This is a genomic window from Amycolatopsis stemonae (assembly GCF_054781455.1).
The window spans coordinates 54,831-111,053 of the sequence record NZ_BAAGUJ010000012.1 but is presented as its reverse complement, the minus strand read 5'-3'; the positions used below and the strand labels follow the sequence as shown (position 1 = coordinate 111,053).

53 protein-coding genes and 1 riboswitch (2 of these 54 running past the window's edge) are annotated in these 56,223 nt (G+C 71.3%); of the genes, 28 read left to right on the top strand and 25 right to left on the bottom strand.

What is annotated here, in order from left to right:
- The 3 genes from ACYVLJ_RS35225 to ACYVLJ_RS35215 all read left to right on the top strand — a co-directional run.
- Positions 1-8: the final stretch of an Rv1733c family protein gene (locus ACYVLJ_RS35225; RefSeq protein ID WP_460441930.1), read on the top strand. Its footprint begins 592 nt before the window's first position; 8 of the gene's 600 nt are visible here — the last part of the coding sequence; its start codon lies beyond the left edge, outside the window; the stop codon is at positions 6-8.
- 39 nt (positions 9-47) lie between these two features.
- The gene (locus tag ACYVLJ_RS35220; RefSeq protein ID WP_460441929.1) at positions 48-671 is read left to right on the top strand and encodes a DedA family protein; all 624 of its coding nucleotides are present in this window, start codon (positions 48-50) and stop codon (positions 669-671) included.
- A gap of 128 nt (positions 672-799) precedes the next feature.
- On the top strand, positions 800-1,906 hold the full coding sequence (locus ACYVLJ_RS35215; RefSeq protein ID WP_460441928.1) for a hypothetical protein: 1,107 nt from the start codon (positions 800-802) through the stop codon (positions 1,904-1,906).
- Here ACYVLJ_RS35215 and ACYVLJ_RS35210 read toward each other — a convergent pair.
- Positions 1,857-3,152 carry a sensor histidine kinase gene (locus ACYVLJ_RS35210; protein ID WP_460441927.1) on the bottom strand — a complete coding sequence of 432 codons (1,296 nt, stop codon included), beginning with the start codon at positions 3,150-3,152 and terminating at the stop codon, positions 1,857-1,859. The two genes, ACYVLJ_RS35215 and ACYVLJ_RS35210, sit on opposite strands and share 50 nt — an antisense overlap.
- Before the next feature lie 98 nt (positions 3,153-3,250).
- Here ACYVLJ_RS35210 and ACYVLJ_RS35205 point away from each other — a divergent pair, with 98 nt between their 5' ends.
- Positions 3,251-3,943, top strand: coding sequence for a response regulator transcription factor (locus ACYVLJ_RS35205; protein WP_451976875.1), 693 nt, complete (start codon positions 3,251-3,253; stop codon positions 3,941-3,943).
- Positions 3,944-4,019: 76 nt separating this feature from the next.
- Here the strand turns inward: ACYVLJ_RS35205 and ACYVLJ_RS35200 are convergent, their stop codons facing one another.
- From ACYVLJ_RS35200 to ACYVLJ_RS35190, 3 genes are read right to left on the bottom strand one after another with little or no spacing between them, the layout of a single operon-like run.
- Positions 4,020-5,066, bottom strand: a complete 1,047-nt coding sequence (locus tag ACYVLJ_RS35200; RefSeq protein ID WP_460441926.1) for a type 2 periplasmic-binding domain-containing protein — start codon at positions 5,064-5,066, stop codon at positions 4,020-4,022.
- Positions 5,067-5,092: 26 nt separating this feature from the next.
- A complete protein-coding gene (locus ACYVLJ_RS35195) occupies positions 5,093-5,959 on the bottom strand; it encodes an ABC transporter permease (protein ID WP_451976881.1) in 867 nt (288 codons plus the stop codon).
- Positions 5,956-6,771: an ABC transporter ATP-binding protein gene (locus tag ACYVLJ_RS35190; RefSeq protein WP_451976884.1), complete on the bottom strand. Its 816-nt coding sequence runs from the start codon at positions 6,769-6,771 to the stop codon at positions 5,956-5,958. The genes ACYVLJ_RS35195 and ACYVLJ_RS35190 overlap by 4 nt, the downstream gene beginning before the upstream one ends.
- A gap of 173 nt (positions 6,772-6,944) precedes the next feature.
- Here ACYVLJ_RS35190 and ACYVLJ_RS35185 point away from each other — a divergent pair, with 173 nt between their 5' ends.
- Positions 6,945-8,525 (top strand): sensor histidine kinase, encoded by a 1,581-nt coding sequence (locus ACYVLJ_RS35185; RefSeq protein ID WP_460441925.1) that lies wholly within the window; start codon positions 6,945-6,947, stop codon positions 8,523-8,525.
- Positions 8,522-9,193, top strand: a complete 672-nt coding sequence (locus ACYVLJ_RS35180; RefSeq protein WP_460441924.1) for a response regulator — start codon at positions 8,522-8,524, stop codon at positions 9,191-9,193. Before ACYVLJ_RS35185 ends, ACYVLJ_RS35180 begins: the two co-directional genes overlap by 4 nt.
- Before the next feature lie 9 nt (positions 9,194-9,202).
- Here the strand turns inward: ACYVLJ_RS35180 and uppS are convergent, their stop codons facing one another.
- Together uppS and ACYVLJ_RS35170 are read right to left on the bottom strand one after the other, a co-directional pair.
- Positions 9,203-9,985, bottom strand: coding sequence for a polyprenyl diphosphate synthase (gene uppS / locus ACYVLJ_RS35175; protein WP_460441923.1), 783 nt, complete (start codon positions 9,983-9,985; stop codon positions 9,203-9,205).
- A gap of 17 nt (positions 9,986-10,002) precedes the next feature.
- Positions 10,003-11,175: an alpha/beta hydrolase gene (locus tag ACYVLJ_RS35170; RefSeq protein ID WP_460441922.1), complete on the bottom strand. Its 1,173-nt coding sequence runs from the start codon at positions 11,173-11,175 to the stop codon at positions 10,003-10,005.
- 128 nt (positions 11,176-11,303) lie between these two features.
- Here ACYVLJ_RS35170 and ACYVLJ_RS35165 point away from each other — a divergent pair, with 128 nt between their 5' ends.
- Together ACYVLJ_RS35165 and ACYVLJ_RS35160 are read left to right on the top strand one after the other, a co-directional pair.
- Complete coding sequence (locus ACYVLJ_RS35165) at positions 11,304-11,615, top strand: PadR family transcriptional regulator (protein ID WP_460441921.1); 312 nt, start codon at positions 11,304-11,306, stop codon at positions 11,613-11,615.
- Complete coding sequence (locus tag ACYVLJ_RS35160; protein WP_460441920.1) at positions 11,612-12,346, top strand: hypothetical protein; 735 nt, start codon at positions 11,612-11,614, stop codon at positions 12,344-12,346. The genes ACYVLJ_RS35165 and ACYVLJ_RS35160 overlap by 4 nt, the downstream gene beginning before the upstream one ends.
- Before the next feature lie 57 nt (positions 12,347-12,403).
- Here ACYVLJ_RS35160 and ACYVLJ_RS35155 read toward each other — a convergent pair whose 3' ends face one another.
- The 7 genes from ACYVLJ_RS35155 to ACYVLJ_RS35125 form a co-directional block, all read right to left on the bottom strand.
- A complete protein-coding gene (locus tag ACYVLJ_RS35155) occupies positions 12,404-13,630 on the bottom strand; it encodes a COG4705 family protein (RefSeq protein ID WP_460441919.1) in 1,227 nt (408 codons plus the stop codon).
- Positions 13,631-13,762: 132 nt separating this feature from the next.
- Positions 13,763-14,443, bottom strand: coding sequence for a phosphatase PAP2 family protein (locus tag ACYVLJ_RS35150; protein WP_460441918.1), 681 nt, complete (start codon positions 14,441-14,443; stop codon positions 13,763-13,765).
- Between the two features lie 85 nt (positions 14,444-14,528).
- On the bottom strand, positions 14,529-15,200 hold the full coding sequence (locus ACYVLJ_RS35145) for a response regulator (protein WP_451976911.1): 672 nt from the start codon (positions 15,198-15,200) through the stop codon (positions 14,529-14,531).
- Complete coding sequence (locus ACYVLJ_RS35140) at positions 15,197-16,447, bottom strand: sensor histidine kinase (protein WP_460441917.1); 1,251 nt, start codon at positions 16,445-16,447, stop codon at positions 15,197-15,199. Before ACYVLJ_RS35140 ends, ACYVLJ_RS35145 begins: the two co-directional genes overlap by 4 nt.
- 21 nt (positions 16,448-16,468) lie before the next feature.
- Positions 16,469-17,317, bottom strand: a complete 849-nt coding sequence (locus tag ACYVLJ_RS35135; RefSeq protein ID WP_460441916.1) for an ABC transporter permease subunit — start codon at positions 17,315-17,317, stop codon at positions 16,469-16,471.
- On the bottom strand, positions 17,314-18,243 hold the full coding sequence (locus ACYVLJ_RS35130; RefSeq protein ID WP_460441915.1) for an ABC transporter ATP-binding protein: 930 nt from the start codon (positions 18,241-18,243) through the stop codon (positions 17,314-17,316). The genes ACYVLJ_RS35135 and ACYVLJ_RS35130 overlap by 4 nt, the downstream gene beginning before the upstream one ends.
- Before the next feature lie 137 nt (positions 18,244-18,380).
- Complete coding sequence (locus ACYVLJ_RS35125) at positions 18,381-20,063, bottom strand: DUF1003 domain-containing protein (protein WP_460441914.1); 1,683 nt, start codon at positions 20,061-20,063, stop codon at positions 18,381-18,383.
- A gap of 899 nt (positions 20,064-20,962) precedes the next feature.
- Here ACYVLJ_RS35125 and ACYVLJ_RS35120 point away from each other — a divergent pair.
- The 4 genes from ACYVLJ_RS35120 (at position 20,963) to ACYVLJ_RS35105 (ending at position 27,007) form a co-directional block, all read left to right on the top strand.
- The gene (locus ACYVLJ_RS35120; RefSeq protein ID WP_460441913.1) at positions 20,963-22,837 is read left to right on the top strand and encodes a Calx-beta domain-containing protein; all 1,875 of its coding nucleotides are present in this window, start codon (positions 20,963-20,965) and stop codon (positions 22,835-22,837) included.
- Between the two features lie 303 nt (positions 22,838-23,140).
- Entirely contained in the window at positions 23,141-23,383 is a 243-nt protein-coding gene (locus ACYVLJ_RS35115) for a hypothetical protein (protein WP_451976929.1), read from the top strand.
- A gap of 70 nt (positions 23,384-23,453) precedes the next feature.
- Positions 23,454-23,688: riboswitch (cobalamin riboswitch) on the top strand.
- Positions 23,689-23,801: 113 nt separating this feature from the next.
- On the top strand, positions 23,802-26,117 hold the full coding sequence (gene metE, locus ACYVLJ_RS35110; protein WP_460441912.1) for a 5-methyltetrahydropteroyltriglutamate--homocysteine S-methyltransferase: 2,316 nt from the start codon (positions 23,802-23,804) through the stop codon (positions 26,115-26,117).
- Positions 26,114-27,007 carry a methylenetetrahydrofolate reductase gene (locus ACYVLJ_RS35105; protein WP_460441911.1) on the top strand — a complete coding sequence of 298 codons (894 nt, stop codon included), beginning with the start codon at positions 26,114-26,116 and terminating at the stop codon, positions 27,005-27,007. Before metE ends, ACYVLJ_RS35105 begins: the two co-directional genes overlap by 4 nt.
- Positions 27,008-27,018: 11 nt before the next feature.
- Here ACYVLJ_RS35105 and ACYVLJ_RS35100 read toward each other — a convergent pair whose 3' ends face one another.
- Both ACYVLJ_RS35100 and ACYVLJ_RS35095 read right to left on the bottom strand, forming a co-directional pair.
- Positions 27,019-28,020 (bottom strand): R2-like ligand-binding oxidase, encoded by a 1,002-nt coding sequence (locus tag ACYVLJ_RS35100; protein WP_460441910.1) that lies wholly within the window; start codon positions 28,018-28,020, stop codon positions 27,019-27,021.
- A gap of 111 nt (positions 28,021-28,131) precedes the next feature.
- Positions 28,132-29,409 carry a sensor histidine kinase gene (locus tag ACYVLJ_RS35095; RefSeq protein WP_460441909.1) on the bottom strand — a complete coding sequence of 426 codons (1,278 nt, stop codon included), beginning with the start codon at positions 29,407-29,409 and terminating at the stop codon, positions 28,132-28,134.
- Between the two features lie 73 nt (positions 29,410-29,482).
- Between ACYVLJ_RS35095 and ACYVLJ_RS35090 the strand changes: the two genes are divergently transcribed.
- The 14 genes from ACYVLJ_RS35090 to ACYVLJ_RS35025 all read left to right on the top strand — a co-directional run bounded on the left by ACYVLJ_RS35090 (position 29,483) and on the right by ACYVLJ_RS35025 (position 44,774).
- Positions 29,483-30,154, top strand: coding sequence for a transcriptional regulator (locus tag ACYVLJ_RS35090; RefSeq protein ID WP_460441908.1), 672 nt, complete (start codon positions 29,483-29,485; stop codon positions 30,152-30,154).
- Positions 30,155-30,318: 164 nt separating this feature from the next.
- On the top strand, positions 30,319-30,750 hold the full coding sequence (locus tag ACYVLJ_RS35085; protein ID WP_451976946.1) for a hypothetical protein: 432 nt from the start codon (positions 30,319-30,321) through the stop codon (positions 30,748-30,750).
- Positions 30,747-31,559, top strand: a complete 813-nt coding sequence (locus tag ACYVLJ_RS35080) for an MlaE family ABC transporter permease (RefSeq protein WP_460441907.1) — start codon at positions 30,747-30,749, stop codon at positions 31,557-31,559. Before ACYVLJ_RS35085 ends, ACYVLJ_RS35080 begins: the two co-directional genes overlap by 4 nt.
- Before the next feature lie 11 nt (positions 31,560-31,570).
- Positions 31,571-32,410, top strand: coding sequence for an ABC transporter permease (locus ACYVLJ_RS35075; protein WP_460441906.1), 840 nt, complete (start codon positions 31,571-31,573; stop codon positions 32,408-32,410).
- A 13-nt stretch (positions 32,411-32,423) separates the two neighbouring features.
- Positions 32,424-33,227, top strand: a complete 804-nt coding sequence (locus tag ACYVLJ_RS35070) for an ABC transporter ATP-binding protein (protein ID WP_451976955.1) — start codon at positions 32,424-32,426, stop codon at positions 33,225-33,227.
- 4 nt (positions 33,228-33,231) lie between these two features.
- Positions 33,232-34,461, top strand: a complete 1,230-nt coding sequence (locus ACYVLJ_RS35065; RefSeq protein ID WP_460441905.1) for an MlaD family protein — start codon at positions 33,232-33,234, stop codon at positions 34,459-34,461.
- Entirely contained in the window at positions 34,458-35,828 is a 1,371-nt protein-coding gene (locus ACYVLJ_RS35060) for an MlaD family protein (RefSeq protein WP_460441904.1), read from the top strand. Before ACYVLJ_RS35065 ends, ACYVLJ_RS35060 begins: the two co-directional genes overlap by 4 nt.
- Positions 35,828-37,105: an MlaD family protein gene (locus tag ACYVLJ_RS35055; protein WP_460441903.1), complete on the top strand. Its 1,278-nt coding sequence runs from the start codon at positions 35,828-35,830 to the stop codon at positions 37,103-37,105. Before ACYVLJ_RS35060 ends, ACYVLJ_RS35055 begins: the two co-directional genes overlap by 1 nt.
- Positions 37,102-38,436, top strand: a complete 1,335-nt coding sequence (locus ACYVLJ_RS35050; protein WP_460441902.1) for an Mce/MlaD family protein — start codon at positions 37,102-37,104, stop codon at positions 38,434-38,436. Before ACYVLJ_RS35055 ends, ACYVLJ_RS35050 begins: the two co-directional genes overlap by 4 nt.
- On the top strand, positions 38,433-39,695 hold the full coding sequence (locus ACYVLJ_RS35045; RefSeq protein WP_460441901.1) for an Mce/MlaD family protein: 1,263 nt from the start codon (positions 38,433-38,435) through the stop codon (positions 39,693-39,695). The genes ACYVLJ_RS35050 and ACYVLJ_RS35045 overlap by 4 nt, the downstream gene beginning before the upstream one ends.
- Positions 39,696-39,707: 12 nt before the next feature.
- Positions 39,708-41,006, top strand: a complete 1,299-nt coding sequence (locus ACYVLJ_RS35040; RefSeq protein ID WP_451976973.1) for an MlaD family protein — start codon at positions 39,708-39,710, stop codon at positions 41,004-41,006.
- Positions 41,003-43,270, top strand: a complete 2,268-nt coding sequence (locus ACYVLJ_RS35035; RefSeq protein ID WP_460441900.1) for an RND transporter family protein — start codon at positions 41,003-41,005, stop codon at positions 43,268-43,270. The genes ACYVLJ_RS35040 and ACYVLJ_RS35035 overlap by 4 nt, the downstream gene beginning before the upstream one ends.
- The gene (locus tag ACYVLJ_RS35030; RefSeq protein WP_460441899.1) at positions 43,267-44,568 is read left to right on the top strand and encodes a peptidylprolyl isomerase; all 1,302 of its coding nucleotides are present in this window, start codon (positions 43,267-43,269) and stop codon (positions 44,566-44,568) included. The genes ACYVLJ_RS35035 and ACYVLJ_RS35030 overlap by 4 nt, the downstream gene beginning before the upstream one ends.
- Entirely contained in the window at positions 44,565-44,774 is a 210-nt protein-coding gene (locus ACYVLJ_RS35025; protein ID WP_460441898.1) for a hypothetical protein, read from the top strand. Before ACYVLJ_RS35030 ends, ACYVLJ_RS35025 begins: the two co-directional genes overlap by 4 nt.
- A gap of 3 nt (positions 44,775-44,777) precedes the next feature.
- Here the strand turns inward: ACYVLJ_RS35025 and ACYVLJ_RS35020 are convergent, their stop codons facing one another.
- On the bottom strand, positions 44,778-45,926 hold the full coding sequence (locus ACYVLJ_RS35020) for a LuxR C-terminal-related transcriptional regulator (RefSeq protein WP_451976984.1): 1,149 nt from the start codon (positions 45,924-45,926) through the stop codon (positions 44,778-44,780).
- Between the two features lie 89 nt (positions 45,927-46,015).
- Positions 46,016-46,960, bottom strand: a complete 945-nt coding sequence (locus ACYVLJ_RS35015) for a 3-carboxyethylcatechol 2,3-dioxygenase (RefSeq protein ID WP_460441897.1) — start codon at positions 46,958-46,960, stop codon at positions 46,016-46,018.
- 104 nt (positions 46,961-47,064) lie between these two features.
- On the opposite strand from ACYVLJ_RS35015, the gene ACYVLJ_RS35010 reads away from it, so the two are divergent.
- Positions 47,065-48,201: a lytic transglycosylase domain-containing protein gene (locus ACYVLJ_RS35010; RefSeq protein ID WP_460441896.1), complete on the top strand. Its 1,137-nt coding sequence runs from the start codon at positions 47,065-47,067 to the stop codon at positions 48,199-48,201.
- Positions 48,202-48,304: 103 nt separating this feature from the next.
- Here ACYVLJ_RS35010 and ACYVLJ_RS35005 read toward each other — a convergent pair whose 3' ends face one another.
- From ACYVLJ_RS35005 to ACYVLJ_RS34970, 8 genes are all read right to left on the bottom strand, one after another.
- Entirely contained in the window at positions 48,305-49,291 is a 987-nt protein-coding gene (locus ACYVLJ_RS35005) for a beta/alpha barrel domain-containing protein (RefSeq protein ID WP_460441895.1), read from the bottom strand.
- 98 nt (positions 49,292-49,389) lie between these two features.
- Positions 49,390-50,265, bottom strand: coding sequence for a VOC family protein (locus ACYVLJ_RS35000; protein WP_451976996.1), 876 nt, complete (start codon positions 50,263-50,265; stop codon positions 49,390-49,392).
- Between the two features lie 7 nt (positions 50,266-50,272).
- Positions 50,273-50,749 carry a cupin domain-containing protein gene (locus ACYVLJ_RS34995; protein WP_451976999.1) on the bottom strand — a complete coding sequence of 159 codons (477 nt, stop codon included), beginning with the start codon at positions 50,747-50,749 and terminating at the stop codon, positions 50,273-50,275.
- A gap of 10 nt (positions 50,750-50,759) precedes the next feature.
- Positions 50,760-51,524, bottom strand: a complete 765-nt coding sequence (locus ACYVLJ_RS34990) for a Rossmann-fold NAD(P)-binding domain-containing protein (protein ID WP_460441894.1) — start codon at positions 51,522-51,524, stop codon at positions 50,760-50,762.
- The gene (locus ACYVLJ_RS34985; protein ID WP_460441893.1) at positions 51,521-52,999 is read right to left on the bottom strand and encodes a 4-hydroxyphenylacetate 3-hydroxylase family protein; all 1,479 of its coding nucleotides are present in this window, start codon (positions 52,997-52,999) and stop codon (positions 51,521-51,523) included. The genes ACYVLJ_RS34990 and ACYVLJ_RS34985 overlap by 4 nt, the downstream gene beginning before the upstream one ends.
- Positions 52,999-53,856 carry an alpha/beta fold hydrolase gene (locus tag ACYVLJ_RS34980; RefSeq protein ID WP_460441892.1) on the bottom strand — a complete coding sequence of 286 codons (858 nt, stop codon included), beginning with the start codon at positions 53,854-53,856 and terminating at the stop codon, positions 52,999-53,001. The genes ACYVLJ_RS34985 and ACYVLJ_RS34980 overlap by 1 nt, the downstream gene beginning before the upstream one ends.
- Positions 53,857-53,996: 140 nt before the next feature.
- A complete protein-coding gene (locus ACYVLJ_RS34975) occupies positions 53,997-54,626 on the bottom strand; it encodes a GntR family transcriptional regulator (protein WP_451977011.1) in 630 nt (209 codons plus the stop codon).
- Between the two features lie 225 nt (positions 54,627-54,851).
- Entirely contained in the window at positions 54,852-55,250 is a 399-nt protein-coding gene (locus ACYVLJ_RS34970) for an SCP2 sterol-binding domain-containing protein (RefSeq protein ID WP_451977014.1), read from the bottom strand.
- A 168-nt stretch (positions 55,251-55,418) separates the two neighbouring features.
- Here ACYVLJ_RS34970 and ACYVLJ_RS34965 point away from each other — a divergent pair, with 168 nt between their 5' ends.
- A protein-coding gene (locus ACYVLJ_RS34965) for a Rieske 2Fe-2S domain-containing protein (RefSeq protein WP_451977017.1) crosses the window boundary here: on the top strand, positions 55,419-56,223 show its 5' portion. Its footprint extends 584 nt past the window's final position; the window shows 805 of its 1,389 coding nt (coding positions 1-805); the start codon lies at positions 55,419-55,421; its stop codon lies beyond the right edge, outside the window.

Here is a 56,223-nt window from a genome sequence, read left to right as displayed (position 1 = left end):
CGACATAGGTGTAGAACTACTACATCGATGTCGAAGAAAGGTGGCCCATGAACCCGTTGAGCGCGACGTCGTGGCTGGCCAGCCTCGGCACGGCGGGGGTCTTCCTCGTCCTGTTCGCCGAGACCGGCCTGCTGATCGGGTTCTTCCTGCCCGGCGACTCCCTGCTGTTCACCGCGGGCCTGTTCTGCACGACCAGCGCCACCGCGACCGTGCACCTTTCCCTCCCGGCCGTGCTCGTCGCGGCCGTCGGCGGAGCCCTGCTCGGCGCGCAGACCGGGTTCCTGCTCGGCAGGCGCGGCGGACGCGCGCTGCTCGCCAAATCACGCAATCCGCACCTGCACCGCGGCATGGCGCGAGCGGAAGAGCTCTTCGGCAAGTACGGGCACGCCAAGGCCATCGTCCTGGCGCGGTTCGTCCCGGTCGTGCGGACGGTGCTGAACCCGCTCGCCGGCATCCTCGCGGTGCCCGCGCGGACGTTCACGATCTGGCAGGTCCTGGGCGGGCTCCTGTGGGCGGTCGGCGTCACCCTCGCCGGCTACGTCCTCGGCTCCAGCATTCCCGGCATCGACCAGTACCTGCTGCCGATCATCGCGCTCGTCGTCATCGTCTCGCTCATTCCGCTCGCGCTCGAACTCCGCCGCAGCCGTCGTGAAACGCGCGACCGCCCTTAGCCGTTCGCTAGCAATTCGATGGACCGGCTCGAACCGCGGGATCGTTACCGTGACCTATGGTCGATCTCGCCGGTCAACCCGGAAACCCGCGCTTTTCCCGGCCACCGGTCAACCGCCGCCGAAAGCGCTTGCGGCGCACGCTGATCGTTTTCCTGCTGCTGCTCCTGTACCCGGCCGTCACCTATGTTCAGGCCCTGACCGCACCCGGCGCGGCGACGTTCGCCGCGCGGACGGCGGACTGGGCGCGGGAGATGGGTGCCGGTCCCGTCGTGAACGCGCTGGAGAACTGGTACTACACCCGGCATCCGCCGGCCGACGGCGCGCCCGACGCGAACGCGCTCCCGGTGCCCGTCGCGCCGCCGAAGCCGGGCGACACGGCGAACGCGCCCGCAGCGCTGCCCACCCGGCCCGGTGCCCCGCACGGGGAAGGGGTGTGGGTGCCGGGTGCCCGGATGGCCGGCGGGCAGCCCGCGGACTACACGACGTTCGTCCGGCCCGATCCCGACCACGCCAGCGTGGTGGCCGCAGTGGTGGCGTTCGACCAGAAATGGACCGGCCTGCACCTGATCGCCGGGACCAAGGAGCCGGGCGGGCACTGGCCCGAGGGCGCCCGCGTCCCCAGCACCCTGCGCTCGGCACTGCTGGCGACCTTCAACTCGGGCTTCAAGTTCCGCGACACCCCGGGCGGGTTCTACGCCGACGGCCGGACCGGGATCCCGCTCAAGGACGGACTGGCTTCCCTGGTCATCGACAAGGCCGGGGTGGCGACCGTCGCGCTGTGGGGCCGCGACGCCCGCATGACCCCGGACATCGCGGCGGTGCGGCAGAACCTGGAGCTGATCGTCGACGGCGGGAAGTCCGTGCCGGGGCTGTCCGGCAACCCGGCCGGGCAGTGGGGCAGCGCGAAGAACCAGTTCCAGTTCACCTGGCGCTCCGGGGTGGGCGTCGACGCGCGAGGCAGGCTGCTCTACGTCGCGGGGAACCAGCTCACCCTGACCGCGCTCGCGGGCGCGCTGTCGACCGCGGGGGCGGTCCGCGGCATGGAACTGGACATCCACGGCGGCATGGTCAGCGCCAACCTGTTCCGGCCGGACCTCGCCGGCTCGCCGCCGAAGACGCTGACCCAGGACATGCCGACCGCGGCCGACCGCTACCTCGCGGCGGACCAGCGTGACTTCTTCGCGGTCACCGCGCGAGCGGGTGCGCTGACCGGGCCGAAGGCAGCAGCAAGGTGAACGTCGTGGGCGCCGCGCTGCCGAGCCGCAGCCGCCCTCCTTCGGCCTCGGCCAGGTCCCGGGCCAGGGCCAGGCCGATGCCCGAACCGCCGGTGCCGCTGTGGCCGCGGGTGAACATGTTCGGCACGTCGGCGCTGTCGCGTCCCTCGTCCGCGACGTCGATGACGAAGGCGTCGCCGTGGTCGCGGGTCGTGATGGTGACGGTTCCCCGGCCGTGGATGACCGCGTTGTCGAGCAGGACGCCGAGGATCTGCCGCACCGCGGCTTCGGCCGCTCTCGGCCGGCTCGCCGTCTGGCGGTCGATCCGCAAGCGGCGGTCCTGGTCGGCGAGCAACCCGCTCCAGCCGGCCACGACATCGCGCAGCAGGCCCTCGGGGTCGATCACCCCGCGGCCCTCGGGAGGACGACCGGCGAGCGCGACCAGGTCGTCGATCGTGGTCTCCATCCGGTCCATCGTGGTGAGCGCGGCCGCCACCGCCGATTCGAGGTCCTGACCGGGCGGATCGAGGGCGGATTCGAGCTGCAGACGAAGCCCGGCCAAGGGCGTCCGCAGCTGGTGCGACGCGTCCGCGGCCAGCGCGCGCTGGCGGTCCAGGGCGTCCCCGATCCGGACCGCGGCCCGGTCCAGCGCCTCCGCGACCTGGTCGATCTCGCCGATCCCGCTGACCGGCGCCCGGACGGTGAAGTCGCCGGCCCCGAGCCGGGCGGCCGCGCCGGACAGGTGCTCGAGCGGCCCGGCGACCCGGGCGGCGAGCCGCGCGGCGAGCAGCCAGGTCACCGCGAGCGCGGCGACGGCCAGCCCGGCCATCGCGAGCCAGGAGACCGCGACCTTCTGGTACCACTCGGTGTGCGGCGTCGACGCGCGCACGATGCCCTGCAGCACGGAGTCGTGCAGGATCGGCACCGCGACCACCAGGTCCGCGCCGACGTCCCCGGTCGCGACCTCGCCTCCCTGGGCCTGTTGCACGACGGCGTCGCCCACGCTCGGCCCCTGGCCGGTGACGAGGGTCCCGCCGGCGGTGTACAAACCGGTGGTGCCCTCTTCGGGTCCCGGGAACTGCGGCAGGCTGGCGTGGGTGAGGACGTCGTCGGCGATCGACAAGGCGGCCGCGTCGGCGGCGCGCTCGAGTTCCGTGCGCTCGTCCTGCGCGAAATAGTTCGCGACGCCGACGGCCAGCGGTGCTCCGAAGAGCGTGGTGGCCAGCAGGGCGGCGGCGACGGCGAGCAGAATGATGCGTCTGCGCATGACCTCGATTCTGCCCGGCAGGAAGCCATTTCCTCGCGGCGAAGGTTAGCGTTCTGCTAAATCCGGTCGCCATGATCGGAAACCGGATAGAATTCGTCATGGCCGCAGTTCTCCTCGTCGAAGACGATGAAACCATCGGGAGCCTGCTCGAGTCCGCGTTGCGCATGCACGACTACGACGTCATGTGGTCGCGCACGGGCGGCGACGCGCTGCGCCGGATGCAGATCGACGACTACGACGTCGTCCTCCTCGACCTGGGCCTGCCGGACCTGGACGGCATCGAGGTGTGCCGTCGCGCGCGGGGAGTCACCCCGAACGCCCTGATCATCATGATCACGGCGCGGACGCAGGAGATGGACGTCGTCGTCGGGCTCGAGGTCGGTGCGGACGACTACCTGACGAAGCCGCTCCGCTTGCGTGAACTGCTGGCGCGGCTGCACGCGCACCTGCGCCGGGGCACGTCGTCGAACGTGGCGCCGTTGCGCGTGGGCGAACTGGTCGTGCAGGTGGCGGCCCGCCGGGTGACGCTGTGCGGCGACGAGGTCGCGTTGCGGCCCAAGGAATTCGACCTGCTGCACCGGCTGGCCCAGGAACCCGGCGCGGCCATCAGCCGGGACACCCTGATGGCGGACGTGTGGGACACCCACTGGCAGGGGTCGACCAAAACGTTGGACGTCCACATCGTGACGTTGCGCCGCAAACTCGCCGATGCCGCCGCGGACCCGGCTGTGGCCCCCGCGATCACCACGGTCCGTGGGTACGGATATCGCCTCGAGGCGCCCGGTCCCTGATTCGACCATGACTGCGCCGAGCTGGTCGCCGGTCCGGGTCCCGGTCCGGCGACCAGCTGATCGCGGCCCTGCGGGTTCACTTCTGCGTCTGGTTGGCCTTCTGGGCGAACTCCGTCGTGAACGTCTTGCCGAGGTCGATGGTGTGCCCCTTGACGTTCGGGTCGAACGACGACAGCACGTTCAGCACGGTCTGCGGTCCGTTCTGCGGCATGATCCCGTCCGGCGTGTAGATGCCCTTCTCGTCGGCCAACGCCTTGACGTAGGCGGCGCGGCCGATACCGGCGTAGTAGTCCGGCGGCATCTGGGCGGCGATCTGGTCGGCCGAGTTCTTGGCGATGTAGTGCATGGTCTTCACGAACGCGTTGACGAGCTTCTGCACGACGTCCTGGTGCGAATCCACATAGGACGTCTGCATGTAGACCGCCGACGCCGGGTACACGCCGCCGAGGGCCTTGGTGGCGCCGTCCGCGGTGCGCATGTCGACGAGCACCTGGGCCTGACCGGAGCTCAGCAGGGCCGAGATCGTCGGTTCGGTGGTCATGCCGCAGTCGATGGACTTGTGCTGCATGGCCGCGATGAACGTGGTGCCCGCCTCGACGCCGACCGAGTGGACGTCGGCGGCCTGGAGTCCATTGCGGACGGCGAGGTACTTCGTGAGGAAGTTCGTCGACGAACCGAGCCCCGTGACGCCGAGGTTGCGGCCCTTCCAGTCGGCGGGGGAATGGATCTGCCCGGCCACGTCGCTGCGGCACAGCTCGACCTCACCGGGAACCTGCAGCAGCTGGACGACCGACTCGGCCGGCTTTCGCTTGCCCTGCAGGTCGATCGTGTGGTCGTAGAACCCGACGACGCCGTCGACCTGGCCGGCGAGCATGGCCGTTTCGGCGTCGACGCCGGCGGGTTCGTCGGAGAGCTGGACGTCGAGGCCCTGTTCCTTGAAGTAGCCGAGGGCTTCGGTGAGTTTGGCGGGCAGGTAGATCTGCTTGTTCATCCCGCCGACCATCAGCTTCACGGTGGTCGGACCGGACGAGCCGGCCGCCGGTGTCGAAGAGGGGGACGAGCCGCAGGCGGCCAGCAGGAACGCGGCGCCGAGCGCGCCCGCGACGAGCAGTTTCCGGGACATGGTGATGCTCCTTCGCATACCGGGGTTCAGAGTTCGGTGCCGGCGGTCGCGGCCGGCGGCCGCCAGGCGAGCAGCTTCTTCTCGAGCAGGCCGATGAAGCCTTCGGTGATCAGGGCGACGGCGGCGATGATCAGCATCGCGGCGAACACGCCGTCGGGGTTGAAGGTGCCCTGCGCCTGCTGGATCAACAGCCCGAGGCCGCGCTGGGCGCCGAGGAACTCTCCGACGATCGCGCCGATCAACGCGAAGCCGAAGCTGACGTGCATGCTGGCGATGATCCAGGTGAACGCCGAGGGCAGGACGACCTGACGGGTCACCTGGCCGCGGGACGCGCCCAGGATCCGGGCGTTGGCCAGGTAGTTGCGATCGACCTCGCGGGTGCCCTGGTAGGCGTTGAAGAACACCGCGAAGAACACCAGCACGACGGCGAGGGCGACCTTCGACGGGATGCCGAGGCCCAGCCAGACCAGGAAGATCGAGCCGAGGACGATCCGGGGGATCGAGTTCATGATCTTGATGTAGGGGCCGAAGATGTCCGACAACAGCTTCACCCGGCCGAACGCGACGCCGCAGGTGACACCGAGCACGACACCGATGCCGAAGCCCAGGAACGCTTCTTCGAGGGTGATGCCGACCTGCTCCCAGAGCGTGCCGGCTTCGGTGCCGTAGCGGATCCACTGGACCAGCTGGTCGACGATGGCGGTCGGCTGGCCGAAGAAGAACGGGTCGAGGACGCCGGTCGCGGTCAGCAGCTGCCAGGCGCCGAGGACCACGACGGCGACCGAGACCCGGGCGACGGCGACGAGCACCCGCCGGCGGCGAGCCCGGGTGCGCAGCGCGGTGTCGGTGGTCGTGGCCGGGGCGGCGTTCGCCGATGCGACGTGGGTGGTCATGACGCGGCCCTCGTGGTCCGGGCGTAGGCGAGCTCGACCTCGTCGCGCAGGGCTTCCCAGATCTGCTGGTAGATCTCGACGAACCGGGGGTCGAAGCGGATTTCCTGGGCGGTGCGCGGCCGGGGCAGGTCGATCGGGTAGACCGCCTTGACCGTCGCCGGGCCGGCCGTGAGGACGACGACCTTGTCGGCCAGTGCGATGGCCTCCTCGAGGTCGTGGGTGACGAACACGACCGTGGGCTGGGTGAGCTGCCAGAGCCGGAGCAGCTCGTCGGACATGATCGAGCGGGTCTGCACGTCGAGCGCGCTGAACGGCTCGTCCATGAGGAGGATCGCCGGTTCGTTGATCAGGGACTGGGCCAGGGCGACGCGTTTGCGCATGCCGCCGGAGAGCTGGTGCGGGTAGTGGTTCTCGAAGCCGGTGAGCCCGACGCGGCGCAGCCAGTCCCGCGCACGGTCCCGGGTCTCCCGTTTGTCGCCGCCGCGCCAGCGCGGTCCGGCGCTGACGTTGCCCAGCACCGACTTCCACGGCAGCACGGCGTCGTTCTGGAAGACGAACCCGACTCGCGGGTCGATTCCCGACACGGGTTCGTCGTCGACGAGGACGTCGCCTTCCGAGGGCCGCTCGAGCCCGGAGACGAGCGTCAGCGTCGTCGACTTGCCGCAGCCGGTCGGGCCGACGACCGCGCAGAACTCGCCGGCGGCGATCTCCAGGTCGAGGTCGCGCAGTGCGGTGTAGCGCTGCCCGGTCGGTGTCGCGAAGTGTTTGCTGACGGCGCGCAGGCGGATCGCCGTCGGTGGTGGGGTGTCCATGGCCCGGGGACGGTAGGCGGCACCGCCCGGGCGTCGACAGTCTTTGCGCGGCTTTGCCGGGTTATCCGCGAAGCCGCACGTTTTGCGCGTTCTGCCAGCCGTGGTTAGCCATCCGTTAACGCGGGATGGGGGACACTCCTGCGATTCCGTCGCCGCGGACGGAAGGAGGAACGATGCGAGGTCCTCGCGCGCTGTCGTCGCTGATCCTCGGGTACGTGCTGGTGATCCTGGTCGTGACCATGGTGCTCGGGTTCGCGCTCTACACCCAGGTCACCCGCGACCAGTTCGACCGCGCCACCGAACGCGAGGCACTCGCCGTGGCCCAAGCGGTCGCCGCGGACCCCGAAGTGCGGGCCGAGATGGCCACCGGAGACCGGGACGGGCGCGTCCGGCAGATCGCCGACCGGATGCGCACCGCCACCGGCACCGCCTACGTCGTCGTCATCGACCGCGACGGCATCCGGCACTCGCACCCGAACCCCGACCTGATCGGCCGGCGCATCGAAGAACCCGTCGTCGCGCTGGACGGGCGGACGCACGTCGGCATCGACCCCGGCAGCCTCACCGACTCGGCCAACGGCAAGGCGCCCCTGCACGCGCCCGACGGCTCGCTGGTCGGCGAGGTGTCGGTCGGCATCCTCGAGAGCGATGTCTCCCAGACCTTCTGGACCGAGATCCCCACCCTGCTGGCGTACACGGCCGCGGCACTCGGCGCCGGCGCGATCATCGCGCTCGTGCTGAGCCGGCGGCTGAAGCGGATGACCTTCGGGCTCGAGCTGCACGAGATCGCCTCGTTGCTGCAGGAGCGGGAGGCCACGCTGCACGGCATTCGTGAGGGCGTGGTGGCGTTCGATCGCCGGGAGCGGCTGAGCATCGTCAACGACGAAGCTCGCCGGCTCCTCGGCTGGCGCCACGCTCGGCTCGGCGCCCGGCTGGAGGAACTGCTGCCGGAGAGCCGGCTGCGCGACGTGCTCGGCGGCGCGTCCGCGGGCGTCGACGATCTCGTGCTGACCGACGAACACCTGCTGGTGGTCAACCGCATGCCCGTGCGGGTCCAGGGGCACGACATGGGCGCGGTGGTGACCCTGCGGGACCGGACCGAGCTGGAGGCCCTGCTGCGCGAACTCGACAGCGTCACCGGTCTCACCGATGCGCTGCGGGCCCAGCAGCACGAATTCTCCAACCGGCTGCACGTGCTGTCGGTGCTGGTCGGCATGGGCGACGTCGACGAGGCGACGGCCTACCTGGAGGAGATCTCCGCCGGCAGCGCCGCGCAGGCCGAAGAGCTCCGGTCCCGCATCGCGCCGGCCTCGCTGGCCGCGCTGCTGCTCGCGAAGATCACCATCGCCGCGGAACGCGACGTCCTGCTCACGGTTTCCGAGGACTCTCGGCTCGTCGAGCCCGGGCCGGACGAGGTGCAGACGATCGTGGGCAATCTCGTCGACAACGCCCTCGACGCCGTGGCCGACACCCCGGCGCCCCGATCGGTCTCGGTGCGCCTCGTCACCGAGGACGGGAAGATCTGCCTGTCGGTCGACGACTCCGGGCCGGGCGTGCCTGCCGACGTGGCCGAGCGCGTCTTCCAGGACGGCTACACCACGAAGCCGCCGCGCGACGGGTTGCCGCGCGGGCTGGGGCTCGCGCTCGTCCACCGGCTGGTCACCCGGCTCGGCGGGCGGATCACCGCCGAGCCGGGGCCCGGCGGGAGGTTCACGGTCACCCTGCCGGTCGACGCGATGGCGGGCCGGAGATGATCAGGACACTGGTCGTCGACGACGACTACCGGATCGCCCGCGTCCACGCGGCCGGGATCGGCCGGGTCGAGGGGTTCACGGCGGTCGGTGAGGCACATTCGGTCGCCGAGGCCCGCCGGCTGGTCGCGGCACGCAGGCCGGAGTTGCTGCTGCTGGACCTGTACCTGCCCGACGGGCACGGCCTCGATCTCATGCGATCGCTGCGGGACGCCCCTTCGTGTCCGGACTTCGTGGTGATCACCGCCGCGCAGGACGTCGACAGCGTGCGGCGGGCGATGCAGCTGGGCGCCGTCTACTACCTGGTCAAGCCGTTCGGCTTCGCGCAGCTTAGGGACCAGCTCACGGCCTACAACCAGTTGCAGCAGAGCATGGAGCAGCTCGCCGTGGCCGACCAAGCGGCCGTCGACTCGTTGTACAGCCTGCTGCGCGCACCTTCGGCCAGAACGGCGGACCGCCACAAGCTGCCGCCGACGATGGCTCAGGTGCTGGACCTCCTGGTCGCGGCCGAAGACGATCTGTCCGCCGTGGACGTGGCCGAGCGTCTCGAGGTCAGCCGCGCGACCGCGCAGCGGTACCTGGCCGACTTGGTGCGCCGCGGGCTGGCCGATCTGCGGCTGCACCGCGGGGGAACCGGCCGGCCGGAGCACCGCTATCGAGCGATCGGCTGAACCGCCGGATCAGCCACCGTAGCGGCGATTGCGCCGGGCGTAACTGCGCAGGGCGCGCAGGAAGTCGACCTCGCGGAACGCCGGCCAGAAGGTGTCGCAGAAGTACAGCTCGGAGTAGGCGCTCTGCCAGACCAGGAAGTTCGACAGCCGCTGCTCGCCGCTCGTCCGGATCACGAGGTCGGGGTCGGGCTGCCCGGCGGTGTAGAGGTGCCGTGCCACGTCTTCCATCGTGATGGTCTCGGCGAGTTCCTCGAGCGTGCCGGTCGCGGCGTGTTCGGTCAGCAGTGCGCGGAGGGCGTCGATCACTTCCTGGCGGCCGCCGTAGCCGATGGCCAGCGTGACGTGAAACCCGGTCCGGCAGTCGCGGGTGGCCTCGACGGCGTTCTTCAGCGCGTGCGCAGTCGTGCCGGGCAGCGCGTCCAGGGTGCCGGCGACGTGGACCTGCCACCCGGCATCCGGTCGTGCGAGCCGGTCGGCGATCACCTGCTCGACCAGCTGCATGAGACAGGTGACTTCGGCGTCGTTGCGACGAGCGAGGTTTTCGGTCGAGCACAGGTAGATCGTGACGTGGTTGACGCCCGCCTGCTCGCACCAGGACAGGACGGTTTCGACGTGCTCCGCGCCGTACTGGTGCCCGATGCTCGGATTCGCCAGGCCCATCTGGCGAGCCCAGCGGCGGTTGCCGTCCATGATGATCCCGATGTGCTTCGGCAGCTCCGCGCCGGCCAGCTGCTTGCGCAACCGGCTCGCGTAGATTCCGTAGATGACCCGCTGGGCGATACCGGGCAACACGACGCCTCCCCCTTTATTCACCGTGACGTGCGTTGGACTTGGACCTCCGGATACGGCGAAGCACCAGCCAGCAACGGATCTTGCTCCGCGTGGGCGGCGCGGCCGACGAACGCGCGAAGGTAGGCGTTGGTGATCACCAGCGCTGTACGGCCGTCGATCGAGCCGAGTGCGATCAGGGAATCGGCCGGCTCGGCGAGGAAGAACGCTCCGTAGTCCGTGAAGTTGAAGTGCTCGGCGCCGCTGATGCGGTAGCACCATGCCGGTCCGCGGCTGGCTCGCAGCAGCGACAGCGCGGTGTCCCGGTCCGCTTGGTCGGCGGCTGGTGGGCAAAAGCCCGTCGTGCACGAGTTCTCACTGTCGATGATCATCAGTGGTTTGTCGAGTCCGGAGTGGACCACCGTTCCGTACTGGGTCCCGTCGAGGTCGGCAGCGCCCCGGCACCGGCTGTCGTCGTGGCACGCCTGGAGGGCCGCGGCACCACCGAAGGAATGCCCGATGTAGACGGTCCCGGCGGGGTCGACGTGTCCGGCGAAGGTCGGTTCCGTAGCGATGCGCGCGGCGGCGAAGCGGGCGTCATCGGCCCAGACGGCGACCAGCCGGTCGCCGGCGGCTTGCGCCGCACCGGAAGGGAGGTCGGCGGTGGCGAACGCGGGCGGATTGCCGGCCTCGGTCGCCGCCACCGGCGCTCCGTCGAGGACGGTCAGGTTCGCGCTGTAGGTCGGCGTCACGCCCACGACCAGGTAGCCGTTCGCGGCCAGGTTCTCCGCGATCGTGGTGTATTGGGGCGCGGCGAACCCCAGCCCGGGCTCGAGGACGACGACCGGGAACCGGCCCCCGGCCACCGGGACATCCGCGGCCGCAGCGACGTGGACCTGGTCGAAGCCGGTCTCCGACCAGCTCAGCAGGCCACCCAGGTGCAGCCCTGCCCACGCGCCGGGTGCGTAGGGGGCAGAGCCGGGGTGCGGGCCCGGGGTCGCCGGGTACCAGAGCCACGTCGACAGCCGCCGCGGCGTCGGCGGCAGTGGGGCCAGCGGATCGGTCCGCGCGTCGTCGGTCCATTCCGTGATGGTGCGTCCGACCGGGTAGGGACCCGTCGGGCCGGGCAACGCGACCGGCTGGGCCGCTCGGACCGCGGCATATCCGACGTAGATGGCAGTTCCGGCGAACGCGACGAGAGCTACCACGAGCACGGTCCGCAGTGCACGTCGAAGGTGGCGATGACGAGACAGAACGCCGCGCGTAGCCTTGAGCATGAGCGGATAGTACACGTCACGTAGTACGCGACGTGTACTATGACCTCGGCGGCGAAAGAGGTGGCATGCACAGCAAGGACGCCCAGATGCTCGTTCTCACGGCCCTCGCCGAGGGACCGCTGCACGGCTATGCGATCAACGGCGTGATCGAGGGGCTGACGGGAGCCCGGCTCGGGGCGGGCAGCCTGTACGGCGCGCTCACGCGGCTCGAAGCGCGGAAGCTGGTCGAGCCGGCCGGTGACCAGCCCGACGAGCGGCAGAAGCAGCGAACGCTCCGGATCACCGCCGACGGCCGGGCGGTGCTGCGGGCCGAGCTCGAACAGATGACCCGAGTCGCGCAAGCCGGGTTGCGCGCCCTGGGGAGCGCACCGGCATGAACGTGCCCGGCGCCCTGGTCAGGCTCTACCCACCGGCGATCCGCGCGCGCTGGGGAGCCGAGATCGCCCACGAAGCGCGGCTGGCCGGCCCCCGCACGTGGTTCGACACGGCGTTCGGTGCCCTCAAGTCGTGGCTGCACCCCGCCGACTGGCCGGAACCCGTCACGGGCCAGACGAGCCGGGTGGTGCTTGCCGCGTTCGCCGCGGTTCTCGCGAGCGCCGCGATGCTCGTGCGCGCCTTCGGGATGGCTGGACTCGGCCGGGGAACGACCCTGGCCGCGGGCGGGTGGCTCGTCCCGGTCATGGCCGGAGCGGTGCTTGCCTCGCCGGTGCCGGAATTGACCTGGGCCGCGGCCCGTCGTGTGGCCGCCGCGGCCCGAACGCTCGCGGCGCCCGCACTCGCGCTCGCGGCGTTGTTCCTGATCGCGCGTTGCGGTTTCGTCGTGGCTGCCGGTGGCGCGACGCACGCCGTGCTGGTCGTCTACTACTGGGCGACGATCGTCTTCGTCTCCTGGTGCCTGTGCCGGTTCGTTGCGCGTCTCGGGGGGATCGCCTCCCCGCCCGGCCGCCGCAGGATGGGCTTCGCGTTGGTGAGCGCGGGGAGCGGGCTGGCGATCGCGGCGGCGCAAGCGGCTTTCGGTGCCGGTTCCTTGGTGATGGCCGGCGGCTTCGCGGCCTTGGCGGCGGTCTTGCTCGGCGCCGGTCGGGACCTGTGCCGGGCGTTTTGCTGAGCACCGCGACCGCAGCCGCCACGGCGTCGTTGCAGCAAAAGCGGCTCACCGCGCCGGTCAGCCGAGTGCGGCCAGCAGCGTGGTCAGGGCGTCCTTTTCACCTGCTTGGTCCGGGTTGGCAGCACGGAGTTCGCGCAGGACTTTGTCGATCTTCCCGTCGATCCGCGTCCACTCGGCCTTGTCCTTGGGCTTGAGCCGGGCCTCGGCGTCGTCCCACTGGCCTTCGAGGTCGTCGACGCGGCTCGTCGCTGCCGCTTGGTTGCCGCGGTCGAGCAGGTTCAGCGTGTCCTGGGTGATGCCGCGGAAGGTCGACAGGTCGCCGAGCCGGGAGGTGGGTGCCGGGGCCGCCTGGCCGGGTGCCGGCGGCGTCGCGGCCGGGACCGGGTTGTCGTCCTGCAGTGCTGCCGTGCGGAGGGTGTATCCCACGCCCCCGGCGACGAGGATCACGGCGAGGAACACGATCGTCTGCCACAACCCGCCGCGGGCCGGCTCCCCGGCCCGGCGGAGCGCCTGGTCGGAGGTGACATCCGATTTCGTGACCGACAGGTAGACGACCGTGGCGATGATCGCCGCGACGAAGATCAAGCTCGTCACGGTGGCGCCCAAGCCCAGGCCGCCCAGGCCGGACGGCTGCGAGAGGTAGTCGCCCAGCGACGCGCCGAGCGGGCGGGTCAGGACGTAGATGAACCAGAAGGCGAGCACCGGGTGCAGCCCGAACCGCCAGGCGAGCGCGGTCACGGCGATGAGCGCGACGACGATGGCGCCGGTGACGAGGTAGCCCAGCCCGAGAACTTCGGCCATCAGGTCGCCGGTCGCCGTGCCGAGGGCGAAGGTGAACAGGATGGCCAGCCAGTAGAACGCCTCCCGGCGCCGGGTGACGATCGAGTGGATGGACAACGTCTTCTCCGAGGCGTACCAGACCACGAACGTCGCGGCGAGGAGAACGCCGAACAGGACGGTGCTGGCCTCGAGCGGGAACCCGGCGTTGTCGGTCAGGTTGTCGGTGACCAGGGTCCCGAACACGCTCACGATCGCCACGGTCAGCCAGTAGAGCCCGGCGACGTACCGGGAAGCCCGGAACTGGAAGGCCAGCGCGACGACCAGCAGCAGGCCGGTGACGGCCGACACCCCGGACAGCCCGAAGCCCAGGTCGACGTCGAGGAAATCGGCGGCGGTCTCCCCGACGGTCGTGCACAGGACCTTGATGAGCCAGAAGTACAGCGTGACTTCCGGAACCTTGTTGAGGAGGGTGCGACTGGACTCGGGGAGGCGAATCGAAGTCATGGGCTCGCAATCTGTCGCTTCCGCGGAAGTAGGCGGTCGGAACTCGTCGCACCGTAACGAGAGCCGAGTTCACGACTTGCGAAGGCGAAGTGAGCGATCGGCAAAACGGACGGTCTCGTCGAAAACGGCGAGTCACGAGGAACGGGCTGAGCGCTCCTCGAGCCGTTGGAACACGAGCGCCCCGGACAACCACGTCGTCACAAACGCCATACTGCCCAGGACGTCCGTCGGCCAGTGCACGCCGAGGTACACCCGGGTCCAGGCGATCAGCAGGGCGTAGCCGGCCGCGAGCAGCCAGACCGGCCACCGTGGAGCGGCCTGGAACCTGCGCAGGACGAGCCAGGCGATCAGCCCCGCGGCCAGCGCGGCGTCGGAGGTGTGCCCCGAGGGGAAGGACAGGCCGCCCGCGTCGACGGCCCAGTCCGCCCTGGGCGGGCGCGGGCGGGCGATCAGCTCGGAGATCGCGTACCGGCCCAGGACGGCGAAGAGCATCGTCAGCAGCACGACCACCGCACGCGTCAGCCGGGCCCGCGGCGACCCTCGGGTGAGCGCCGCGGCGACCAGGAACACCAGGGGAGCCGTGTAGGCCGAGGACGCCGTCGACGTGATCGCCGCGGCGGCAGACGTCAGCCCCGGGGTCCGGTGCGCGGCGAACCAGCTGTGCACGCCGAGGTCGAAACCCGCGGCCCAGGGGAGGAAGTCACTCGCCGAGGCGAGGAGGGCGAAGAAAACCACTAGCGCGACGGCCGCGGCCCGCAAGGGCTTGCGGACACTCAAGCCGGTGGGACGCACCGGCGGCGACGTGGCGGCCATGAAGTCCGAAACTATGGCCGTGGGGGCCAGCAGCCGGTTTTCGGCGGGCAAATGCGCGTTAACCTCGATCTCGGGACAGCAGCCCTCAGGCGGGCCGGACGAGGCCGACGTCGTAGGCGAGCACGACGGCCTGGACCCGGTCGCGCAGCTCCAGCTTGTTGAGGATGCGCCCGACGTGGGTTTTCACGGTCGCTTCCGACAGCACCAGCTCGTCGGCGATCTCGGCGTTCGACAGGCCGCGGGCGAGCTTGCGGAGCACTTCGAGTTCGCGCTCGGTGAGCCGCTCGAGGCCGTGCCCGGTGACCGGGCTTTCGTCGCCCGCGGCGGGATCGGGCAGCCGGGCGGCCATCGCGTCGAGGAGCCGCCGGGTGACGCTCGGCGCGACGACCGCGTCGCCGCCGGCGACCGCGCGGATCGCGGAGATCAGGTCCTCGGGCGGGACGTTCTTCAGCAGGAACCCGCTCGCGCCCACCTTGAGGCCGGGAAAGGCGTATTCGTCGATGTCGAACGTGGTCAGGATCAGCACCCGGGAGCGGGGGTGCGACCGGACGATCTCCCGCGTCGCTTCGATCCCGTCCATCCCGGGCATGCGGACGTCCATGACGACCACGTCGGGGTCGAGCTCGGCGGTGCGGCTGATCGCGGCCGCGCCATCGGCGGCTTCGCCGACGACCGTGAAGTCCGGCTGGGACTCCAGGACCAGCCGGAACCCCAGGCGCAGCAGGGGTTCGTCGTCGACGAGCAGGATGCTGATCACGGGACCGGCACCGGCCCCGCGTCGCCGGGAAGGCGCCCGGGTTCGAGCCGGGCCGTCACGCGCCAGCCGCCGCCCGGGCGCGGCCCGGCGGCGACGTCACCGGCGAAGACGGCGACGCGTTCCCGCATGCCGCTGAGCCCGTGCCCGGCGACCGGGACCGCCGTGCCGCGGGGGCCGGCGCCGTCGTCGTCGACTTCGAGCGTGACGACCGGGTCGGCGTAGCTCAGGCGGATGTGCGCGGCCGACGGCCGGACGGCGTGTTTGAGCACGTTGGTCAGCGCTTCCTGGGCGACGCGGTAGAGGGCGAGGCCGGCGGTGGGGGAGAAGGGGAACCGTTCGCCGGTGATCGTCCAGGACGTCGGCAGGCCGGTCGTGCGGACCTGCGTGACCAGGTCGTCGATCTGGGCGACGCCGGGTTGCGGTGTGCGGGGGCTTTCGCCGCCGGTGCCGCGCAGCACGCCGAGCAGCCGGTGCATCTCGTCGAGTGCCTGGCGCCCGGTCGTGGAGACGTGCAGCGACGCGGATTCGGCCGCGACCGCGTCGGTCCGCGCCGCGTAGGCGGCGCCGTCGGCGAGCGCGATCATCACCGACAGGTTGTGCGCGACGATGTCGTGCATCTCCCGCGCGATGATCGCCCGCTCGCGCGCCGCCGCGATCTGTGACTGCTGGTCGCGTTCGCGTTCGGCCCGCACGGCCCGGTCCCGCAGAGACGCCAGGTACACCCGGCGCATCCGGAGGTTGACGCCGAGCACGAACGCCGCGACGACCATGGCCGCGGCGAACACGAAGCGCGCGGCGGATTCGGCGAACTCGTCGTTCCGGAACACCACCACGGCGATCATCACCCCGAGCACGCCCAGCGCGGTGAGCGCCCGCCGTCGTCCGGTGTGCCCGCCGACCGTGTAGACGGCGACGAGCACCGCGATCACGGTCGGCGGGAACGCCGGTCCGATGAACCCCTGGACCAGCGCCAGGGTGCTGGACGCGGCCAGGGTGGTCAGCGGGAGGCGACGGCGGAACGCGAGCGTCGAAACCAGCAGGACACCCAGCCCGAACAGCACCGGCCGCGCGCCCGCCGGCACTCCGCGGTGCTCGATGGCGGCCGCGAGCGGCAGGAGCGCACCGGCCAGCAGCACGTCGGTGGCCAGCGGACGGCGGCGGGCCCAGTCCCGGAGCCGATCGGCTCCGGGCCACCCGCTGATCAGGCCGTGTTCGGACACCGGCCACGCCGCACCCGCGTCGCTCACCCCGCCATCATCCCCCACCGGTCAGGCGTCGCGGCGTTCGAGCAGGACGACCGCGGCCACGAGCGCCACCGCGACGTAGGCGCAGAAGACCGCGAAACCGGTCCACGGCGCGAGCATGACCGGGTCCGGCCGGACGGCCAGCAGGGCCTGGCCCGCGTTGCTCGGCAGGTACGGCACGATGTGCGGGGCCCAGCTGTCCGGCAGGGCCTCGGCGATCCCCGGGAGCACGAGCAGCAGGCCGAACAGGGTGGCGATGGCGCCGGCGGTGTGCCGGATCAGCCAGCCGAGCGCGACCCCGAGCATCCCCACCACGGTCAGGTAGAGCCCGACGCCGAACACCGCCCGGAACACGCCGGGCGCCGACAGGGTCGTCTCGATGTGCTGGGAGGCGAGGAACGCCTGCCCGCCGAAGAACGCGGCGAACGAGCTGATCGTGCCCACGACGAACGAGACGACCGCGAAGATCGCGAGCTTCGCCCACAGCACCGGCGTCCGGGTCGGCACGGCGGACAGGGTCGCGCGGATCATCCCGGTCCCGTACTCGGCGGAGACCACGAGCACGCCCAGCACGCCGAGGACCAGCTGCGCGAGGACGTAACCGCGGATGCTGACGTCGGTCGGGTCGAAGTGGGCCTTGGCCTGGGGCCGCATGACGGGCCAGCGGCTCGCGTCGGCGGCCGAGAAGACCCAGCCGAGCGCGATCATGCCGACGATCGTCACGGCGACCGCCAGCGGGGTGGACCGGACCGAGCGGAACTTCAGCCATTCCGAGCGCAGTACCCGGACGGGGGTCACCTTGAGGTCGGCCGGCAGCGGCGCCCCGGGCGAAGGCGTGCCCCCGGTGGCGGCCGGGGCGGTGGTGGTCGTCATGACGCGGACCTTTCCTGGGCGGCCGGGGCGACCCGGTATTCGAGGGCGTCGTCGGTGAGCTCCATGAACGCCTGCTCCAGCGACGCCTGGACCGGGGTGAGCTCTTCGAGCGGAACGGCTTCCCGGCAGGCGGTCCGGCCGATCTCGGCGCCGTCGAGCCCGCTGACCTCCAGCAGCCCGGGCGCCAGGCTGGTGACGCCGACACCCGGCCCGGCGAGCAGGTCGCGCAGCCGCTCGGCCTCGGGGGTGCGCACCCGCACGACCCGGCTCGACGCGCGCCGGATGAACTCTTCGACCGGGGTGTCGGCGATGAGCCGGCCCTTGCCGATCACGATCAGGTGCTCCGCGGTCAGCGCCATCTCGCTCATCAGGTGCGAGGACACGAAGACGGTCCGGCCTTCGGCGGCCAGGCCACGCAGCAGGTTCCGGATCCACAGGATGCCCTGCGGGTCGAGGCCGTTGACCGGCTCGTCGAGCACGAGGGTCGCGGGATCGCCGAGCAGCGCGGCCGCGACGCCCAGCCGCTGGCCCATCCCGAGCGAGAAGCCGCCGACGCGCTTGCGGGCGACGTCGGCCAGGCCGACCAGCTCGATGACCTCGTCGACGCGCCGGCGCGGGATGCCGGTGCTCAGCGCGAGCGCCAGCAGGTGGTTGTAGGCGGACCGTCCGGTGTGGACGGCTTTGGCCTCCAGCAGGGCGCCGACCTCGTGCAGGGGCGCGGCGTGTTCGCGGTAACGCTTGCCGTTGACGGTGACCGAGCCGGACGTGGGCGCGTCCAGGCCCATGATCATCCGGATCGTGGTGGACTTGCCCGCGCCGTTCGGGCCGAGGAAACCGGTCACCACGCCGGGTTTCACCGTGAAGGTGAGGTCGTCGACGGCTGTTCTGTCACCGTAGCGTTTCGTTACCGCGCGAGCTTCGATCATGGGCCGAACCCTAGGACCGGGCGCGGTGGCCGAGCGACGGTCTGACGGGCGATCTGCGGGCCGCCGATGTGCGACCTCCGGCGTAGCGCGTACGCCGGAAGTCGCACGACGGCACTGCGGCTGCCGAGAACGCGCGATCAGTCGTTCGGCGGGGCCTGGGGCCGGGACGCCACGCGCACGGCTTCGACCGCCGTGATCTCCTTGGGGGTGCGGCGCAACGGGCCGACGCCACCGGGCCCGCCGTCGTAGTTCACTTCGGCGACCACGGTGGCGATCTCGACGAGGAACTCGCGGAAGTCGGGAAGCTCCGCCGGCGCCACGCGCTCGACGATCGTGGCGGCGTGCTGGATCGTCTCCACCGCGAAGGGCAGGTAGTCGGCGTACTTGGTGCCGGGCCGCAGCCCGGTGTCGAACGCCGTCGTCGCGGTGACGTCGCGGATGAACCGCCGCGGGTGCGCGACGCTGGCCTCCCGCAACACCTTGACCAGCGCGAACATCTCGTCCGCATCGACCGAGTCGACGGCGAGGGCGACCAGGATGCCCGAGGCCATCATCGCCCGCTGCACGACCGCCCAGTCCTCCGCGGTGAAGTCCTCCTCGCCGGCGCCGTCCCGGGCCCGCCCGTCCCGGACCACCTGCATGCCCACACTCTCGACCAGGACGGGAATCCTGCGGGCCAGGTGCAGTTTCCGGGCTCGTTCCGGCTCCGGCAGCTGCTCCCACGCGACCGGGCGGGCGCCGGCGTCGGAGACCGTTGCCCGGTCGTGCTCACGCCGGGCCAGCTGCAGGACTTCGTCCTCTTCGAAGACCACGCTTTGCGTTGGGTCGAAGGCCGGCACCATCACGCAGCCGACGAGGGCGAGGTGCTCGCCGAGCTGCCTCGCCTGCGCGCGGGTCAGCGCCTTGTGTTCTTCCGGTGCCTGGTTCCACCGCGTCGGCGCCGGGCTGTGGGTCCCGTCGACCTCGTGCATCGCCCGGGCGAGGTCTTCGATGAGCTCGCCGCGGGTGTAGCGCGTGAGATCGTCGATCAGCCGGTCCTGCGCCGTCAAGCGCGCTTTCATCCGCCGGCACTCGTGCAGGATCGCTTCCCCGTTGAGGAACGTCTGCTCGGAGCGGCGGTCGCTCGCCTGGCCGAGCACGCCCTGCCCGACCATGATCACGATCATGAACACCAGCTGGACCAGCGTGGACAGGAAGGTCATGAACGCGAAGGGGTACGGGTCCAGGGTCTGCACGCCGACCGCGGCCAGGCCGATCCAGACCACCTGGGTGCCGGCCGCCAGGTAGAAGGCCCACATGCTGCCCAGCCGCTGGGTCAGCCACGCCGCGATCCGGCCGTTGACGCTCACGACGTGGTCGAGCGCCTGCGGCGGCCGCTGCACGCGGTGCTGCTCGATCCATGGGTGCGCGCTGGTCTCCAGCAGGCTGACCCCGCGGCTGAGCGAGCGATCGTGCCGGTCGAGGTGCTGCTGCAGGTCCGCGATCTGCTCGAAGACGGCCTCGGCGTTTTCGTAGGTCTGGATCGACCGGTGGTCGGCCGCCGCGCCCAGCACCCGCTGGCCGACCAGGATGATCAGGCACAGCGCGAGCTGCACGACGTTGTCCAGGAACAGCAGGAAGGCGAACGGGTACGGGTCCAAGGCGTGGAACGGGGCCCACCAGGTCGCCAATGCCATCCAGCCGGCCACGACGGCCAGCACGACGTACAGGGCGGGCATCGACCCGACGGCCTTGGTCAACGCGGCGGCGAAGGCACCGTTGAAGCCGACCTGCTCGTCGGCGGTGGTGGCCGGGCGCCGCGCCGCCCGCAGGGGGCTCACCCGTGACTCCCGGCACCGGTGCCCGAACCGGACATCCGCACCCTCGCCCGTGCCGTGGATTCGCGCTTCAGCACGCCTCGGAGCTCCTTTCCTGTCGACGTCCCCGAACCTCCAGCATCCCCTCCCGGCCGTCTGCGAACCGAATGCCGGTCCCCTCGCCCGAGTTGTTCAGTTGACGCAGGGGATGCGGCTCGGCGCCGAGGGAGATCCGGAGGTGTCCCCGCGGTCTCCGGGAGTCCGCGGGGACCGGCAGCGCGCCCAAGAGCGGCCTCTTCGATCTTGGCGTGGGTGTAGCCGGGAATGCTGGACACGTAGTCGTCGCGGGAGATGGAGACGGCGGTGGCTTTGGCGCCGTTGCCCGGGATCAGCGATCCGTGAGGCCTGGTGCCCGAACGCACCGGCCGCGGACGATGGCCGGCGTGCGGCGTCCGACGCTGTTCGTCGTCCACAAAGGCTCCCATCGCCCGGCGCCGGTCACCGCTTACCGTCTTCGTGCAGACGCCCGGCACCCGACCGGGTTGACCAGCGGCGACCGTGAGGCCGATCACGTGCCGCGGCGTCTCGAGGCCGACCGGGACCGCGTCCGCACTACGACATCCGGTTTCACTTTTCGCGCCGAACCGGCACATCAGCGGAAAAACCGGCACCCGCTGTTCCGGAAAAGGCCATTTCCGTCACTCCGAAGTGTGGCGGATTCCCGGTTATTTTCGTTCGTTCAGCGCATTTCGGCCATGATCTGCGTGGTCCCGTGCGCCCGCCGGTAGCCCGTTGAGCGCCTTGACGCAGGGCGCTCCGGGTGACGATTCCGGAACCGGCTAACGAATTGCCGCGTATTCCGTCTCTTCACAGGCACCCCACACCGAATCCGGCCGTCCGCCGGGTGCCCGAAGGGAAGCCCCATGTCACGAAGATCAGTTTTCGTCGGCCTCGTCGCGGTCGGCGCGTTGCTCGCCCCGGCGGCGGTGGCGGCCGCCGCGCCGCCGGGTGTCGACCCGGCCACCGTCGACCTCACGCTCGCCGCCGGGCAGAGCACCACCGTCACCAAGCACGTCACCACCTCCGCCGTCCCGCCGAACCCGGACCTCGTCCTGCTCGCCGACACCACGGGCAGCATGGGCGGCGCGATCGCGAACGTCCGGGCCAACGCCAACGCCATCACCGGCGACGTGCTCGCCGCGCAGCCGACCGCCCAGTTCGGCGTCGCCGAATACAAGGACTTCACCGACTCGGTGCCGTTCAAGGTCAACCAGGGCATCACCGGCGACACCGCGGCGGTTCAGGCGGGCACGAACCAGTGGGTGGCCTCCGGCGGGGGTGACCTCCCCGAAGCGGACCTCAACGCGCTCTACCAGCTGGCCACCGGCGCGGTCACCTTCCGCCCGGACGGCACCCGCATCGTCGCCTGGTTCGGCGACGCGCCGTCGCACGACCCGAGCGGCGGGCACTCGCTGGCCGACACGATCGCCGCGCTGAAGGCGGCGAACATCCGCGTCGTCGCGGTCAACGTCGGCAACCTCGACGCCGCCGGGCAGGCCACGGCGATCGCCGACGCCACCGGGGGTGTCCTGCTGAACAACGTGCCTTCGAACCAGGTGTCCCAGGCCATCCTGGCCGGCATCAAGTCCATCGAGGTCACGGTGACCCCGCACGTCACGACGTGCGACCCGCAGCTGACGCTCACGAACACCCCGGCGAGCGCCAAGGTGACCAGCGGCGACGTCGCGACGTTCACCGAGTCGGTCGCCGCCGCGGCCGACGCCGCCCCGGGCACCTACCACTGCTCGGTCGACTACCTGGTCGACGGCGTGTCCCGCGGTTTCGTCGAGACGACCACCGTGCGCGTGCTCGGCCTGAGCATCGACGACGTCACGGTGGCCGAACGTTCGGGCGGGGCGCAGGTGCCCGCCACCTTCACCGTGTCTCTGCTCGGCGGGCCGAGCCCGAACCCGGTGAGCGTCCACTACGCGACCGCGGACGGCACCGCCACCACGCCCGCGGACTACGCCGCCACCAGCGGCGACGTCACCTTCGCGCCGGGTGAGACGGCCAAGCCGGTGACGGTGCTGGTCAACCCGGACACCGTCGACGAGCCGGACGAGACGTTCACGGTGAACCTCTCGGCCCCGGTGGGTGCGGGCCTGGTGGACCCGATGGGCGTGGGCACGATCGTCGACGACGACCGGGACGGCGCCTTCTCCTGCACCGGCACCGCGGCGAACGTCCTCGGCGTCACCGCCGCAGTGGCGAACCCGCAGAACCTGCCCTGCGCCGACGACAGCAAGACCGTCCTCGACGCGACGCTGAACGCCGGGCTGATCAAGGTGCAGACGCACGCGCTGACGTCCTCGACGGACTTGAGCCCGGACGACCAGTCCGCGGCCCCGGCGGCCGGTGACCACGCGCAGGCGTCGGCCAAGATCGACAAGACGGTGATCAGCACGGCCGGGCTGACGATCGAGCTGGGCGTGATCCAGTCCCAGGCGGCGGCGACCTGCCAGCCGGCCACGGGTGGGCTCGCTCCCGTGCTGACCGGCAGTTCGAACGTGGCGTCGCTGAAGATCAACGGCCTTCCGGTCACGGTCGGTTCGGCCCCGCTGACGATCCCGCTGGTGATCGGCTCGCTGAAGCTGAACGGCCAGACCGTGTCCGGCGGTGTGGTGAAGCAGCAGGCGGTGGCGTTGGACACCGCGCTGGCGAAGATCGTCATGGCGGAATCGCAGGCCGACGTGCACGGAACGGCCGCGCACCCGGCCGGCAACCCCTGCCGACGGTGATCCGGTGAACCAGGCCGGGGCGGGCGGAATCCCGCCCCGGCCTGGTTCACGCGTGGCGGAACTCCGGCGGCCGCGCGCGACTGTCCTCTTCGGACCGGACGAGGCCGGCGAACATCATGAGCACGCGGGCGCGGCGCTGCGGGTTCCACCGCGCCCTGGCCCTTCCGGCTCGCGCCAGCGGCCATCTCGGGTGGCGGGGGCTGACCCGGGCAGGGGCGGGCGGGTTTCACCCGACTCCGCGATGGCGTCGCGACGGGCGGGTCGATAGCGTCGGCGCCTCAGCACCCATTCCCGGGAGGCCGGATGGCCGAGCGTGAGCAGGATCCGAGCACCGGTGCCCGAGTCGCCTTCGCGGCTCGCCGGGCCGGCGCGGCCGCTCCTCCAGTGACGGGCACGGTCGTCGGCGCGGCCGTCTTCGACCGCTACACCTCCGAGACCTGGATACCGGTCCAGCCGGACGGCTCGGCGCCGGACACCGAACCGGCGTTGGTCCGGCGTGGCGACATCCTGGAGTTCGACGGTGGTGCTCAGCCGAACGGCGGGTAGGGCGAGCCGGAAGTACTCGTACCCGATCCACAGAGGACACGAGCCGTCGAAATCCCGAGCGCGACCCGCTAGAGTCCGAAGTGCAGCTGGTTCGGCCGTCGCGAGCAACGCGGTGGCGGCCGAGGCAAGAGGGAACCCGGTGCGAATCCGGGACTGCCCCGCAGCGGTGAGTGGGAACGAACGCCGTCAGTCCCTTCGAGGGACGAGCACTGAGCCACCCGGCTTGGGAAGCGACAGCCAGTAGGAACCCGGCGTAAGCCGGAAGGCCCGCGAGTCCGAAGACCTGCCGGCTGCGCACCCCACGACCGTGGGGTGCTGGCTGCGACCTCGCGGGCAGGTCACGCCGGATCACGACCGTTCCGGTCGCGGTTTGCCGTGCGCTCCCGCAGGTCCACGCGGACTCGCGAAGGAGAGCCCCGTGACCAGTACCACCCCGACCAGCCGTGCCACCGTGTACGGCTACCCGCGCCAAGGCGCCGACCGGGAGCTCAAGAAGGCCGTCGAGGCCTACTGGAAGGGCCGGATCGACGCCGGCGCCCTCCTCGACACGGCCCGTGAACTGCGGCTGCGGAACCTGGCCGAACTGCGAGACGCCGGCATCGACGAAATCCCGGGCAACTACTTCTCGTTCTACGACCACGTCCTGGACACGTCCGTGCTGCTGGGCGCGGTGCCCGAGCGCCACGTCGCCGCCGTTCCGGACGTGTCGACCCCGGCCGGCGAGCTGGATCGCTACTTCGCCATGGCTCGCGGCACCGCCGAGGCGGCGCCGCTGGAAATGACGAAGTGGTTCGACACCAACTACCACTACCTCGTGCCCGAACTGGGCCCGGACACCCGCTTCACCCTGAACCCGGCCAAGCCCCTCGCCGACTTCGCGGAGGCTCGCGCGCACGGCGTGACGACCCGGCCGGTGCTCGTCGGCCCGGTCACCTTCCTGCTGCTGGCCAAGGACCCGGCCGGCACCGGCGGCTTCCGGCCCCTGGACCTGCTCGACCAGGTCGTCCCGCTCTACGCGGACCTGGTGCGGCAGCTGCACGACGCCGGCGCGGAGTGGGTCCAGTTCGACGAGCCCGCGCTCGTCCTCGACCAGCCCGCCGAGGTGCTGGCCAAGGTCGCCGACACCTACGCCACCCTCGCCGCCGGGACCGCGCGGCCGAAGATCCTGGTCGCGTCCTACTTCGACCGGCTCGGCGACGCCCTGCCCGTGCTGGCGTCCTCGCCGGTCGAGGGCCTGGCGCTGGACTTCACCGGCACCGCCGCGGCCAACCTCGGCGCGCTGGCCTCGGCCGGCGGGATCCTCGACAAGCGGCTGGTCGCGGGCGTCGTCGACGGCCGCAACATCTGGGCCGCGGACCTCACCGCCGCGTTGAGCACCCTGGGCACCCTGCTCGGGCTGGCCGGCTCGGTCGACGTCGCGGCGTCCTGCTCGCTGCTGCACGTGCCCTACGACGTCGCCCTCGAACCCGGCCTGGACCCCGAGATCGCCGGCTGGCTTTCGTTCGCGCGGCAGAAGGTCGCGGAGATCGTCACGTTGCGCCGCGGCTTGACCGAGGACCGTTCCGCGATCGCGGATGTCCTGCGGGAGAACGCCGGCCGGCTGGCGTCGCGGGCGGCGTCGCCGATCGTGCGGGTCCCGGCCGTGCGGGAACGGGTCGCCGCGGTCACCGACGCCGGCCTGCACCGCACCAGCCCGTACGGCAAGCGCCGCGGGGCCCAGCAGGACCGGCTGCACCTGCCGCAGCTGCCGACCACGACCATCGGGTCGTTCCCGCAGACCGCCGAGCTGCGCAAGGCCCGGGCCGCGCTGAGGGCGGGTGACCTCGACCAGGACGCCTACCGGGAGGCGATGCGCGCCGAAGTCCGGTCGGTGATCGCCGAGCAGGAGCGGATCGGCCTGGACGTGCTCGTGCACGGCGAGCCCGAGCGCAACGACATGGTCCAGTACTTCGGCGAGCAGCTCACCGGGTTCCTGGCCACGCACCAGGGCTGGGTCCAGTCGTACGGCACCCGCTACGTCCGCCCGCCGCTGATCGTCGGGGACGTCGCGCGGCCCGAGCCGATGACCGTCGAATGGGCCACCTACGCCCAGAGCCTGACCGAGAAGCCGGTCAAGGGCATGCTGACCGGCCCGGTCACCATGCTCGCCTGGTCGTTCGTCCGGGACGACCAGCCCGAAGGCGACACGGCCCGGCAGGTGGCGCTCGCGCTGCGGGACGAGGTCGTCGATCTGGAGGCGGCTGGGATCTCGGTGATCCAGGTGGACGAGCCGGCGTTGCGGGAGACCCTGCCGCTGCGCACCGCGGACCGGGCCGCGTACCTGGAGTGGGCGGTCGCGTCGTTCCGGCTCTCGACGGCGGCGGTGCGCGACGACACGCAGATCCACACGCACATGTGCTACGCCGAGTTCGGGGACGTCCTGCAGGCGATCGTCGACATGGACGCCGACGTGATCAGTCTGGAGGCGGCCCGGTCGACCATGGCCATCGTCGCCGATCTGGCGCGCGCGGGCTACCCGAACGAGGCGGGGCCGGGCGTGTGGGACATCCACTCGCCGCGGGTGCCGTCGGTCGAGGAGATCGTCGGCCACCTTCGGGTCGCGGCCGGGGCGTTCCCGGTCGAGCGGCTGTGGGTCAACCCCGACTGCGGGCTCAAGACCCGCGGCTATCCGGAGGTGCGGGCGACCTTGACGAACCTGGTCGAGGCCGCCGGGCAGCTGAGGGCGCGCGCGTGACCGCCGCGGTCCGGGACCGCCTGGCCGCCGGGAAACCGGTGCTGTCGCTGGAGTTCATGCCGCCGCGGGTGACCGACGACGCGGACCGGATCTGGCGGAACGTCCGCAAGCTGGAGTCGCTGCGCCCGGGTTTCGTGTCGGTCACCTACGGCGCGGGTGGGTCGACCCGGGACAACACGATCGCCGTGGCCGCGCGGATCGCCCGGGAAACGACGATGCTGCCGGTCGTGCACCTCACCGCGGTCGACCATGCGGTCCGGGACCTGCGGTCGTTCGTCGGCGCGCTGGCCGACGCCGGGGTGGTGAACGTGCTGGCCCTGCGGGGCGATCCGCCCGGCGACGTCGACGGCGAGTGGGTCCGCCACCCCGGCGGGCTGGCGTATGCGAGCGAGCTGGTGACGTTGCTGCGCGAGCACGGCGACTTCTGCGTGGGCGTGGCGGCGTTCCCGCACGGGCACCCGCGTTCGGGCTCGCCGGAGGAGGACACCGCGTATTTCGTCGCGAAGTGCCGGGCAGGCGCGGACTACGCGATCACGCAGATGGTCTTCGACGCGGACGACTACCTGAGGCTGCGGGACCGGGTCGCCGCGGCGGGCTGCGACACCCCGATCGTCCCGGCGCTGATGCCGGTCACCACGACGAGGACGATCGCCCGCTCCGAGCGGTTGTCGGGCGCACCGTTCCCGCCCCGCCTGGCGGCCCGGTTCGACGCGGTCGCGGACGATCCCGCGGCCGTCCGGGCACTGGGCATCGAGCAGGCGATCCTGCTCGGCCGGCGGCTGCTCGTCGAGGGCGTCCCCGGCCTGCACTTCATCACGTTCAACTTCGCCCGGGCCACCACGGAAGTCGTCGCGGAACTCCCGGTGTTCGGGTCGACGGCGCCGAGCTGATCGAACGCAGGTCACACCGGACGCCTGAGCGCGACGACGGTCCGGCGGTCGTCGTCGCCGGGGGAGTGGCTTCCTTCCCCGGCGATCTCGTGCTCGAGGCGCAGCGGGGCGTGGTCGCGGTCGATCTCCTCGACGCCGCGGCCACGCGCCCGCTCCACCGACTCGAGGCGGCGGCGGACGTCGGTCAGCGCGGAGCCCATCAGGCCCTGCCTGCTGATCCCGAACGGCGCTCCCGGTCCGAACGGCGCCAGCATTTCGCCGATCATCTCGGTGGCCAGCGGGAGCAGTTCCTGGGTGCGCTGCAGGACGATCGCCCAGTTCGCGTCGTCGGCCGCGACGTGCCGGCGGCACGTGAACGTGCCCCAGGCGATGTGACGGCGTTCGTCGGCCGCGATGTGCTCGATGATGCGGAGCAGGCCGGGGAGGATGCCGCGGCTCCGGCAGATCCGTGCCGCGGCGGTGTGGCAGGTCAAGGCGAGGCAGCCTTCGAGGACGTGGTGGTGGGTCACCGCGGCCCGGATCTGGGTGGCCGGCGAGTGGTCGTCGGTGAGCGCGTACAGCGACCACGACAGTTCTTCCAGGAAGGTTCGGCGGCGCACCTCCCCGATCTCGGTGAACCACGGCAGGGAGTCGCCCATCCCGACGGCGTCGAACCACGCGCGGAGGGCCTGGCCGTGCCGGGCTTCCTCGAAGACGAGCTGCGTCAGGTAGGTCTCGTCGTGCCTCCGGTTTTCGGTCGCCACCGCTGTCACGAACGGCTGCAGGTCCTGGGGCGCCGACTCGCCGGCCGAGATGAGGTTCGCCACGTACAGGCAGATCAGCCGCCGCTCGCGGGGGGAGAGCCTGGCGAAGCCGGCTTCGTCGCGGGTGAGGTCGATGTCGTCCGGGTTCCAGAACGCCGCGTTGCCGTCGCGGAGGAGCTGCCGGGGGAGCGGGTCCGGCCGGTGCCCGGTGCGGGCGCCGCCGCCGAACCCGGGGTGGCGGCGGGGTTCGATATCGCGGGTGAGGGACATGGCCGCTCCAGGTGTCCGGGTGATCTGGCCGCCAGGATCACCCGCCCGGCGCGGTGCGGGAATGGTCCGCGCGCGCCACGGCTGGCCCGTGCGGGCCAAAATCCGGCTCGGTCAGTCCGCCGGGACCTCGACCTCGGCGACGAGCCCGCCACCCGGGCGGTTCCGGAAGCCGACGCGGCCGCCGAGCGCCTGCACGATCTGTTCGACGATCCAGAGGCCGAGGCCCGCCGTACCGCGGTTCGCGCCAGCCGCGGTGAACTTGCCGGTCAGCTTCGCGAGGTTGCTCGCGTCCACACCGGAGCCGCGGTCGAGCACGCGCAGCAGGAGCCGGCCGGCGGTCAGTTCGGCCTCGACGTCGACGGGCTTGCCCTCACCGTGGCGGGCGGCGTTCTCGAGCAGGTTCGTGAGCACCCGGCGGAACCGCTGGCGGTCGGTGGTGACGGTCAGCGTGCTGTCGAAGCGCAGCCGCAGCCGCGGTGGCCCGAGCCCGGCCGCGTCCGCGGAGGCGAGCACGAGGGCCCACAGCTCCACCGGCCGGGACCGGCCGGTGCCGAAGGCCGGGCGGCGGCTGGCCTCCACGTCACCCAGGGCGTCGAGCATGTCGGAGAGGTGGTTCGCGTGCTCGGCGATCAGCCGGCTGCCCGTTTCGCGGTCGGCCGGGGCGAGCGAGCCGTCCGCGGCGAGCCCCCGGGCCAGCGCGCGGAGTGAGATCACGGGCGTGCGGAATTCGTGCAGCAGGATCGCGAGGCCGTCTTGCTGGGCCTGGTACGACTCGAGGAGCCGGCGCCGCAGGTCGCGTTCTTCCTCGGCCGCGGCGTGCTCGGCCATCGCCTCGACCCGGGCGGTGATGCCGCCTTCCCGCTCGCGTTCGACCAGCCGGGACAGGCTCGCGCCGAGCAGGCCGGCGAGCACCAGGTAGCCCGTCCACCAGAGACCCTGGAGCCAGCGCTCCGGCCACGAGGTGAATCCCGGGTCGACGAGCAACGCCACCGCGAGATAGGTGACGCCCAGCCCGGCGGCGAGGGCCATGGTGGGACCGAGGGGCAGGCGGATGGCCGCGGCGGTGACGACGAGCACCAGGATCGCCACCGCCGGGCTGGCCACGGCGCCGGTCATGGCGATCGTGAGCAGGGTGAAGACCGAGTCGAGCGCGGTGAGCAGCCAGGCCGCCGGCGAGGCGTACAGCTCCCACCGAGGATTCGCCGCGACGACGATCGCGTAGCCGGAGGCGACGCAAAGAGTCACGACGACCCAGGGGAGGTGCCGCCGCGCGTCCTCGCCGCCGGTGACCAGCAGCAGGACCACCGACAGCGCGACCGCGAGCCGCACGGTCACCATCACGCGAGCGACGGACAGCGCGCCCGGCACGGGTGGCCCGTCGGCTGGCATGCCGTCCTCCTCATGACTCGCTGTGACCGCCGCGGTCAGCTTGGTAGCGGAACGTGCCTGCCATACTAGGCCGGTGACTGATCGGCGCCTGGTGGTCGTGATCGTGGACGACCACGACCTGTTCGCCAAGGGCCTGGCGCTGCTGCTGACGACCACCGCCGGTGACCGCTTCGAGGTGGGCGGAACCACCACGCACGTCGAAGAGGCTCCCGCCTTGGTCGAGTCCTGTGCGGCCGATCTCGCGCTCGTCGACCTGGCCATGCCGCCCCTGGGCGGCGCGGCCGCCATCCGCCAGATCAAGCGGCGCCACCCGGCCACCCGCGTGCTCGCACTGTCCGGATCGGACGACCTGGAGCTCGCCGAGCAGGCGCTGCGTGCCGGCGCGGACGGCTACCTCACCAAGTCGGCCGACCCGGAGGTCCTCGTCGCCCCGTTGCTGGCCGTGGCCGCCGGGTTCCGCGTCCTCGAAGGCGAGCTTCTCGACGTACTGCTGACCTCCACCCGCAAGCCGCCGGCAACGCTGCTCGACACGCTCGACTCCCAGGACCTGCGGCTGTGGGCGCTGCTCGCCCGTGGCCTGGAGACCCAGGACATCGCCGGCCGGATGCTGGTGTCCGAGCGCACCGCCAAGCGCATGGTCGCCTCGTTGCTGAACCGCATCGGCGCGGCCAACCGGGTCGAAGCCGCCGGCATGGCCGGTTCCTACGGCCTGCTCGACCACGACCCGGCAGACCGTCCACAGTAGAGGTTCCGCGCCCGGGCACACCCACCCCAACGGGGTATCCCTTTGCCGCCAGGTGGTGATGCGCGCGCGGTTGCGCGCGCCGCATCATTACCGACCATCGCGGTCCCACGACGCGGCTTGACCGGCAGGCACGGTCACGCCCGGAGAAGGAGTTGGGTGGAATGGTGAGCCGATCACGAGTCGGGCCGGTCGCCCGGTCCGGCACCCGGGTGACGATGGTGCGGGGAATCGACACCAAGGCGTGCGGGCGCGGTATCTGGCGCGGCTTCGTGATCCTGGTGATCGGTGCCCTGCTCCAGCCGATCGCCGCGGCCGTCGCTCCCGCGGCCGGGGCGAGCTTCCTGCTGATCACCGCCGTCGTGGCCTTCGCCTTCGCCGGCTTTCGCACGGGTGACGCGGATCGCCCGATCGTCCAGGGTGCCGTGACCGCGGCGGGCAGCTACGTTTTCGTGCTGCCCTTGAGTTTCGTCGCTTCGGGGCCGGTCGAACCGCAGCAGGTGCTGGCCACCGCGGCGGTCGCCGTCGCCGTCGGTGGGCTGGCGGGCTTCGCCGGGCACGCCGTCCGCTCTCGCCGGAAGCGAGGCGAAAAGGCGTGACCACAACGAAACCCGCACGACGGTGGAGCGCCGGTGCGCAACGGCCGCTGGTCGAAGCCGGCGAAATCGTCCACCTGCTCGGCCGGGTGCTCTGGCTCGCGATCCGCCACCCGTTCGGGTACTGGGGCGAAGTCCGGGACCTGATGTTCGAGACGTTGCGCCGGTGCTGGCTGCCGGTCATCATTTCCACGACCGCGCTCGGGTTCGCCGGCCCGGGAATGCAGGGCGGCAGCCTCTACAGCGTGCTCGGCATCCCCGACCGCCTCGGCTCGTTCCTGTTGATGGCCAGTGTCCGCGAGTTCGCGCCGTGGATCGACGCGATGATCGTCGCCGGGGTGATGGGCACGGCCATCGCCGCCGACCTCGGCGCGCGGCGGATCCGCGAGGAGATCGACGCCATGCAGGTCCTCGGCGTCGATCCCGTCCGGACCCTCGTGCTGCCGCGGATCATCGCGGTCACCCTGATGACCGGCCTGCTCGAGGTGTTCGCGCTGGTGTGCGGCGTGATCGGCGGGTACATCGCGGCCGTGCCGATCTTCGGTGCCACCGGCGCGGCCTTCATCGGGAACTTCTGGTCCAACGCGACCACCACGGACATGTGGGGCAGCATCGTGAAGACCCTCGCGTTCGGCCTGATCCTGTCGGTCGTCTGCTGCTACAAGGGGTTGACCGCCCAGGGTGGCCCGATCGGCGTCGGCCGCGCGGTCAACCAGGCGGTGGTCATCTCGTTCGCCTCGATCTGGATCTTCAACTACGTCTACACGTCCGCGCTCCTCGGACTGAACCCCGACATGCAGGTCTTCAAGTGAGGGATGCGGAAATGACCACACCGACGGGCCGCACGAAAGCACCCGACGTCGTCATCACGGTCGGCGGGCTGGCGGGAAAGCTGCGCGACGCCGTCGCGGTCGGCGGCGACATCATGAAGTTCGGCGGCCGCACGGTGCGCAGCCTGCCGGATCTGCGCCACCACGTCACGGAAGTGTTCGCGCAGGCGGGAATCCTGATCCTGTCGAGCGGGATCATCGTCTGGCTGATGCAGTTCGTCGTCGGCACGATGTGCGCGACCGAGGCCAGCTACACCCTCAAGCAGGTCGGCGCGCCGATCTATTCCGCGGTGTTCAACGACGTGTGCGGCCTGCGTGAGATGTCGGTGTACATGTGGGCCTACATCTTCGCGGCGAAGGTCGGGTGCGGGCTGGTCGCGGAGATCGGGTCGATGCGCATCGCCGAAGAGATCGACGCGCTGGAAGTCCTGGGCATCAAGTCGCGCAGCTACCTCGTCGGCACCCGGATCGCCGCCGCCTGGCTCTGCATGCCCTTCCTGTACATCGTCGGGCTCGGCCTGATGTTCATCTCGATGCACCTGGTCACGGTCTACCAGCTGGGCACCGTTTCCAGCGGTGGTTATTCCTTCGTCTTCTGGCTGTTCCAGAACCCCTACGACCTGATGGCCGCGATTTCGAAGATGATCGCGATGGGCACGATCATCATCTTCGTCGGTTGTTACTACGGCTACAACGCGTCCGGCGGTCCGGTCGGGGTCGGGAGAAACACGGCGAAATCGATGATGCTCAACATGGTGCTCATCCACGTCGTCGGGTTGCTCGGCACGTGGTTCTTCTGGGGCTCCTACCCGAACATGCCGATCGGCAACTGAACAAGGAGAACTCATGGTCACCGGGACGAACGGGACGGCCGCCGCGATCGGCTCACCGGAGCGGGTGCACACGATGGAGGTGCGCAACGTCCACAAGTCCTTCGGCAGCTTCGACGTGCTGAAGGGGCTCAACCTGGAATTCGCCGACAACGCGATCACCACCATCCTCGGCCCGTCGGGTACCGGGAAGAGCGTGCTCATCAAGCACCTCGTCGGCCTGCTCGAGCCGGACCAGGGCGAGGTGATGATCTTCGGGCGCGACATCTGGAAGATCGACGAACGGGAGCGCTACGAACTGCGCAAGCGGTTCGGTGTTCTGTTCCAGGACGGCGCGCTGTTCGGGTCGATGAACATCTTCGACAACACGGCGTTCCCGCTGCGCAAGCACACCGACAAGAGCGAGGACGAAATCGAGGCGATCGTCAACCAGCGGCTCAAGGAAGTCGGCCTGGAGCGTTCGTCCTACAAGTACCCCAACGAAGTCTCGGGTGGCATGCGCAAACGGGCCGGCTTCGCGCGGGCGCTGGTGATGAACCCCGACATCGTCCTGTTCGACGAGCCCGACTCGGGCCTCGACCCGGTCCGCACCAGCCTGCTCAACGACCTGATCCTCGACATGCACCAGGAGTACCGCGGGACCTACCTGCTGGTGACCCACGACATCCGCACCGCACGCAAGGTCAGCGACTACGTCGGGGTCATCTGGAAGGGCCAGGTCGTCCACTACGGACCGACCGAGGAGGCCTTCAACTCCCCGGACCCGTTCGTCCGCCAGTTCCTCTCCGGCAACTCCGCCGGACCGCTGGGAATGGACTGAATCCATGCGCAGAATTCCGCTTTTGGTCCTGGGGGTCGCCGCGGTGGCCGCGGCCGCGCTGCTGATCGCCCCGGGCAACGACGGCTACCCGGCGAACGTGGTGCTGCCGTCGGCGACCGGCCTGATCGCCGGCAGCAAGGTCCTCGTGAACGGGTTCGACGCCGGGCAGGTCGACGACGTGTCCATCAAGGACGGACGGGCGCAGGTCACCGTGAAGCTGACCAAGGACTTCGCGCCGCTGCACTCCGGCGCGTCGGCGGGCATCGTGTGGAAGGCCGTGCTGGGTGAGCGGCAGCTCGACGTCCGGGACGGGCCGAAGACGAACCCGGTCATCCCGCCGGGCGGCACCCTGGACGGCAAGGTCTCCGACCCGGTCGAGATGGACAAGGTACTGGCCGCCCTCGACCCCGCCACCCGCGCCCACCTCAGTTCACTGGTGCAAGGACTCGACCACACCGTCGCGGGCAACGAGACCGACCTCCGGCAGACCGTGCAGAAAGCGGGCCCGACGCTGGAAGCGCTCGGCGGCGTGCTGCGCGCCGTCGGCTCCGACGGACCGGCGATCAAGGACCTGGCCGGGCAGCTGAACGGCATGGTCAGCACGCTGGTGAACCGTGACCAGCAGGTGCGCGCCATCGTTTCCGGGCTCTCCGGCGCGACGGAAGCGGCCGCGCAGCAGCGCGACCAGTTGCGCGCGGCGCTGCGGAAGCTGCCCGGCACCCTCGGGACCGCGGACCGGACGCTGGCCGATGTGCCCGGCACGGTCGACAAAGCGGTGCCGTTGCTGAACGATCTGCGCCCGGCGACCGACCGCCTGCCCGCCGTGGCCCGCTCCCTGCGCCCCGTGCTCGCGGACCTCCGCCCGACCGTGGCGCAGCTGCGGCCGACCCTGGGGTCCCTCGGCACGCTGCTGCAGTTCACGCCGGGGTTGCTCGACAGCGCCCACGGCGCCCTGCCCGGCACGAACTCGGCGGTGTCGTCGCTGACGCCCGCGCTGAGCTTCTTGCGGCCGTACACGCCCGAAGTGGTCGGGTGGCTGTCGAACTGGGGCTCCTCGGCCGCCAACTACGACAGCAACGGCCACTACATGCGCGTCAACATCCCGGCCGGGCTCTCGAGTTTCGACAACAACCCGGGAGTCATGCCGCCCGGGATGGTCAGCGACCCGTTCCCGGCACCCGGCGCGATCGCCGGGCAGCCGTGGACCGACGCCTTCGGGAGTGGAGTCCGATGAGGACACGGCGGAAGATCCAGGCCGTGCTGGCCACGGCCGCGGTGGCGGCGGCCGTGGCGGGCGCCGCGGTCACGAACACCGGTTCCGGCGAGCAGCCGGAGAAACTGACCATCGCCGCGGAGTTCGCCGACGCGAGCCCGCTGGTCGTCGGCAACGACGTGAAGATCAAGGGCGTCACCGTCGGCGAGGTGGCCGGCATGAGCGTCCACGACGCGAAGGCGGTCGTCACCCTCAAGCTCGACGGGTCGGCCCTGCCGTTGCACAAGGACGCCCGGGCCACCGTCAAGCCGGTCAGCCTGCTGGGCGAGCGTTTCGTCGACCTCGATCGCGGAACTGCCTCGGCACCGCTGCTGAACGACGGCGACGTGCTGCCGATCAAGCAGACCGGCCAGGCGACCGACCTCGACCAGGTGCTCAACACGATCGACGACCCCACTGGTCAGTCGCTCGCCGCGCTGGTCACGATGCTGGGCCAGGGCATGCAGGGCAACGGCGCCAGCGCACAGGCCTCGATCAAGGCGCTCGCGTCGTCCATGCAGGACACCGACGGGCTGGTGAAGCTGCTCGGGCAGCAGAACCAGGTGCTCACCGACCTCGTCGACCACGTGCAGCCGGTCGCGAGCGCACTGGCCGCCGACAACGGCAAGACCCTGGACGGCCTGGTCGACTCCACACGACAGGTGCTCGACGTCACGGCCAAGAACCAGGAGGGCCTCGCCGCCTCGCTCGCCGAACTGCCGGGAACCCTCTCCGCCGCGCGCGACACCCTCGCCGAGCTCACGGGCACGGCCAAGGCCACCACGCCCGTGCTCGAGGGAATGCGGCCGACGACCGACAACCTCTCCGCGGTCAGCGACGAACTGCGCAAGTTCAGCGAGTCGGCGGACCCGGCTTTGACGAGCGCGAAGCCCGTCCTCGAACGCGCCGAGAAGCTGATGGACGCGGCCCGCCCGGTCGTCGAGGAGCTCCGGAAGGCGGGCCCGGGCCTGCGCGGCACCGTGGCCGGGGCGAACCCGCTCACCGCGCAGCTGACCGGCAACATCGAAAACGTCCTGAACTTCTTCCGGTTCTGGGCGATGTCGACCAACGGCTGGGACGGGCTTTCGCACTACTTCCGCGGCCAGGCGATCATCCACCCCGAGGAGATCACCGGGCTGCTGCCGTCCCTGACCGGGACCCCGCCGCCGCCCACGATTCCCGGCGGGGGCAAGCAATCCCCGCCTTCGCCGATCCCCGGGCTTCCGGGACCGCTCGGCTCGTCGGGCCTGCTCGACACGAAGTCCCTCGTCGCCCCGGACGGCGGCGTGACCGGGCTCAACGAGCGCCAGGAGAGCGGCGTTCTCCAGTTCCTGCTCGGAGGTTCCTGATGGCCAAGCGCAAGTTCCGCTCGGTGTCCACGGGGGTGGTCGTGCTCGTGGTGTTCGCGCTCGCGCTGCAGCTCGCGCTCACCGCGGACAAGGGGCTGCCGGGGGCGACCTACACCCTCGTCGACGCCGACGTCTCCGACGTGGGCGCGCTCCGCCCCGGGGACGACGTCCGCGTCGCCAGCGTCCGGGTCGGCCGCGTCAAGGACGTCCGGCTGGTCGGCGGCGCCCCGCGGGTGACCCTCCAGCTCGACGGCACGCGCGAGGTCTACCGGGACGCGGCGGCGGAGGCCAAGAGCGTCACGGTGGCCTCGCGGTCCGCGCTGGGGCAGAAGTACCTCGCGCTGACGCCGGGTACGCCCGCGGCGGGGAAGCTCGGCCCGGCGGAGGTGATCCCGCCCAAGCGGACCGCGGGCTCGCAGGAGCTGAGCGACCTGCTCGACGTGCTCGACGCGCCCACCCGGGACGCGCTCGGCTCGACCGTCCGGGAAACGGGCGGCGGGGCCGGCGGGCACGCCCAGGACCTGCAGGACGCGCTCAAGGCCGCGCCGCGGATGCTGCCCGACCTCGCAACCGTCTCGGCCGTCCTGTCCGCGAACGACGGCGCCGACCTGACCGCGCTGCTGACCTCGGCCGACCGGCTGTCGGCCCGGTTCGCCGGGCGCCAGGAACAGCTGTCGGAACTGCTCGGCCGCCTGGACACGACGATGCAAGCCGTCGCGGTGGACGACGGAAAACCGCTCGGCGACGTCGTGCAGCGCGCGCCCGGCACGCTGCAGGCCGCCCGAGCCGGCCTGCAGTCGCTGCAGGCACCGCTCAAGGACCTGCACGCCGGCATGGCCCAGCTCGTGCCCGGCGCGCGTGCCCTCGGCCAGGCCACTCCCGACCTGCGGGGCGTGCTGCGGGAAGCGGTGCCGCCACTGGGAAAGGTGCCGGACGTCGGCCGGCAGGCCGAGCCCGCGCTGACCGACCTGACGAAGACCGTCGACGACGCGCGGCCGCTCGCGCCGCGGCTGACGCAGACGTTCGACAAGGCCGACCAGTTCCTGCGGGTGCTGGCGCCGTACGCCCCGGAAGTCAGCGGGTGGTTCACGAACTGGGCCGCCGCGCTCTCCCACGGTGACGCCAACGGCCACTTCCTCCGGCTGTACCTGCTGTTCAGCGAGGAGTCCGTGCTCGGGCAGGGCGGTGTGCGGGATCCGCTGGTCGCCCGGAACCCCTATCCCGCACCGGGCCAGGCGGCGCAGGACGCCCGGAAGATCCCAGGAGGCAACCGGTGAAGGCGCTTCGTTCTCGCACCGGGCACCGGCGGCCGGTGTCCGCGTTCAAGCTCGGCATCGTCGTGCTGGTGGTGACGTTGCTGGCCGGCTTCGCGCTGCTCGAGAAGGACCGCGTCGCGACGGCGCTGCGGCCCGGTGACGTCGTCCGCGTCCAGTTCGCCCAGGACTACCACCTGCAGCCGTTCGTCTCCCAGGTCAAGGTCGCCGGGGTGCCGGTGGGCGTGGTCTCCTCGATCGACCGGGCCGCCGACGGCTCGGCTCTGGTCGAGCTGAAGGTGGACGACGGCGTCACGGGCAAGCTCGGCGCCACGCCGAGCGCCGCCCTGCGCCCGACGACGATCCTCGGCGGCAAGTACTACGTGGAGCTCGTCCCGGGCGGCGGCCGGACCACCTTCGCCGGCACCATCCCGGTCGAGCGGACGAAGACCCCGGTAGAGCTGCAGCAGCTCGCGGACGCCCTGCAGCCGGACGCGGTGAAAGGCATCCGCTCCGCGACGCAGAACCTCGACGACACCCTGCGCGCCGGCGGCAGGTCGGCGATCGACCGTCTGCTCGCCGACGCGCCGGACACCCTCGACGCGACGACGCCGGTGCTGCAGGGCCTGCAGGGGGAGGACCCGCGCAGCGACCTGCCGAACCTCGTGCACGGGTTCGAGTCGACCGCGCGCGTGCTGACCGAGCAGCCGGGGCAGCTCGACTCGATCGTGCAGAACCTGCAGAAGGTCACCTCGACGCTCGACAATCGCCGCACCGACATCGCCACCGCGATCGCGGACCTGCCCAGGACCCTGGACAACGCGGACGACGGGCTGACCCACCTCGGCGTCACGCTCGGCAAGCTGCGGGACACCGCGGACCCCGCGCGGCCGGTGGCGCGCCGGCTCGACGAGCTCCTGGCGCACGCCGATCCGGTGCTCGCCAGGACCCGGCCGCTGCTGACCGACGTGCGCGGCCTGCTCACCGACGCGCAGCCGCTGGTCGACCAGCTCGTCCCCACCGCGCAGGGCACCACGAAGGTCTTCGACGACGTCCGCGGGCCGGTGCTGGACCGCGTCAACGGCCCGATCATGCACATGGTGCTGTCGCCCTTCAAGGGCACCGGTATCTACGCGGGCGGTGGCTCGGACCAGCCGTTCTACAAAGAGGTCGGCTACATGTTCGCGACCATGGACCGCGCCTCCTCGCTCACCGACCCGAACGGCGTGGCCGTGGGTCTCCAGCCGGGCTTCGGCGGCGGCAGCATCGCCGGCACCCCGATCAACTTCGAGCAGCTGATGAACACGCTCGCCCACCTGCAGGGCGCCACCCCGGAGAACAGGAGCGGCCGATGAACGCGCACCCGGGCCGGGTCCGGCGGACCTGGCAGCGGATCTCCAGCGAACCGCGGCTCAAGCGCAACGTCCTCGCCGTGGCCGCGCTCGTGACCGCGGGGCTGGTGGCCGGAGGCTACATCCTGACCATGCAGCAGGTCCGCGTGCCGTGGGACGGCAAGACCCACTTCTCGGTCACCTTCGAGTCGGCGCCCGCGATCAACCCGTCGAGCCGGCAGGAAGTGCGGATCGCGGGCGTGGCCGTCGGCGACATCCGCGCGGCGAGCGTCGACGACCGCGGGCACGCGCGGCTCGAGCTGGCGATCGACCAGGGACACCAGGTGTACGACAACGCCCGGGTCCTGCTGCGCCCGAAGAGCCCGCTGAACGAGATGTACGTCGAGCTGAACCCCGGCGGCCCGCCGGGAAAGCCGCTGCCCGAGGACGGTGTGCTGCCCGTCGCCAACTCGGTGCGGCCGGTGCAGGTCGACGAAGCACTCGGGCACCTGGACACCAACACCCGGGCCGCACTGACCACGCTGCTGTCCGAATCGGACGTCGCGCTGGCCGGTGCGCCGGGCAACCTGCCGAAGGGCCTCGAGGCGACCGATCAGGTCGTGCGGGATCTGCGTCCCGTCGCGACCGCCCTGCAGACCCGCAAGGAGACGCTGCAGAAGCTCGTCACGTCGCTGGGGCAGATCGCGTCGGCGACCGGCGGCGACGACCAGCGGCTCAGCGCGCTGGCCGGTTCCCTGCAGCAGACCCTCGCGACGGTGGGGCAGCGCAACGGCGACTTCGACGCCGCGCTCGCGCAGCTGCCGGACTTCACCCACCAGCTCTCGCAGGCCACCGGCAGCATCGGCGCGCTGAGCGCCCAGCTGGACCCGGTCCTGGACAAGCTGCGCGAGGCGAGCGGGACCCTGCCCGGCTCGCTGGACAAGTTCACCGGCACGGTCGACAAGCTGGGGGAGACCGTCGACTCCGCCCGGCCGGTGGTCGACAAGGCCGTCCCGGTGGTGCACGACCTGCGTCCGTTCGTCGGCGACCTCAACGCTTCACTCGGCGACCTGCACGACGTGACCGGCCGGCTGGGCCCGATCACGACCGCGGTGCTGCCGTACCTGAACGACCTGGCCGCGTTCGTCACGAACTCGCGGTCGATCACCAGCCTGCGCGACGGAACGGGGGCGGCTTACCGCGCCATCGCCCAGCTCTCGCCGGAAAGCGTCACGGGCCTGCTGCCGCTGCTGCCCGCCCTGCAAGCCGCCGCCGCGCGATAGAGGGAGCGTCCAATGAGGATTCCCAGTGGGCTGGTCCCGCACATCCGGACCCTGGTTCTGGCCGTGTTCATCGCCGCCTGCGCCGGCCTGTTCGGCTACCTGTGGCTCAACTCCGGTGGCCGGCTGCCCGGCATCTCCCGGGCGGGCTACACCGCCGAGGTGCAGTTCCGCACCGCGTCGAACCTGGTCTACGACTCGGACATCACCATCGCCGGGGTCAAGGTCGGCAAGGTCCAGGCGCTGCGCACCGAAGGCGACCTCGCGCACGTCACGATGCGGCTCGACCAGAACGCGCCGCTGCACGAGGGGGCGACCGTCCAGGTCCGGAACAAGACCCTGATCGAGGAGACCTACCTCGAGATCACCGACGGCCACGGCCCGGCGCTGCCCAGCGGCACCGTGCTGCCGCCGTCGGCGGGCAAGGAGGCCGTCGAACTCGACGACGTGCTCACCAGCCTCGACCAGCCGACGAAGGAGTCGCTGGGCTCGCTGGTCCGCTCGCTCGGCGCCGGGACGAAGGACACCAAGCAGGGAGTTTCCCAGGCACTGCAAGGACTCGGCGATCTCGGCCGGGAGGGACACGGCGCGCTGGCGGCACTGGCGGCCCAGTCCGGGGACCTGCAGCAGCTGACCGGCAACACGGCGAAGCTGCTCGCGGCGCTCGACACCCGGCGGGGGCAGATCGCCGACCTGGTGACCGACGCCGACAAGCTCACCCAGGCGACCGCGGGCAGCGACACCGAGCTCCGGGAGGTCCTGCGGCGGCTGCCCGGCCTGATGGACACCGCCAAGAACGCCAGTGGCGGGCTGAGCCGGCTTTCGCCCGCGCTGGGCCCGGTCGCGGGCGGGCTGAACGCGGCCGCCCCCGACCTCGACGCGGCGTTGCGGGAACTGCCGGCCACCTCGGCCGATCTGCGTGGCCTGCTGCCGTCGTTGAACGGTGTGCTCGACGCGGCGCCCGGCACGCTGCAGCGGGTGCCCGCGGTGGCCGCGGACGCGTCGAAGTTCCTGCCGACGCTGAACGTGGCCCTGGGCGACGTGAACCCGATGCTGTCCTACCTGGTGCCCTACGGCCGCGACGTCGCGGCGTTCTTCACCAACATCGGGCAGGTGACGGCGCGCGGTGACGCCAACGGCAACGCGATCCGGCTGTTCATGGTCTTCAACGAGCAGAGCGTGAAGGGCCTGCCGCTCAACATCGACGTCGGCCCGCTGAAGAAGAACAACCCCTACCCGGCGCCCGGGCAGTCGGCGAACCCGGGACCGTTCACCGGGTCCTATCCGCGGGTCGAACAGGACCCGCCGAAGTGAGGGGCTTCAAGCTGCGGCGGCCGTCCCGCAAGGTCCTGGCGATGACGGCGGTCCTCGTCGTCCTCGCCGGGTTCGTCGGCACCGGCATCGCCAAGACGCGCATCGAGACCGGCGTCGGCTCGTTCCTGCCGGGCGACGACCCCGCGGTGGCGCGGTTCGACGAGCTGAGCCGGTCGTTCGGCGGCGACCCCGTCGTCGTGCTGCTCGAATCGGCGAAACCCGGGCTGCTGCTCGACCAGCCGCACCTGCCGTCGCTGGTCAAGCTGGAGGGCGAGTTCGCGAAGCTGCCCGACGTCGCCGCCGTGTACGGGCCCGGGACCGTCCTGAACCAGGCCGCCGGGCGGGCCCAGGACCTGATGGCCGAGCTGTCCGGCCGCCGTGACCGCCTGCGGGCGCAGGCCCAGGCCGAGGCCAAGCAGCGTGGTGCGTCCGACAAGGCGGCCGGGAAGGCCGCCGACGACGCGGTGGCCGCGTTCGACCAGCGGTACGGCAAGCTGCTCGTGCAGGCCCTGCCGGCGGGCCTGCCGACGCTGAAGAACCAGGCGTTCGTCAACGCGGTCGTCTTCGGCGCGGACGGGAATCCCCGGCCGCAGTGGCACTTCGTCGTGCCGTCGGCGAACGCGGTCGCGATCCTCGTCCGCCCGCGGCAGAACCTCGACCAGTCCGCCACCGAGCGGCTCGTCCGGGGCGTGCGGGACGCGGTCGGCGCGGCCGCCGTCGACGGAGCGAAGGTGACCGTGTCCGGCGTCCCCGCGATCGCGGGGGCCCTCGCCGACGAGGTCCGCGCGGAACTTCCCCTGCTCGGCGGCGCCGCGCTGGTCGCGGTGGCTCTCTGCTTCCTGCTGGTGCCGTGGCACCGCCGCCGGCACCGGCTGCTGCCGCTGGCCGGTTCGCTGGTGGCCACGGCGGTGACGGTCGCCCTGTTCGGCTGGCTCGGCCGGTCGCTGTCGCTCGGGGTGGTGGCCTTCCTGCCGGTGCTGCTCGGCGTCGGCAGCGACTTCCCGACCTACCTGGCGCGCCAGGCCGACCGGCGGGTCGTGTTCGCGGTCGCCGCCGCCACCGCGGCCGCGTTCGGTGCGCTGGCCTTCGCGCCGTTGCCGTTCGTGCGGGACCTCGGGATCGCGCTCGGGATCGGGGTGCTGGTCGCCTTCGCCGTCGGGCTGCTGTTCCGGCCGGCCGTGGCGGAGCCCGCGCCCGTGAAGGTCTACGGAGGACGGTCGGCGAGCCTGCCCGTACGGCTGGGCGCGGGACTGGCGGTGGCCGCGCTGGCGGCCGGCGGCTGGGCGCTGCTGCCGGGGCTTCCCCTGCAGAGCGACGTCGAGAGCTTCGCGCACGGACTACCCGCGTTCGACGACGCGAAGCACGTCGAGCAGGTCATCGGCTCCTCCGGCGAGGTCGACGCCGTCCTGCACGGCCCGGATGTCACTTCTCCGCAGGCGCTGGCGTGGTTGCGCCAGGCCCAGGACGTGATCGTCGCCCGGCACGGCGACCGGCTGCGTCCCGTCGTTTCGCTCCCGACGCTGCTGAACTTCCTCGGGTCGGCGCCCACGAAGGACGAGATCACCGCGGCCGTGCGCCTGCTGCCGCCCTACCTGACCGGGGCGGTGCTGCGGGCCGACGGGCAGGAATCCGTGCTCTCGTTCGGGGTCCGGCTCGACGACGTCGAGAGCCTGATCGGCCTGCGCGACGACCTCCTGAACCAGCTTCCCCCGGCACCACCCGGGTACCGCGCCGAACTGACCGGGCTGCCGATCGTCGCGGCACGCGGGTACGAGCTGGTCTCCGGCAACCGGTTCTGGACCAACGGGGTCGGCATCGCCGTCGCCGGGCTCGTGCTCGCCGTGGTACTCGCCCGGCGGAGGGATGCCCTCCGCGCCGTCGCCACCGCTCTGGTCGCCACCGGGACGGGCCTGCTCGCCGTGTGGCTGGCCGGGATCTCGCTGACGCCGATCACCATGGCGCTCGGGTCCCTCATCGCCGCCGTCGGCTGCGAGTTCGCGGTGCTGCTGGCGGAAGCCGGACGCCGTCGCGATCACGCGTTGCGCAGATCCGTGCTGCTGGTCGGCGCGGTTTCCACCGTCGGCTACCTCGCACTGGCGCTTTCGCGGATCGATGCCATCCGGCAGTTCGGCCTGCTGCTCGCCGCGGCCGTCGTGCTGTCGATGGCCGCCGCCCGGTTCGTCGGCTGGCTCGTGCCGGCCCGGCCCGGCGCCACTCCGGAAACCAGCCCGGTGCCCGACACACTCGTGGGAGTCACTTCATGAAGATCACCGCATTGCCCGGCAAGGTCCGGCTGCCCCGAAGCCGCCGTGGGCGGATCCTGACCTTGCTCGTCCTCGTCGTGCTGCTCGGCGGAACCGGCCTCGCCTGGTGGTCGACGCGGGCCGACGACTTGCCCGACGACGCGGTCTTCGCCTACGGCGGCCAGATCGAGACCGTCAACCAGCTGCAGGAGCGGATCCAGACCCTGAAGGCGCTCTACGGCGTGCAGCCACCGGACCAGCAGGACACCGCCAAGTCCGACGCGTTCCGCCGGGACACCGCCAAGGCGGTCGCCGTCGGGATGGTGCTCGACCGCGCGGCGGGCGACCGCGGCATCGTCGTCGCCGACAAGGCGGCCCAGGACGTGCTGACCCGGTTCATCTCCCAGCAGATCGGCGAAGGGCCGGACGCCCGGAGCAAGTTCGTCCAGGCGCTCGGCACCACCGGCACGTCCGAGGACGCGGTGCTGGCGGAGATCAAGCGCCAGCTCGCGGTCTCGCAGCTGTTCGACTCGGTCACCGCGGGCAGTTCGGTCGGCGACGGCGAGGTCGCGGACGCGTTCGCGAAGCGGAAGGCGCAGCTGGACACGCCGGAACGGCGGCAGCTGAGCAACATCGTGGTCAAGACCGAGGAGGAAGCCGCCCAGGTGCTCGCCGACCTCAAGGCCGGGACTCCGTTCGAAACCTTGGTGGCCCAGCGGAGCCTGGACGGCGCGACGCGGGACAAGGACGGCGACCTCGGTCAGGTGACCGCGGCGCAGCTCGAGGACGGCTACGCCAAGGCGGCCTTCGCGGCACCGGTCGGCGGGCTGTTCGGTCCCGTGCAGACCGCGCACGGCTGGAACGTCGGCCGCGTCCGCCAGATCCTGCCCCCGCAGCCGGCGGTCTTCGACCAGATCAAGGACCAGCTCAAGCAGCAGCTCACCCTGGAGAAGGCCCTGGCGACGTGGCGCGGCTGGCTCGGGACGCAGCTCGCGAACGCGAACGTGCAGTACGCCGACACCTACCGGCCGGCCGACCCGGCCGCGCCGCCGCAGCAGGCGCCGGGGTGGTCACCGGCGCCGGGCCAGGCAGCAGGTCAGGTCCCGGGCCAGCCGGTACCGGGTCAGGCGGCGGGTCAACCAGCGCCGGGCCCGGCGGCGGGGCAGCCGGTGCCGGGTCAGGTACCCGGGCAACCAGCGCCGGGCCAGGCGGCGGGGCAGCCGGTGCCGGGTCAGGTACCCGGGCAGCCGGTACCGGGTCAGGCGGCGGGTCAACCAGCGCCGGGCCCGGTACCGGGCCAGCCCCAGCCGTCGCGGTGATCGCGGACTTCGCGGCGCTGGCCGAGGCCGGCGCCGCGCTGGTCGCGATCGGACGGTGGGGCTGCCGGGCGGCGGCCGGGCGGGTCAGCCCGGCGCTGCCGGAACCCGAACGCCTGCGGCGCATCGGGAAGCTGCGGGGAAGTGGGCACGCGCTCCAGGTCGTGGGCGTCGTGTTCGCGCTCGCCGCGGTGTGGAGTCTCTGGTGACCCTCAGGCGGACTCGGGGGTGGCCCGGCCCTGCTGGGTCCGCAGGAACAGCGACACCGCTTCCGCGCGGTTCGCGGCGCCGAGCTTGCGCAGGATCTGCTTGACGTGGGACTTGGCCGTGTCTTCCGAAATCGTCAGCCGGGTGGCGATCGCGGCGTTGGTCCGGCCCTCACCCATGAGCCGGAGCACCTCCAGCTGCCGCGGGGTCAGCGCCGACTCCACGAAGGTCCGGACCGGCACCGGCCCGGGCGGCGGGACCACCGGGTCGCCGATGAGCGGCGCCGCCGGGTGGCCGCTGTTCAGGATCCGGTCCATGGCGTCGGCGATGTTCATCGTGAACCGGCCGACCTCGGTCCGCAGCGACTGCAGGCGTTCGACCAGCAGGGTCCGCCGGAACGCGATGCCGAGCCCCTGGGCGAAGGCGCCGAACACCTCGCGGTCGAACTCGTCGACCTGACGCCCCTGGACGTGCCGGTCCGCGTGCACCAGCCCGAGCACGCCGTCGTCGCCGACCACGGGAGCGACCACATAGGACTCCAGGCGGGCGGCCTCGACCAGGCAGGCGAGCCCCCGCGCTTCCCGCTGCGCGTCCGTGACGAGCAAGGCGCGCCGCCTGCGCACAGCTTCGGTCTCGACGACCGTGCGGTCCAGGACGGGGGACTCCGCACGGCCGATCCGCAGGATCTCCGCCGCCCAGGCGGGATCGCCCAGCACGGTGCACGACCGGGGCACCCACACCGACTCCCGGATCTCCGAATACAGCGCGCGGTCGAACCCGAGCCGGCACACCGCCTCCGGCACGCACTCGGCGAGGCGGGCCACCGAACGCGCGTCCTGCAGCCGGGTCAAAGCCTCCTGGACCTGGGCGTGGACCCGCACCCGGAGGTCGAGCCGGGCCTGGCGCAGCCGTTCACGGACGTCGGAGACCTCGATGAACAGATCCAGGACGGCGCCCGCCCGGCCGGCCGCGGCGAGTTCGCCGATCCGCTCGGCGAGCTCGGCCAGCGCCTCTTCCGCGGCCGGGAAGTCATCGGGCACGTCCGGGCCGGGGTCATCGCCGAGCACGGACCGGGCCCGGGTGGTGACGGCCCGGATCTCGCGCAGGACGGCGTGGGGGACGGGGTGCCCGCGGCCGTTCCGGGGCGGAGTCAACGTTGACTTCATGGTTTCCTCTCAAGCCGGGCGGGAACGCGCGGCGCCGGACCCGCTCGCCGGAGGGGTCCGGCGCCGCGCCCGGGGGATCAGGCGTCGGCGGAAACGGCGGTGGTGACGGCGAAACCCGCCACCCACTCGGGCACCGGCTCGTAGAACCGGTAGTTCATCACGTACTTCCCCCGCGCCGCCATCGCGGCGTAGGCGGCGATCCAGGTCCGCACCTCGTGCGCGGAGTGGCCGGCCTGCTCGGCGAACCACTCGGTGCTCCAGGCGTCGACGAGCCCGAGTTCGCCCGCCGAGACCACGTCGAGGAACTGCTGGTCCCACTCCGGGTTGATCGGCTGCATCGACGACGTGCCCGCGGCCAGGTCGAGGCCGGAGGCGATCACGCGGGCCTGTCGCCGGGCACGCTCTTCGGGGGTCGGGTTGCGGCCGTCGATCAGCCGGGCGGCGACCTCGGCCGTGGCGTGTTCCAGCTGGGGGACCGGCGGGTCGTGGGAGAGCCCGCCGGAGCCGAGGAACAGCACGCGCTGCTCGTCGAGGTGCGCGCTCGCGTGGCCGATCGCCGTGCCGAGCTGCCGGACGCGGCCGACGGGGCAGAGCGGGGTGGCGACCGAGTTGATGAAGACGGGGACGACGGGAACGCGGTCGAGGCCGCCGAACAGGAGCTGCAGCGGCTGGGAGAACCCGTGGTCGACGTACATCCGTTCGGACAGCGCGACGTCGATCCCGGCCGCCAGGACGTCCTTGGCCAGCGTCCGCGCGGAGTCGGCGACCGAGAGCTCACCGGCCGGGGTGTCGTAGTCCCCGAGGGCCGTGGCGCGCGTCCCGATGCAGAACGGCGGCATCATGTCGTAGAAGAAACCGTTGTAGTGGTCGGGCGCGAAGAGCACCACGAGGTCCGGGTCGAATCCGGCGATGAAGCGCCGCGCGTGGTCGAAAGCCTTCTCGACCCGCTCTTCAACGGCTTTCGCCGGGTGGTTGAAACCGATCAGCGGCGAATGGGACAGGGCGCACACGGCAACGGGCATCGACCCACCAACCCTTTCTTTACGGTCGTTCTTCCGGTAAGAAACATGCTAGAATCTTAGCATACCAGTCCTCGGTTTCGATGACGCAGCGGAAAGGACCTGGCATGACCGTGCCGATCGGGAATCGCAGCAAAGGCAGCCACCGAGCAGGGCGAAGGAGGGTGGGGAAACGGCACCGGGTCGGCACGACCGCCTACACCGCGGTCGCGCTCACGAGTGCGGTCGTGGTCGGTGGTGGCGTACTGCTGGTCGAACCCGTGGCCGACGGGCGGCCGTTTCCCGCCGGTGCGGCGACCAGCTCGCCGGCACCGGCGAAACCGGGGTGGCCACCCGTGCCGGGAGCGGGGCTCCCGGCCACGCTGCCCGGCGTGCCGGTGCTCCCCCCGCTCGCGGCTCCGGTGGACCACCGGCTCGGTGCCGCCACCGGATCCGGTGCGGAGACGGGCATTCCGGCCACCGTGCTCGACGCCTACCGCCGGGCGGAGGCTTCCCTCGGTCGCTCGGCTCCGGGGTGTCACCTGAACTGGGCCTTGCTCGCGGGCATCGGCAAGATCGAGTCGAACCACGCCCGCCACGGCGACGTGGACGCGCAGGGGACGATGGTCCGCCCGGTCTACGGACCCGCCTTGGACGGTTCGCCCGGCTTCGCCAGGATGGTCGACGCGCAGAGCGGCCAGTGGGCGCGTGCCGCCGGTCCGATGCAGTTCATCCCGTCGACCTGGCAGAAATGGGGCGCGGACGGATCCGGTGACGGCCGGGCGGACGTGCAGAACGTCTACGATTCCACTGAGTCCGCGGGCCGGTATCTCTGCGCCGGCGATCGTGATCTGAATACCGGACCCGGACTGCGGAGTGCCATTCTCGGTTACAACAACTCCGAGGATTACCTGAACAAGGTAATGGCGTGGATGCGCACCTATTCCGCGGGTTCGTTCGCCGTACCGGACGAGCCCGGGTACGCCGGGGAAGATCCGACTTACGACGAAAGCGTGGCCACCGCTGCGGCCCGTCCGGCGGCGCCGCGACCGCCGGCCGCCGGCGACGTCCCGGCCGCGCCGGCGCCGGCCGAGCCGTCCACGCCCACGGCCAAGCCCGCCCCCGCCCCGGTCGACCCACCCGCGCGACCGGCACCGGCACCGGTCGCCGGGTTGCCGATCAGCGTGCCGGCACCGCTCGACGGTGTCGTGGCGACCGCCGGGCAGGCGGTGGGCGGGCTGCTCGGCTCGCTCGGCGCGCACTGAACTGCGGTGACCACTGATGGCGCCGCCCCGGCTGGCTGGGGCGGCGCCATCAGTTTTCCGCGGGCCCGGCCGTGCCACACACAAGCACGGTGCCGGGCGGGCCTCAGGAGGTCCGGGCACGGACTTCGGCGGCGATCCTGCGCCAGCGCCGCCCGTTTTCGCGCGCGCCCTCGGCGTAGGGGCCGGGAACGACGTGGTAGGGCGGCCGGGCGGGACCGGCGGTGACGTACCCGGCCTCGTCGAAGCGGATCTTCTCGAGGGGGATGTTGTACTTGGAGAACTCGGGGAAGTTCGTCCGGGCGAGGAACGGTTCGTAGGTCCACTCGATGCGACGGGTGAGGTGCCGCGCCGTGGCGAGGTCCCCGGCCCGGATCGCGTCGCGCAGCGCGAGCACGGGCTCCGGGCCGCACAGGGCGCTGCTGCTCCAGCACCCGAGCGCCGTTTCCGGGTACAGCGTGTGCGCCGCGAGCCAGTCGCTCTCCAGGGGCAGCAACCGGAGCCGGTCGCCGACCGCCGCCACGTCCGCGCCGAACTTCGGCGTGATCGCGATGTACTTCGCACCGATGATCTGGGGGACCTGCGACAGCTCGGCGTAGGCGGCCGAGGGGATCGGGCCCTTGAACGCCTCGGGGTTGTCGTAGAGGACGATCGCCATGTCCGGGAACAGGCCGGCGACGCCGCGGTAGAACGCCAGCAGAGTGTCGGCGCCGAGTTCGCTCCACATCGGACGGCCGAGGATGACGCCGCGCACGCCGAGGTCCCGCAGGAAGCGGATCCGGTCGACCGTGTCGCGCGTGTTGGGGGCGGTCGCGCCGACGAACAACGGGAGGTCCGGCGCGGTGTCCGAGACCGCCCCCGCGACGCACGCGGCAAAGGCCCGCCATTCGGCCAGGGTCAGGGTCGCCATTTCCCCGAGCGTCCCGTTGGTGATGATCCCGTCCACGCCGTCGGCGACGAGGGCGCGGATCATCCGGTCGGATTCGTCGAGGTCCACGGTGTCCCGTGCGGTGAGGGCGGCCGCGCCGGGCAGGGCCGGGGTCGGCGTGACGGCGATGACGCCGCGAAGGTCGGCCACACCGAACTTCTGCACCACTGGTCTCCTGGGGTCTACAGGGAAAGGGGCGGTCCGCCCGGCAGGTCGAGTGGGGGGCTGCCGCGCCTGCCGGGCGGACCGGGTTTCGGGGGACTTCAGGAAGCGTGGCCGAACGACTCGGGCGGCTGCAGGCCCCACGGGCTGAACGCCTTCGGGAAGTCGTCCCACACCACGGGGTCGTTGCGCCGCACCCGCGGCATCTCGGCCGAGAGCTCGTAGCGGTTGCCCGCGGCCCAGAAGTAGGTGTAGACGTTGCCGCCCACGCCGTGGCGGCCCGGCCCGACCTCGATCGGCACGCCGTGCCGGGCGAGTTCGTCGGCGGCCACCTTGAGGTGGTCGAACGACTCCATCCCGAGCGCGTAGTGGTGCAGTGACTTCCCGGCCTCGGGCGTCGAGATGATCGCGATGTCGTGGTGCAGCGTGCTGGCCCGGCACCAGGCCGCGCCGATCACCCCGGGTGCCGGGGCGAAGATGTCGGACACCTGGAAGTCCAGCAGCTCCACCAGGAAGTCGACCAGCGGCTTGGGGTCCTGCGCCTGCACGGTGATGTGGTCGAAGTCCAGCGCGCGGATCCCGCCGCGGTGCGGGGCCTTCGACGGGTGGATGTACTGCGGGCCGGTCGAGAGCACCGCGAGTTCCATCGCGTGTCCCGACGGCGCCTGGAACCGCAGCGCCTGGACCACACCGGGGTGTTCGTCGGTGCGGGCCTCGGTCGCGACACCGGCTTCGGCCAGCCGCTTCGCGTACCGGTCGAGGTCTTCGGCGTCGTCGACCCGCAAAGCGAACCGCCGGACGCCGGTCCCGCCCTCGGTCAGCACCAGGTCGCACCCGCCGTCGATGCCGACGGAGAACCGCACCGCGCCGTCGGCGCGGCCGATCTCCCGCATGCCCAGCACGTCGGTGTGGAAGCCGACGGCCTCGCCGAGGTCGGCGACGGCGAGTTCGGCGTGGGCCACTTGTGAGATACCCATCGTTGGGTCAGCTCCTGTCCATCTTGTCGTACGGGATGTTCCCGGCGCTTTCCCGCCGGTTGATGCCGAGGGCGTCGAGCTGCCGCGAGTTCTCGACGAGGATCATGCGGACCGGCCCGGCGCCGTCGTTGTAGTGCCGGTGCCAGACCCACGGCGGGGTGTAGACGAAGTCCCCGGCCGACCACCGCAGGGTTTCCGGCCCGATTTCGGAGTAGCCGCTGCCCTCGGTGACGCAGTGCACGGACTCGTGCAGGTGGCGCTGGAGGTCCGTCGCGGTGCCGGCCGGGATCTCCTGCAGGTAGAACTCCATCGACTTCGCCGGGACGTCCGCGAGGACGCCGACCCGGCTGGGGTTGCCGGTCACGTCCTCCTCGAGCCACCGGGCACTCGCCGGGCGGGTGACGAGGTGCTCCGGCATCGACCGCTCCGGGTCGTAGTCCTTCATCTCGTGGAGCTTGTGCATCCACTGGTCGAAATCCGTCATGGTTCTCCCGTCAGGTCGAGGTCATCCCGCCGTCGACGACGTGGGTCTGCCCGGTCTGGAACCCCGAGTACTCGGAACAGAGATGGGCCACGAGCTCGCCGATCTCCTCGGGGTGTCCCCACCGGCCGACGGGCAGTTCGCTCGCGAGCTGCCGCCGTTCCAGCTCTTCGGTCGGCACCCCCGCGGCGGCCGCGCGTGCCGCGGCGAGCGAACGCCGCCGCGGCGTGTCGATGTGCGCGGGGGCGATGACGTGCGTGGTGACGCCACGGGGCGCCACCTCGGCGGCCAGCGACCGCGCGAGCCCGGCCACCCCCGCCCGCATCACGTTGGACAGGTGCAGCAGCGGCAACGGTTTCACCACGCCGACCGAGGTGACGTAGATCAGCCGTCCCCACCCGGCCTCGCACATGCCCGGCAACACCGCGCCGGTCAGCGAGATCGCGCTGTCGAGCAGGAGCCGGTAGGCCAGGTCCCAGTCCTCAGTGGACAGTTCGGTGGCCTTCGCCGCGCGCGTCCCGCCGGTGTTGGACACGAGGATGTCGATGTCCCCGAGCGTTTCCCGCGCGGCGCTGACCGCCGCGGCCGCGGCGCCGGGCCGGGTGAAGTCCGCGATCGCCCAGCCCGCGGCCCCGATCTTCCGGGCCACCTCGCCGGTGTGCGGTCCGGTGCCCGTGATGAAGACTTCGGCGCCGTCCGCGCGCAGCGACGTCGCGATCGCCGTGCCGAGCCCGCTCGACCCGGCGGTCACCAGTGCCCGGCGGCCGTATGCCGTCATGCCGCCGCACCCTCCCCGGTACCGCCGGGCAGGAGGCCGGACTCCTTGATCGAGGTGGCGAGCAGCCCGTCGATCAGGCCCAGCGGTTCGGTCCAGTCGTACTGGGTGAACTGGGTGTTGATGCGGAGGAAGAGCGGATCGCCCGCGTAGAACCGCTCGTAGAGCTCGTGCCGGCCCCCGAAGGCGGAGACCGCGAGATCGGCGGCGACCTTGTAGATCGCGATGCGGTCCAGGCTGTTCGTGTCCGGGCCGCGGTAGAACCGGGCGATGTCCGCGGCGATCGGCGAGTCGAAGGCGCTCACGTCGGCCGGCTGGTACAGCAGGCCGCCGGCGAGGATCTGCTGCAGGATCTCGCGGACACGCGGGTACCAGCGGTTGGCGGAGTTGCGGACCGCGTACAGCGGCCGCACGTCGGGGAACAGGATGCCGTCGTCGTTGGGTTGCGCGCCGGCTTCGGCGGCGAGGACGGCGGCCCGGGTCAGCTCGATGTAGGTGGTGATCTCGCCGAGCGCGTCGCGGACCTGCGGGAACTGGTCGGTCTTGACGATCTCGGTCGCCCGCTTGGCGATGCCCGCCACGAACTGCAGCTTCGCCAGCAGCCGGACCGAGGTCTGGACGCCGGTGAAGGCGTTGGAGTTGATCGCCCAGATGTTGTTGACCCGCTCGAAGTCCTGGTTGATGAAGACGCGCTCCCAGGGCACGAGGACGTCGTCGAACACGACCACCGCGTCCATCTCGTCGAACCGGCTGGAGAGCGGGTGGTCGAAGCCGTTCCCGCCGCCGAACGGCTCGCGGCAGATCAGCCGGACACCCGGGGCGTCGGCCGGGATGGCGAACGCGATGGCGTAGGGCCTCTCCTCGGCCGCGTACTTCCGGAGCGAAAAGGGCCAGACGAGGATCTCGTCGGAGTAGGGCGCGGCCGTGGCGAGCATCTTCGCGCCGCTCACGATGATGCCGTCCGGGGTCTCGCGCTTGACCCCGAGGTAGGTGAAGGGGTCGGGCTGCTGCGACGGCGGCTTCGACCGGTCGACCGGCGGGTCCGCCAGGGCGTGGGACAGGAAGAGGTCGTTGTCCCGCACGTACTTGTAGTACGCGCGCACCCGGTCGGCGCCGTCACCGAAGAACTCGGCGTTGGCGTTCCACGCCACCAGCATCGCGCTGACGAAGTCCGTACTGCGCCCCATCATGCCGAGGCTCGAGTCCGCCCACTGCTTGTGCATGACGCGGCGGAGCTCGAGGTCTTCGGCCGTGCGGGGCATCAGGAACTGCACGCCCGCTCGGCCGGCGCCGTCTTCGGGTGAGAAGAGCATGCTGTCCGTTTCGGACTGCAGGTCGTAGAGGCGGGCGATTTCGGCCGCGGCGCCGGACGTCGCCTTGTGCCCGGCCACGTCGGTGATCTTCTCGGCCCCGACCCACAGCTCAGGGCTGTGGGCGCGCAGCCGGTCGAGGTACGCGGCGCCGTTTCGTGCGGTCATCACTTTCCTTTCAAGAACCTGATGTGGGTCTCGGTGAACTGGTCCGGCTTCTCCCACTGCGGCCAGTGGCCCGCGCCCTCGATGACCTCGAGGCGGCTTCCGGGGATCAGTTCCTCCAGCAGCGCGGCTTCTTCGACCGAAGCCGTCGGGTCGTGGTCGGTCCACAGCAGCAGGGTCGGCGAGACGATGCGGCTGCACCACTGCGACGACCAGACGTACGGACGCCGGTGTTCCCAGTCCTGCACCGCCAGGATGTTGCGCATCGCGGTCTCGAACCCCGGCTGGGTGTAGATCCGCAGCCGCAGGTCGACGAGTTCGTCGGTGACGAGGCTCTTGTCGTGGAAGAGCCATTCGACCCGGGTGCGCACGCTCTGCCGGCTCGCCTCGCGGACCGCCTTCATGCTCGATTCCTTCAGCCCGGCCATCACCTCCGGCTTGTTCGTGATGTTGCCCGGGGTGTTGAGCACCAGCCGGTCGATCCGGTCCGGGTGGTGCGCCGCGGTCCACGCGGCGACCCAGCCGCCGAGCGACTCACCGGAGAGGTGGGCCGTCCCGATGTCCAGCGCGTCCAGGACCGCGATCAGGTGGTCGCTGAGGTAATCGATCGTGTAGGGCCGGTCGGGCTTGGCCGAATGTCCGTGTCCCGCCATGTCGTAGACGACGACCCGGAATTCTTTTGCCAGGTCGCGGATGTTGCGGGAATACGCCTCCAGGTGCCCGCCCGTGCCGTGCACCAGAACCAGTGCCGGCCCGGTGCCCGCCTCCACCACCCGGGTGGCGACGCCGGCCGCGTCCACGGTCCGCTGGCGCAGGTCGACGCCCGCCAAATCGCCCCAGATGCTCACGTGCTGTTCCACAGCAATCCTTTCCTCCTGCGTCGTCCTGCCATGTTGGCATACTAGAATCTCAGAGGCAAGCCGAGGACGTCTCCGGTCAGCAGGGAAAAAGAAAACGGGTGTCACGGCCGACGCCATGCCACCCGTTCAGGTGAATGTGGCTACACTTCCACGAACTTCCAGAACCGCGAAACGTGCTCCTCCATGAGCTTGCCGGCCCGGTCCGCGTCCCGGTGCTCGATCGCTTCGGCGATCTCGGTGTGCTCGCGCTGCGCCTGCGCCAGATCCGTGCTCAACCGGTTCTTCTGGAGGTAGAAGTCGTTGAGGTCCCAGGTGTCCATGGCCAGTTCGGCCAGCCGCTGGTTGCCGGAGGCGGCCAGCACGGCCGAGTGGAAGTCCCGGTTGGCCCCGGCGAAGGCGAGTGCGTCGTTCCGCTTGGCCGGGCCGGTGCCGCGCACCAGCATGTCGTCGATCTCGGCCAGCTGGGTGTCGGTCGCGGTGAGCGCCGCGAGCCGGGCGCCCGCTCCCTCGAGGATGCCCGCCACGGCGAAGTGGTCGCGCACCTTGCGTTCGTCCGGGACCGCCACCTGGCAGCCGACCTGCGGAATGACCGAGATGAACCCGGCCGAGGCCAGCCGCATCACCGCGTCCATCACCGGCCGGCGGCTCACGCCGAACTCGGTGGCGAGGTCGTAGGTGCTGAGGATCTCGCCGAACTGGTGGCGTCCTTCGAGCAGCTGGGCGAGGAGCGCCTGGTAGATCTGGTCCGTCTTGGTGACTGACGCGGTCATGGGCATGGGACTATCCGGCCCTTCGGTGCGGGAAGGTCGGTGCGGACGTACTGGTGATCACGCCGAGATTCTAGCGTGTCAGTGACGAACTGTGGCGCACCGAAGCGAAGGCTGTCGCGCGGTGACCGGCTCATTGGGCCGGGTGGAGCAGGGGCTCGCGCCGTCCGGGGCAGTGCTAAAGCCGGAGCGGACGCCCGCTCCGGCTTCAGGTGTCCGCGGTCTTGGTCAGTCCACCGACCAGTCGGTGTCGTCGATCTGGCCGAACATCTTCATGGCGGCTTCGAGGCCGGGCAGGTTCGCCAGCGCCACCGACATGGAGCCGCGGAACTTGACCTTCCGGGTGACCATCGCCTTGGCGGCGGGCAGTTCACCCTCGCCGAGGCGCTGCCAGGTCTCCACCTTGGCCGTCAGCACGAAGTCCGGCTTCACGCCTTCGGCCGGAGCGCCGGCGCGCACGACCTCACCGGCGTTCACCTCGATCTGGCCCGCGCGGCTCTCGTTCTCCGCGAGCCGGTACTCGACGACCATGCTCAGCTTCTTGAGGCCCTCGCGTGTTGCGTCCGTGGTGTTCCAGAGCTCGGCGTAGGACTTCATCCACTCCGGCGACAGGACGGGTGTTCCCATGGTGCGCTCTCCTTCGGTTCGCCTCCGCGGCGGACAACTGGGGTTTGACAACGAGGCTGAAGATACTAGTATCTTAGAAAGCCAGTCAAGCTGTCGCGGCGGCCCCGGCGCATTGTGGGCCCGCGATTCTTCGGAGGAGACAAAGATGTCCGATGCCAAGGCGGTCACATGTTGAGGAATGAACTCCGGCAGATCCTCGAGAAGGGTTTGCAAGACGTAGAGGCCGACTGGACCGTTCCGGCCGCGATCATCAACGACCCGGAGATGCACGCCGCCGAGCGTGAGCGCGTCTTCGGCCGCTCGTGGGTTTTCCTGGCCCACGAAAGCGAAATCCCGGAGCGCGGCGACTACGTCGTCCGGTACATCTCGGAGGACCAGTTCATCGTCTGCCGGGACGAGGACGGCCAGGTCCGCGGGCACCTGAACAGCTGCCGCCACCGCGGCATGCAGGTGTGCCGCGCGGAAATGGGGAACGCGTCCCACTTCCGCTGCCCGTACCACGGCTGGACCTACAACAACAAAGGCAGTCTCGTCGGCGTGCCGGCCGGGCGCGAGGCGTACGGCAACAAACTGGACAAGTCCCTGTGGCAGCTCAAGCCGGTCCCGCAGCTGGACACCTACAAGGGGCTGATCTTCGGCTGCCTCGACCCGGAAGCCCCGTCCCTGGACGAGTTCCTCGGGGACATGAAGTTCTACCTCGACATCGTCCTGGACCGCAGTGACGCCGGCCTCGAGGTCGTCGGCGCCCCGCAGCGCTGGGTCGTCGACGCGAACTGGAAGCTCGGCGCGGACAACTTCATCGGCGACGCCTACCACACGATGATGACGCACCGGTCCATGGTGGAACTCGGGCTGGCCCCGCCGGACCCGAAGTTCGCGCTCTACGGCGAGCACGTGCACACCGAGCACGGCCACGGCCTCGGCATCATCGGGCCGCCGCCGGGCATCCCGCTGCCGGAGTTCCTGGGTATGC

Excerpts from the sequence above, each read along its gene's own strand:
- ACYVLJ_RS35220 (WP_460441929.1), top strand. The coding sequence starts at position 48 with ATGAACCCGTTGAGCGCGACGTCGTGGCTGGCCAGCCTCGGCACGGCG.
- ACYVLJ_RS35210 (WP_460441927.1), bottom strand. The coding sequence starts at position 3,152 with ATGCGCAGACGCATCATTCTGCTCGCCGTCGCCGCCGCCCTGCTGGCC.
- ACYVLJ_RS35205 (WP_451976875.1), top strand. The coding sequence starts at position 3,251 with ATGGCCGCAGTTCTCCTCGTCGAAGACGATGAAACCATCGGGAGCCTG.
- ACYVLJ_RS35200 (WP_460441926.1), bottom strand. The coding sequence starts at position 5,066 with ATGTCCCGGAAACTGCTCGTCGCGGGCGCGCTCGGCGCCGCGTTCCTG.
- ACYVLJ_RS35195 (WP_451976881.1), bottom strand. The coding sequence starts at position 5,959 with ATGACCACCCACGTCGCATCGGCGAACGCCGCCCCGGCCACGACCACC.
- ACYVLJ_RS35190 (WP_451976884.1), bottom strand. The coding sequence starts at position 6,771 with ATGGACACCCCACCACCGACGGCGATCCGCCTGCGCGCCGTCAGCAAA.
- ACYVLJ_RS35185 (WP_460441925.1), top strand. The coding sequence starts at position 6,945 with ATGCGAGGTCCTCGCGCGCTGTCGTCGCTGATCCTCGGGTACGTGCTG.
- ACYVLJ_RS35180 (WP_460441924.1), top strand. The coding sequence starts at position 8,522 with ATGATCAGGACACTGGTCGTCGACGACGACTACCGGATCGCCCGCGTC.
- ACYVLJ_RS35165 (WP_460441921.1), top strand. The coding sequence starts at position 11,304 with ATGCACAGCAAGGACGCCCAGATGCTCGTTCTCACGGCCCTCGCCGAG.
- ACYVLJ_RS35160 (WP_460441920.1), top strand. The coding sequence starts at position 11,612 with ATGAACGTGCCCGGCGCCCTGGTCAGGCTCTACCCACCGGCGATCCGC.
- ACYVLJ_RS35155 (WP_460441919.1), bottom strand. The coding sequence starts at position 13,630 with ATGACTTCGATTCGCCTCCCCGAGTCCAGTCGCACCCTCCTCAACAAG.
- ACYVLJ_RS35150 (WP_460441918.1), bottom strand. The coding sequence starts at position 14,443 with ATGGCCGCCACGTCGCCGCCGGTGCGTCCCACCGGCTTGAGTGTCCGC.
- ACYVLJ_RS35135 (WP_460441916.1), bottom strand. The coding sequence starts at position 17,317 with ATGACGACCACCACCGCCCCGGCCGCCACCGGGGGCACGCCTTCGCCC.
- ACYVLJ_RS35130 (WP_460441915.1), bottom strand. The coding sequence starts at position 18,243 with ATGATCGAAGCTCGCGCGGTAACGAAACGCTACGGTGACAGAACAGCC.
- ACYVLJ_RS35120 (WP_460441913.1), top strand. The coding sequence starts at position 20,963 with ATGTCACGAAGATCAGTTTTCGTCGGCCTCGTCGCGGTCGGCGCGTTG.
- ACYVLJ_RS35115 (WP_451976929.1), top strand. The coding sequence starts at position 23,141 with ATGGCCGAGCGTGAGCAGGATCCGAGCACCGGTGCCCGAGTCGCCTTC.
- ACYVLJ_RS35100 (WP_460441910.1), bottom strand. The coding sequence starts at position 28,020 with ATGTCCCTCACCCGCGATATCGAACCCCGCCGCCACCCCGGGTTCGGC.
- ACYVLJ_RS35095 (WP_460441909.1), bottom strand. The coding sequence starts at position 29,409 with ATGCCAGCCGACGGGCCACCCGTGCCGGGCGCGCTGTCCGTCGCTCGC.
- ACYVLJ_RS35075 (WP_460441906.1), top strand. The coding sequence starts at position 31,571 with ATGACCACACCGACGGGCCGCACGAAAGCACCCGACGTCGTCATCACG.
- ACYVLJ_RS35070 (WP_451976955.1), top strand. The coding sequence starts at position 32,424 with ATGGTCACCGGGACGAACGGGACGGCCGCCGCGATCGGCTCACCGGAG.
- ACYVLJ_RS35065 (WP_460441905.1), top strand. The coding sequence starts at position 33,232 with ATGCGCAGAATTCCGCTTTTGGTCCTGGGGGTCGCCGCGGTGGCCGCG.
- ACYVLJ_RS35060 (WP_460441904.1), top strand. The coding sequence starts at position 34,458 with ATGAGGACACGGCGGAAGATCCAGGCCGTGCTGGCCACGGCCGCGGTG.
- ACYVLJ_RS35055 (WP_460441903.1), top strand. The coding sequence starts at position 35,828 with ATGGCCAAGCGCAAGTTCCGCTCGGTGTCCACGGGGGTGGTCGTGCTC.
- ACYVLJ_RS35045 (WP_460441901.1), top strand. The coding sequence starts at position 38,433 with ATGAACGCGCACCCGGGCCGGGTCCGGCGGACCTGGCAGCGGATCTCC.
- ACYVLJ_RS35040 (WP_451976973.1), top strand. The coding sequence starts at position 39,708 with ATGAGGATTCCCAGTGGGCTGGTCCCGCACATCCGGACCCTGGTTCTG.
- ACYVLJ_RS35030 (WP_460441899.1), top strand. The coding sequence starts at position 43,267 with ATGAAGATCACCGCATTGCCCGGCAAGGTCCGGCTGCCCCGAAGCCGC.
- ACYVLJ_RS35015 (WP_460441897.1), bottom strand. The coding sequence starts at position 46,960 with ATGCCCGTTGCCGTGTGCGCCCTGTCCCATTCGCCGCTGATCGGTTTC.
- ACYVLJ_RS35010 (WP_460441896.1), top strand. The coding sequence starts at position 47,065 with ATGACCGTGCCGATCGGGAATCGCAGCAAAGGCAGCCACCGAGCAGGG.
- ACYVLJ_RS35000 (WP_451976996.1), bottom strand. The coding sequence starts at position 50,265 with ATGGGTATCTCACAAGTGGCCCACGCCGAACTCGCCGTCGCCGACCTC.
- ACYVLJ_RS34995 (WP_451976999.1), bottom strand. The coding sequence starts at position 50,749 with ATGACGGATTTCGACCAGTGGATGCACAAGCTCCACGAGATGAAGGAC.
- ACYVLJ_RS34990 (WP_460441894.1), bottom strand. The coding sequence starts at position 51,524 with ATGACGGCATACGGCCGCCGGGCACTGGTGACCGCCGGGTCGAGCGGG.
- ACYVLJ_RS34985 (WP_460441893.1), bottom strand. The coding sequence starts at position 52,999 with ATGACCGCACGAAACGGCGCCGCGTACCTCGACCGGCTGCGCGCCCAC.
- ACYVLJ_RS34975 (WP_451977011.1), bottom strand. The coding sequence starts at position 54,626 with ATGACCGCGTCAGTCACCAAGACGGACCAGATCTACCAGGCGCTCCTC.
- ACYVLJ_RS34970 (WP_451977014.1), bottom strand. The coding sequence starts at position 55,250 with ATGGGAACACCCGTCCTGTCGCCGGAGTGGATGAAGTCCTACGCCGAG.